Origin of the sequence: Rhodococcus sp. BH4, from assembly GCF_002079265.1 — a bacterium.
In the GTDB taxonomy this organism is placed as follows: domain Bacteria; phylum Actinomycetota; class Actinomycetes; order Mycobacteriales; family Mycobacteriaceae; genus Rhodococcus_F; species Rhodococcus_F qingshengii.
Map to the genome: position 1 here is coordinate 4,193,885 of NZ_CP014941.1, position 57,671 is coordinate 4,251,555.

The 57,671-nt window shown below is 59.8% G+C and carries 44 protein-coding genes (2 of these 44 running past the window's edge); 13 read left to right on the forward strand and 31 right to left on the reverse strand.

Annotation, left to right across the window (positions count from 1 at the left end; genetic code table 11):
• From A0W34_RS19280 to A0W34_RS19290, 3 genes are all read left to right on the forward strand, one after another.
• A protein-coding gene (locus A0W34_RS19280; protein ID WP_047270241.1) for an FAD-dependent oxidoreductase crosses the window boundary here: on the forward strand, positions 1–1,323 show its 3' portion. 354 nt of this gene lie to the left of the window's left edge; only the last 1,323 of its 1,677 coding nucleotides appear in the window; its start codon lies off the left edge, out of view; the stop codon is at positions 1,321–1,323.
• 9 nt (positions 1,324–1,332) lie between these two features.
• On the forward strand, positions 1,333–2,769 hold the full coding sequence (locus A0W34_RS19285; RefSeq protein WP_003941311.1) for an ATP-binding protein: 1,437 nt from the start codon (positions 1,333–1,335) through the stop codon (positions 2,767–2,769).
• 70 nt (positions 2,770–2,839) lie between these two features.
• A complete protein-coding gene (locus A0W34_RS19290; protein ID WP_019749256.1) occupies positions 2,840–3,193 on the forward strand; it encodes a UBP-type zinc finger domain-containing protein in 354 nt (117 codons plus the stop codon).
• A 1-nt stretch (position 3,194) separates the two neighbouring features.
• Here the strand turns inward: A0W34_RS19290 and A0W34_RS19295 are convergent, their stop codons facing one another.
• Together A0W34_RS19295 and A0W34_RS33830 are read right to left on the reverse strand one after the other, a co-directional pair.
• Positions 3,195–3,440 (reverse strand): hypothetical protein, encoded by a 246-nt coding sequence (locus tag A0W34_RS19295; RefSeq protein ID WP_232329883.1) that lies wholly within the window; start codon positions 3,438–3,440, stop codon positions 3,195–3,197.
• 125 nt (positions 3,441–3,565) lie between these two features.
• On the reverse strand, positions 3,566–4,111 hold the full coding sequence (locus A0W34_RS33830) for a DUF3558 domain-containing protein (protein WP_081558109.1): 546 nt from the start codon (positions 4,109–4,111) through the stop codon (positions 3,566–3,568).
• A 128-nt stretch (positions 4,112–4,239) separates the two neighbouring features.
• Between A0W34_RS33830 and A0W34_RS19305 the strand changes: the two genes are divergently transcribed.
• Entirely contained in the window at positions 4,240–5,295 is a 1,056-nt protein-coding gene (locus tag A0W34_RS19305; protein ID WP_003941279.1) for a 2,3-butanediol dehydrogenase, read from the forward strand.
• On the opposite strand, the gene A0W34_RS19310 is transcribed toward A0W34_RS19305, so the two are convergent.
• The 3 genes from A0W34_RS19310 to A0W34_RS19320 form a co-directional block, all read right to left on the reverse strand.
• Positions 5,285–5,608 carry a 4Fe-4S dicluster domain-containing protein gene (locus tag A0W34_RS19310; RefSeq protein WP_007726052.1) on the reverse strand — a complete coding sequence of 108 codons (324 nt, stop codon included), beginning with the start codon at positions 5,606–5,608 and terminating at the stop codon, positions 5,285–5,287. The two genes, A0W34_RS19305 and A0W34_RS19310, sit on opposite strands and share 11 nt — an antisense overlap.
• On the reverse strand, positions 5,605–7,194 hold the full coding sequence (locus tag A0W34_RS19315) for an FAD-dependent oxidoreductase (protein ID WP_081558110.1): 1,590 nt from the start codon (positions 7,192–7,194) through the stop codon (positions 5,605–5,607). Before A0W34_RS19315 ends, A0W34_RS19310 begins: the two co-directional genes overlap by 4 nt.
• Positions 7,195–7,299: 105 nt before the next feature.
• Entirely contained in the window at positions 7,300–7,545 is a 246-nt protein-coding gene (locus A0W34_RS19320; RefSeq protein WP_231915792.1) for a hypothetical protein, read from the reverse strand.
• 223 nt (positions 7,546–7,768) lie between these two features.
• On the opposite strand from A0W34_RS19320, the gene A0W34_RS19325 reads away from it, so the two are divergent.
• Positions 7,769–8,149, forward strand: a complete 381-nt coding sequence (locus A0W34_RS19325) for a helix-turn-helix domain-containing protein (RefSeq protein ID WP_081558111.1) — start codon at positions 7,769–7,771, stop codon at positions 8,147–8,149.
• Here the strand turns inward: A0W34_RS19325 and A0W34_RS19330 are convergent.
• The 5 genes from A0W34_RS19330 to A0W34_RS19345 all read right to left on the reverse strand — a co-directional run bounded on the left by A0W34_RS19330 (position 8,146) and on the right by A0W34_RS19345 (position 13,981).
• Positions 8,146–9,939: an AMP-dependent synthetase/ligase gene (locus A0W34_RS19330; protein WP_081558112.1), complete on the reverse strand. Its 1,794-nt coding sequence runs from the start codon at positions 9,937–9,939 to the stop codon at positions 8,146–8,148. The genes A0W34_RS19325 and A0W34_RS19330 overlap by 4 nt on opposite strands.
• The gene (locus A0W34_RS19335; RefSeq protein WP_003941330.1) at positions 9,936–10,397 is read right to left on the reverse strand and encodes a MarR family winged helix-turn-helix transcriptional regulator; all 462 of its coding nucleotides are present in this window, start codon (positions 10,395–10,397) and stop codon (positions 9,936–9,938) included. Before A0W34_RS19335 ends, A0W34_RS19330 begins: the two co-directional genes overlap by 4 nt.
• 85 nt (positions 10,398–10,482) lie before the next feature.
• Positions 10,483–10,614: a putative transporter small subunit gene (locus A0W34_RS33455; protein ID WP_003941363.1), complete on the reverse strand. Its 132-nt coding sequence runs from the start codon at positions 10,612–10,614 to the stop codon at positions 10,483–10,485.
• Positions 10,615–10,641: 27 nt separating this feature from the next.
• Positions 10,642–12,294 (reverse strand): sodium:solute symporter family transporter, encoded by a 1,653-nt coding sequence (locus A0W34_RS19340; RefSeq protein ID WP_081558113.1) that lies wholly within the window; start codon positions 12,292–12,294, stop codon positions 10,642–10,644.
• A gap of 388 nt (positions 12,295–12,682) precedes the next feature.
• A complete protein-coding gene (locus A0W34_RS19345) occupies positions 12,683–13,981 on the reverse strand; it encodes a plasmid pRiA4b ORF-3 family protein (protein ID WP_332316181.1) in 1,299 nt (432 codons plus the stop codon).
• A 338-nt stretch (positions 13,982–14,319) separates the two neighbouring features.
• Here A0W34_RS19345 and A0W34_RS19350 point away from each other — a divergent pair, with 338 nt between their 5' ends.
• The 4 genes from A0W34_RS19350 (at position 14,320) to A0W34_RS19365 (ending at position 24,545) form a co-directional block, all read left to right on the forward strand.
• Complete coding sequence (locus A0W34_RS19350) at positions 14,320–14,916, forward strand: T3SS (YopN, CesT) and YbjN peptide-binding chaperone 1 (protein WP_007726024.1); 597 nt, start codon at positions 14,320–14,322, stop codon at positions 14,914–14,916.
• 676 nt (positions 14,917–15,592) lie between these two features.
• Complete coding sequence (locus A0W34_RS19355; protein WP_232329884.1) at positions 15,593–21,505, forward strand: DUF4011 domain-containing protein; 5,913 nt, start codon at positions 15,593–15,595, stop codon at positions 21,503–21,505.
• A gap of 141 nt (positions 21,506–21,646) precedes the next feature.
• Entirely contained in the window at positions 21,647–23,527 is a 1,881-nt protein-coding gene (locus tag A0W34_RS19360) for a DUF2075 domain-containing protein (protein WP_332314325.1), read from the forward strand.
• A 184-nt stretch (positions 23,528–23,711) separates the two neighbouring features.
• Complete coding sequence (locus tag A0W34_RS19365) at positions 23,712–24,545, forward strand: HNH endonuclease (protein ID WP_198035660.1); 834 nt, start codon at positions 23,712–23,714, stop codon at positions 24,543–24,545.
• A gap of 3 nt (positions 24,546–24,548) precedes the next feature.
• Here A0W34_RS19365 and A0W34_RS19370 read toward each other — a convergent pair whose 3' ends face one another.
• The 7 genes from A0W34_RS19370 to A0W34_RS19400 form a co-directional block, all read right to left on the reverse strand.
• Complete coding sequence (locus A0W34_RS19370; protein ID WP_039972632.1) at positions 24,549–25,544, reverse strand: HNH endonuclease; 996 nt, start codon at positions 25,542–25,544, stop codon at positions 24,549–24,551.
• Positions 25,545–26,055: 511 nt separating this feature from the next.
• Positions 26,056–26,547, reverse strand: a complete 492-nt coding sequence (locus tag A0W34_RS19375) for a hypothetical protein (protein ID WP_042447940.1) — start codon at positions 26,545–26,547, stop codon at positions 26,056–26,058.
• Positions 26,544–27,398 (reverse strand): ParA family protein, encoded by an 855-nt coding sequence (locus A0W34_RS19380; RefSeq protein ID WP_081558118.1) that lies wholly within the window; start codon positions 27,396–27,398, stop codon positions 26,544–26,546. Before A0W34_RS19380 ends, A0W34_RS19375 begins: the two co-directional genes overlap by 4 nt.
• Positions 27,399–27,431: 33 nt before the next feature.
• Positions 27,432–30,356 carry a Z1 domain-containing protein gene (locus tag A0W34_RS19385; protein ID WP_081558119.1) on the reverse strand — a complete coding sequence of 975 codons (2,925 nt, stop codon included), beginning with the start codon at positions 30,354–30,356 and terminating at the stop codon, positions 27,432–27,434.
• Entirely contained in the window at positions 30,353–31,870 is a 1,518-nt protein-coding gene (locus A0W34_RS19390) for an ATP-binding protein (RefSeq protein WP_081558120.1), read from the reverse strand. Before A0W34_RS19390 ends, A0W34_RS19385 begins: the two co-directional genes overlap by 4 nt.
• A complete protein-coding gene (locus A0W34_RS19395) occupies positions 31,863–33,986 on the reverse strand; it encodes a hypothetical protein (protein ID WP_232329885.1) in 2,124 nt (707 codons plus the stop codon). Before A0W34_RS19395 ends, A0W34_RS19390 begins: the two co-directional genes overlap by 8 nt.
• 109 nt (positions 33,987–34,095) lie before the next feature.
• Positions 34,096–35,196 carry an LLM class flavin-dependent oxidoreductase gene (locus tag A0W34_RS19400; protein ID WP_081558121.1) on the reverse strand — a complete coding sequence of 367 codons (1,101 nt, stop codon included), beginning with the start codon at positions 35,194–35,196 and terminating at the stop codon, positions 34,096–34,098.
• A gap of 296 nt (positions 35,197–35,492) precedes the next feature.
• On the opposite strand from A0W34_RS19400, the gene A0W34_RS19405 reads away from it, so the two are divergent.
• Entirely contained in the window at positions 35,493–36,494 is a 1,002-nt protein-coding gene (locus A0W34_RS19405) for an MBL fold metallo-hydrolase (RefSeq protein ID WP_054831764.1), read from the forward strand.
• A gap of 42 nt (positions 36,495–36,536) precedes the next feature.
• Here the strand turns inward: A0W34_RS19405 and A0W34_RS19410 are convergent, their stop codons facing one another.
• Together A0W34_RS19410 and A0W34_RS19415 are read right to left on the reverse strand one after the other, a co-directional pair.
• Positions 36,537–37,457 (reverse strand): universal stress protein, encoded by a 921-nt coding sequence (locus A0W34_RS19410; RefSeq protein WP_063316923.1) that lies wholly within the window; start codon positions 37,455–37,457, stop codon positions 36,537–36,539.
• Positions 37,454–38,899, reverse strand: a complete 1,446-nt coding sequence (locus tag A0W34_RS19415) for an amino acid permease (RefSeq protein WP_063316924.1) — start codon at positions 38,897–38,899, stop codon at positions 37,454–37,456. The genes A0W34_RS19410 and A0W34_RS19415 overlap by 4 nt, the downstream gene beginning before the upstream one ends.
• 160 nt (positions 38,900–39,059) lie before the next feature.
• On the opposite strand from A0W34_RS19415, the gene A0W34_RS19420 reads away from it, so the two are divergent.
• Together A0W34_RS19420 and A0W34_RS19425 are read left to right on the forward strand one after the other, a co-directional pair.
• Complete coding sequence (locus tag A0W34_RS19420; RefSeq protein WP_063316925.1) at positions 39,060–40,853, forward strand: alanine racemase; 1,794 nt, start codon at positions 39,060–39,062, stop codon at positions 40,851–40,853.
• A gap of 31 nt (positions 40,854–40,884) precedes the next feature.
• Positions 40,885–41,727 (forward strand): hypothetical protein, encoded by an 843-nt coding sequence (locus A0W34_RS19425; RefSeq protein WP_081558122.1) that lies wholly within the window; start codon positions 40,885–40,887, stop codon positions 41,725–41,727.
• On the opposite strand, the gene A0W34_RS19430 is transcribed toward A0W34_RS19425, so the two are convergent.
• The 5 genes from A0W34_RS19430 to A0W34_RS19450 all read right to left on the reverse strand — a co-directional run bounded on the left by A0W34_RS19430 (position 41,728) and on the right by A0W34_RS19450 (position 47,926).
• Positions 41,728–42,702, reverse strand: coding sequence for a TauD/TfdA dioxygenase family protein (locus A0W34_RS19430; protein ID WP_081558123.1), 975 nt, complete (start codon positions 42,700–42,702; stop codon positions 41,728–41,730).
• 63 nt (positions 42,703–42,765) lie between these two features.
• The gene (locus tag A0W34_RS19435; RefSeq protein ID WP_070160162.1) at positions 42,766–44,466 is read right to left on the reverse strand and encodes a dipeptide ABC transporter ATP-binding protein; all 1,701 of its coding nucleotides are present in this window, start codon (positions 44,464–44,466) and stop codon (positions 42,766–42,768) included.
• A 36-nt stretch (positions 44,467–44,502) separates the two neighbouring features.
• Positions 44,503–45,306, reverse strand: coding sequence for an ABC transporter permease (locus A0W34_RS19440; RefSeq protein WP_232329886.1), 804 nt, complete (start codon positions 45,304–45,306; stop codon positions 44,503–44,505).
• Positions 45,307–45,353: 47 nt separating this feature from the next.
• The gene (locus A0W34_RS19445; RefSeq protein WP_070160158.1) at positions 45,354–46,313 is read right to left on the reverse strand and encodes an ABC transporter permease; all 960 of its coding nucleotides are present in this window, start codon (positions 46,311–46,313) and stop codon (positions 45,354–45,356) included.
• Positions 46,314–46,321: 8 nt separating this feature from the next.
• Entirely contained in the window at positions 46,322–47,926 is a 1,605-nt protein-coding gene (locus A0W34_RS19450; RefSeq protein WP_232329887.1) for an ABC transporter substrate-binding protein, read from the reverse strand.
• 381 nt (positions 47,927–48,307) lie between these two features.
• Between A0W34_RS19450 and A0W34_RS19455 the strand changes: the two genes are divergently transcribed.
• Entirely contained in the window at positions 48,308–48,733 is a 426-nt protein-coding gene (locus A0W34_RS19455) for a nuclear transport factor 2 family protein (protein WP_081558836.1), read from the forward strand.
• Here A0W34_RS19455 and A0W34_RS19460 read toward each other — a convergent pair.
• The 7 genes from A0W34_RS19460 to A0W34_RS19495 form a co-directional block, all read right to left on the reverse strand.
• The gene (locus A0W34_RS19460) at positions 48,648–50,180 is read right to left on the reverse strand and encodes a hypothetical protein (protein ID WP_081558126.1); all 1,533 of its coding nucleotides are present in this window, start codon (positions 50,178–50,180) and stop codon (positions 48,648–48,650) included. The genes A0W34_RS19455 and A0W34_RS19460 overlap by 86 nt on opposite strands.
• Before the next feature lie 629 nt (positions 50,181–50,809).
• Positions 50,810–52,477: a DUF4407 domain-containing protein gene (locus tag A0W34_RS19470; protein WP_081558128.1), complete on the reverse strand. Its 1,668-nt coding sequence runs from the start codon at positions 52,475–52,477 to the stop codon at positions 50,810–50,812.
• A 63-nt stretch (positions 52,478–52,540) separates the two neighbouring features.
• A complete protein-coding gene (locus A0W34_RS19475; RefSeq protein ID WP_081558129.1) occupies positions 52,541–53,155 on the reverse strand; it encodes a hypothetical protein in 615 nt (204 codons plus the stop codon).
• On the reverse strand, positions 53,152–54,510 hold the full coding sequence (locus A0W34_RS19480; protein WP_198035662.1) for a TerD family protein: 1,359 nt from the start codon (positions 54,508–54,510) through the stop codon (positions 53,152–53,154). The genes A0W34_RS19475 and A0W34_RS19480 overlap by 4 nt, the downstream gene beginning before the upstream one ends.
• A 4-nt stretch (positions 54,511–54,514) precedes the next feature.
• Positions 54,515–55,684 (reverse strand): TRAFAC clade GTPase domain-containing protein, encoded by a 1,170-nt coding sequence (locus A0W34_RS19485; RefSeq protein WP_081558131.1) that lies wholly within the window; start codon positions 55,682–55,684, stop codon positions 54,515–54,517.
• Complete coding sequence (locus A0W34_RS19490; protein ID WP_156888932.1) at positions 55,681–56,682, reverse strand: hypothetical protein; 1,002 nt, start codon at positions 56,680–56,682, stop codon at positions 55,681–55,683. The genes A0W34_RS19485 and A0W34_RS19490 overlap by 4 nt, the downstream gene beginning before the upstream one ends.
• Positions 56,682–57,671 carry the 3' portion of a GAP1-N2 domain-containing protein gene (locus tag A0W34_RS19495; RefSeq protein WP_081558132.1) on the reverse strand. Its footprint extends 1,989 nt past the window's final position, so 990 of the gene's 2,979 nt are visible here — the last part of the coding sequence; its start codon lies off the right edge, out of view; its stop codon occupies positions 56,682–56,684. The genes A0W34_RS19490 and A0W34_RS19495 overlap by 1 nt, the downstream gene beginning before the upstream one ends.

Sequence of the window (57,671 nt, forward strand, 5' to 3'; positions counted from 1 at the left end):
AAGCCTTGGGATCCGCCGGAAGAGAAGCTGTACCCCGTCATCGATGCGCTGCTCGATGCCTGGGCAAGTTCGAGTCATCACCCCGCCGAGGAAACCAAGGTGATCGGCCATCGTTGGTCCGAGCGATCATCCGACGTCCGAGAGTTCTTGGCACGCAACCAACTTGCCTATCGCTGGTACATGTCGGACGAACCCGAAGGACAACGGCTGCTCTCCGCTGCCGGTACCGACGACCTGCGACTTCCCGTCGTCATCGCATCCAATGGGGATGTACTCGTCGAGCCCACTGACGCCGAACTCGCCGACAAACTCGGGTTGAGTACCACCCTCTCCGAAGACTTTTACGATCTCGTTGTCATCGGCGGCGGCCCTGCGGGTCTGGGGGCTGCTCTGTACGGCGCTTCGGAGGGGCTTCGGACGGTTCTCATCGAACGGCGGGCGACTGGCGGTCAGGCCGGCCAGAGTTCACGAATCGAGAACTACCTCGGCTTCCCCGACGGAGTTTCCGGCGCACAGTTGGCCGATCGCGCAAGACGCCAGGCAACCAAGTTCGGCGCCGAGGTCATCACCGCGCGAGACGTCACCGGTTTGGAAATCAACGGCTCGGCCCGCACCGTGCGTTTCGACGACGGTTCGTCGGTCGACGCCCATTCGGTCATCTTGGCGACCGGTGTTTCCTATCGCCAACTGTCGGCGCCGGGGCTCGATACCTACACCGGCCGAGGGGTTTACTACGGATCGGCCGTCACCGAAGCTGCACGGTGCAGCGAGCAGGATGTGTACATAGTCGGCGGCGCCAATTCGGCAGGGCAAGCTGCGGTCTATCTCTCCCGCGGAGCTAGGTCCGTCACCATTCTCATTCGCGGCAACTCGCTCGAAGCCTCGATGTCCTACTACCTGATTCAGCAGATCGAAAAGAATCCGAAGATCACCGTGCGCACGTGCACGGAGGTAGTCGGCGCTGAGGGTGACGATCACCTCGAACGAATCACACTGCGTAACAGAGCCACCGGAGAAGAAGACACTGTCAATGCTCAGTGGTTGTTCATCTTCATCGGTGCCGCTCCCCTGACCGACTGGCTCGGAGACGTGGTGGTCCGCGACGGAAATGGCTTCGTTCTTGCCGGCCCGGACCTTCCGTCCGAAGGCGTCACCCCGGACGGGTGGCCGCTCGACCGCGCACCACATCATCTCGAAACCAGTGTCCCCGGAGTGTTTGTCGCCGGGGACGTACACGCCGAATCGGCCAAGCGCGTCGCGTCGGCCGTCGGAGAGGGCGCGATGGCCGTGATGTTCGTCCACCGCTATCTCGCTCAACAATAGGGAGATTCGATGTCCATTCCTGAATGCAGCCCAGACTTGCTTCGCACCCTGTTCCTGTTCGAGAAGCTCACCGACGATCAGCTCGAATCACTCTGCCAGGCAGGCCATATCACCGAGATCGATCGAGGTCAGGTCTACCTCGAAGGTGAGCCTGCCACCTGCTTCTACGTCCTCATCGAGGGCGAGGTGGTGCTGTCCAAGCTGTCGGGCGGCGAAGACATCGAGATCAACAGGACCACCCAGCGCGGCGTCTACTCGGGAGGCTGGACGGCGTATCTCGGCGATCGTGTACCGCAGGTCTACGCGGGGTCGATGCGAGTGACGACTCCTTCGACGTTTTTCGTCCTGGACGCCGACAAGTTCGGCAACGCGATGCGCGAGTGGTTTCCAATGGCGGTTCATCTACTCGAAGGTGTTTTCTTCGGCAAGAAGAACACTCAGCAGATCATCGATCAGCGAGAGCGACTCCTTGCACTCGGATCACTGTCGGCCGGGTTGACTCACGAGCTCAATAACCCTGCAGCCGCAGCGGTTCGAGCGACAGCCTCTTTGCGCGAGCGTGTTGCAGGCATGCGTCACAAACTGGGGATGGTTGCATCGGGCACCTACGACCGCGATGCCCTCGTCACTCTCATGCGACTTCAAGAGGAAGTTGCAGAGGTTGTCGCCAAGGCGCCGACGCTCACTCCCCTCGAAGCCTCCGATCGGGAGGATTCGTTGGGTGAATGGTTCGAGGATCATTCGATTCGAGAAGGTTGGGACCTGGCTCCGACCTTCGTGCAGGCTGGACTCGACACCGCTTGGCTCGAGAACGTTGCTGCAGCCGTTGACGAGTCCGTACTCGAAGGCGCAATTCGCTGGCTGAATTACACCATCGAATCCGAACTCCTGATGAACGAGATCGCCGACTCCACAACGAGGATCTCGACGCTCGTCGGTGCGGCGAAACAGTATTCTCAGATGGACCGCGCTCCCTTCCAGACCATCGATGTCCACGAATTGCTCGACAGCACGTTGATCATGTTGGGGCAAAAGATCGGAAGCGGAATCGAAGTCGTCAAGGAGTACGACCTTGCGCTGCCACCGATCGACGCCTACGCCGCCGAACTCAATCAGGTGTGGACCAACCTCATCGACAATGCGGTGTCTGCCATGGACGGATCGGGAACACTCACCGTTCGGACAAGCCGCGACGGTGACCGCGTGTGCATCGAGATCTGCGACACCGGCGCCGGGATTCCCGATGACGTCATCGACAGGATCTTCGAACCCTTCTTCACGACTAAGCCTGTCGGTGAGGGAACCGGTCTCGGCCTTGATATTTCATGGCGAATTGTGGTCGGCAAGCATCGTGGTGAGCTGCGGGTCACGTCGGAGCCCGGTAACACCCGGTTCAGAGTTTTGTTGCCAATCGCGGGCCCACCGCGGGATACGCGCGACGACTAGTCGCCCTTGCACGGCCGGTAGGCAAAGCGCACGATGAAATGACCGACTTCAGTCAGCGAGAGGGTGGACCATGACCGACGGACTTCCAGCGGGGATCGATCCGAGCGTGCCGCCTAGTGGCGCGGGATGCGTTGAATGCGATGCGAGCGGCGGTTGGTGGGTGCACCTGCGTCGATGCGCGCAGTGCGGGCACGTCGGTTGTTGCGACTCGTCACCGTCGCAGCACGCGAGCAAGCATGCGGCCTCGACAAAGCATCCGTTCATGCAGAGCTACGAACCCGGTGAGGATTGGTTCTGGAGCTTCGAAACCAACGAGGCGTACGACGGACCTGAATTGGCGGCGCCCACTTCACATCCCGTAGGTCAGCCGACCCCAGGGCCTAAGGGTCGTGTCCCGGCCGATTGGCAGCAACACATCCACTGACTCAGTTCGGTTGGTCGATCGACCTCAAAGTCGATACGTTCGACGACTCCTGTTCCAATGCGTTGTCGATGCAGGCTTGAAACTGAGCTTGCATCGACTTGACAGCTTCGACGTGGCTTTTGAGTACGTCGAGTAGGGCGTCCGGCCCACCCACAGCCTTCTGCTCGAATTTGGTCTGGAGCGCTTGTCCAGACACGAGCGTGCCGAAGGCGTCGATCGTCCCCAACTCGATCGCTTTGACAATCATCGCTTGCAGTTCCGCACGCAGCACGTCACACGCATCATGCAGACGGGCAGCGATTCCAGCGTCAAGGAAAACACATCGCTAATGTCGCTCATCGAACCTTCTCGGTCGTCGATTCAATGCCAGTTTCAGTTCGGTAAGTGCGGACGAAGCACAACTGCTTGACGAGTCGCCAATTCGCATAGTTCTTCCTTGTGAGTCTCACCAAAGAGAGCATCAATCCGAACGAATATCGCACCCTGCTGAACGGGGATCGCGACCATGCACAGATTCCCGTCCACATCTCTGCGCTCGCGAAATGTTATTGCTCCCGCCCCGACAGCTGGCGCATCCCGAATATCTGTGTCGTTGGGATTTCGACGAACATCGTCGAGCGTGTGGAATGTCGACCACACTCCGAGCTGATACCAATCAGACATCCAGGTGCATATCTCAAATTCCCCCTGACGGACGCCGAGGATTCCGGTCTCTTCACTCGCGACGTCTGCGCCGAGACCTGAGATCACTTCGTCCGGGATCGCCGAACATGGATCGAAGAGTCCGTCAGCTCCATCTGGGCGAACCGCATGCCCCTCAACCGTCAAGGAACAACCCCCAACCAACAGCGCGGTCGCGACCAGGACCACTGCACCCCTCACTCCCACAGCACTCCCCCTCGTTCGCGGCCCGCTCACAGTGTTGGACGCTCACCAGCACCGATCGGTTCCACCCCATTGCATTCCGTTGCAACCCTTCACCCACGCCGATAATCGGCCTAGCGTCGATCTACCAGGGGATTCACAACGAAGTGAGGTGCGGATCAATGAAGGCAGCACGGTTCCACGGGCAGAAAGACATCCGGATCGAAGAGATCCCTGAGCCCGAATTGCGGCCAGGAACAGTCAAGCTGAAGGTCGCATGGTGCGGAATCTGCGGCACCGATCTCCACGAGTACCTTGAGGGACCGATCTTCATCTCCGCACCGGGCCACCCGCATCCACTCTCACACGAGAATGCGCCGGTCACGATGGGCCACGAGTTCTCCGGCACCGTCGAAGAGGTCGGCGAAGGTGTCACGGACGTCGAGGTCGGTGAAAATGTTGTCGTCGAGCCGTACTTCGTCTGCAACGAGTGCGCCCCGTGCAAGGCGGGCAACTACCACCTGTGTACGAAGATGGGGTTCATCGGCTTGGCCGGCGGCGGTGGCGGACTCAGCGAGAAGGTCGTCGTCGACCGTCGCTGGATCCACAAGATCGGCAACATCCCGCTCGACGAGGCAGCTCTCATCGAACCGTTGAGCGTCGCCCATCACGCCGTCGTACGCAGTGGAGCCGAAAGCGGCAACGTCGCCATCGTGGGCGGAGCCGGACCGATCGGACTCCTCGTTGCGGCAGTCCTCAAGGGTCTGGGTGTCACGACGATCGTCACCGAACTCAGCGAGGCCCGCAAAGCCAAGGCCCTCTCCAGTGGAGTCGCCGACTACGTCATCGATCCCACCACCGAAGACGTCAAAGCGCGCGTCCTCGAACTCAGCGGAGGCATCGGCGCAGACATCGGATTCGAGTGCGCAGGCGTCAACGCAGTACTCGACACCATGCTCGACACCGTCAGGCCCGCCGGAGTTGTTGTCAACGTGTCGATTTGGGGCAAGCCCGCGACCATCGACATGCAGAAGCTGGTCCTCAAGGAGATCGACCTACGCGGAACCATCGCGTACGTCCGTGACCATGAAGCGGTCATCAAGATGGTCCAGGACGGTGTCGTCGATCTGGCGCCATTCATCACCGGTCGTATTCAGCTCGAAGAGTTGATCTCCGAAGGATTCACCACTCTGATCGAGCACAACGACACTGCGGTCAAGATTCTCGTCAGGTCGTGACCGGACGGGGCACCTCGGGACCCACCGCGGTCAGCGACCCAGGTGCCCGCCCCTTGCCCCATCCGATCTTCTCTCGGTAGCGGCCGATGTGATCGTCCTCGATCACATCGGCCGTTTCCAATGGTGTGGATTGCGGATGCACATACAGCGCATCCGTCGGGCAATATGCCTCACACATGAAGCAGGTCTGGCAATCCGATTGGCGCGCAATCACCGGGACGCCCGAGGGCGTCCGGTCGAAAACATCTGTAGGACAAACGTCTACGCACTTGTCGCAACCGATGCAGTCAGGCGCGGACACCAGCTCGATCATGACGCCACCAATGCAGACCCGACAGGTTCCGACGTTCGGGTCCACACCGAATCCAAACCTCCGGTGAGAACGTGATGATGCTGCGTTCCATCGAGTTCGGGATAATCGTCACGCTTGCTCATTCCCCGAGTCTCGGTCCGCGCCAACGTCGAGTGGTACATCCAGCGACCGACGGCCGTGATCGCGGCAGCCTGCCGCGCCGCCATCCGACCTGCTGGATCCGCGCCCAGATCCGCACTCACTGCACCCCACAGCGATTCGAGCTCACCGAGCGCTGCGGATACTCGATCACCGCTGCGGAGATAGTTCTTGTCGAAGGGAATCAGCTGCGCCTGAGCAGCTTTCACCACATCGTCGGCAGCAAACCCGGTTCGTACCGGATTACACAATCCGACGGTTCCGGCTCCGCGAAGACCACTGGTAGACCCACGTCCGACCGACAGCGCATAGCGCGCAGCACCGGTTCCCGCCCACGAACCAGAAGACATCGCCCACGCGGCGTTGTGACTTCCCCCGCCGGTAAACCCTCCGCAGATTCGCTCGCGGGTCGCAGCGTCCCCGGCGGCAAACAGTCCTGGAACGGATGACGCGCAATCGTCATCGACGACGTTGATTCCCCCAGTGCCGCGCACCGTGCCTTCAGCGAGCATGCCGACCTCGAATTTGTCGGTGAAGGGATCGATTCCGCGGCGATCGAATTGCAGGAAGAAGTTGGGTTGCCCCAGCCTCATTCGACGCTGTACATCAGCGTCGGCCCGATCGATCTGCGCGAAGACCGGCTCGTTCCGCAACGTGCTGGCGATGACGGACCTCCCCTTCGCCGAACCGGCCCCTTCGAGCACGCTTCCGTCTGCGTGAAAGAACGTCGCGTACGCGTAGTAAGCCGTCTTGGTGATCGTCGATCCGGCCGCTGCGATTCCGTACGCGTTGGAGAACTCCATCCCAGAGAACTCCGCTCCGACTTCGGCTGCCATCAATGCACCGTCACCGGTATCGACGTTGGTACCCAACGCACCGGACAGAAACGCACAACCTCCGCTGGCGACAACTACCGCGCCTGCCGAGACTCGGTAATCCTGTTGCTCGTGGCGTTGGTAGCCCGCAGCTCCGCGAACTCGTCCTTCGCCGTCCACCAACAGCTCCAGCGCCGGCGAATGATCGAGGATCCGCACACCGGCTCGACGAATCCAGGTGCGCATCCGTCGCATGTACTCAGGTCCCTGCAAGCCGGTACGGATCTGCTTGCCCGTGCTGGGGTCGACGGGGAACGGATATCTGCCCTCCACCGCGAGGAGATCCATGTTGGAGTAGGTCTGCTCGAGGACGCGGTCCATCCAATGGTGGTCGGCAAGATATCCGCCGAGCGCCTCACGACCGGCCTTCGCCCGCTCACGGGCAGTCGTATCCGGTTCGACGTACCAAACACCTGTTCCGGAGGGGGCCGTTGCGCCGCTCGTTCCGCAGTAGCCCTTGTCGACCAGGACGACGTCTGCACCGGCCTTGGCCGCGCGCAACGCTGCCCATGCGCCGGCGGGGCCACCACCGATCACCAATACATCGGTGGAGAGTTCGAGGACGTCCGTCACTGGCCAGCTCCTGTCAGAGGTCTACGCAACACTTCTGTTGCCGCAATATTCCTCGAACGAACTACGCAGCGCCACAGTCAGAATCACTGTGAACTCAACCGGTCGCTACGACGCTTCCCGCTCCTCGTCGGTGCACAACGCGGAATACTTGGCGAAGGCTTCCTGCAAGGTCAGCGATTTTCGTCGCTCGGTGATGTCGCGGGGCTTTCCCTGCGCGACACATCGACGCGCATGTTCGATCACAGCTTCACGTATGACGCTGGAAATGTCCGCGCCCGTGAGCTCTTGGAGGGTCTCTAGGGCCCTCAGTTCCTCTACGTCGAATCTCACCGTTACCGATCGTCTAGCCACGCTCAGGATGTTACTTGCGGGTACACCAAATTTGGTGAGTTACATATGCGTCGAGTCGAATATCTTTGGGCGCCAAAACCTTCGAATTCCGATCTACGTGGGTAAATAGTTTTCCACTCACGGCCCTCATGTAATGCAACGCACACGGCGCTAGCCAGCGTGCCGACGGACACTGTCGCTGTCTATGCTTGCGAAACACTGCCTTCGATCGGAGATATACCGCGTGAGCATCGACCACATCGTTTCCGCTGTCGACGGCGATGCTGCCGAGCGAATCAAAACGGCCCTGGCCGAGAGAGCCGCAACCTCGACGGACACGACCACGCTGGTGTTCGACGGCGTCCGGATCGAGATTCCACCGTCGGTCGGCGACGCCGTCGTGCAGCTCCTGACCTACCTCGCTGCCGGGGACAGCGTCGCCCTCGGGCCAGTCGCAGAGCTCCTCACCACCTCGCAGGCAGCAGAGATCCTCGGCGTTTCGGACACGTATGTGCGCAAACTCGCCGACGCCGGGAAACTCCCGATCGAACTACGCGGCACCCACCGCAGGTTCCGCCTCGACGACGTGATGGCTTACCGCGAGCAGTTCCCCAAACGCGCCTAGCTCTTCGCGTACATTCCTTCGATCTCTTTCGAGAACCGATCGACGACGACATTGCGCTTGATCTTGAGCGTCGCTGTCATCTCACCGTCTTCCTCGGTCAGATCGCGATCGAGAATGATGAACTTCTTGATCGACTCTGCATGTGAGACAGCGGCATTGGCGTCGTCGACGGCCTTCTGCAGCTCCGCTCGAAGGTCCTTGTCGTCGCGTAGTTCGGCGACGGTGGCACCAGAAGGCTTGCCGTTCTCCGACTTCCACTTCTCGAACACCTCGGGGTCGACGGTCAGCAGCGCCGTGATGTAGGTCTTCCCGTCACCGACGACGACTGCCTGCGAGACGATGGAATGTGAACGGATACGGTCTTCCATCGGGCCGGGCGAGACGTTCTTGCCACCCGCCGTCACCAGTAGATCCTTCTTGCGTCCCGTGATGGAAAGGTAACCGTCGCTGTCGAGTTCACCGAGATCCCCGGTGCGCATCCAGCCGTTGACAAACGACTCTTCGGTGGCCTTGTCGTTCTTCCAGTAGCCCTTGAAGACAACCCCGCCGTTGAGTTCGATCTCGCCGTCCTCGGCGATGCGAACCCCGTTGCCGCCCATCGGCTGTCCGACGGTTCCGATCTTCTGAGCATCCGGGACGTTGACGCAGTGCGCCGCAGTGGTTTCGGTGAGACCGTAACCCTCGTAGATCGGAACTCCGAGCCCACGGAATAAGTGCCCCAGCTCAGGAGTCAGGGCGCCGCCGCCGGAGATCGCGAACCAGCACTCGCCGCCGAGAGCCTCACGAAGCTTCGAATACACGAGCTTGTCTGCCACTGCGTGCTTCGCCTTCAAGATCAGCGAGGGACCGCCCTTGTCGAGGGCTTGGCTGTACTCCTTAGCGGTGGCTTCGGCGAAGGCGAAGATCGCGCTGGGGATCTTTCCACCGGATTCCGCCTTGCGTGCTGCGCCGTCACGAACTTTTTCGAAGACACGCGGAACACCGAGGATGGTGTTGGGCTTGTACCGCTCGAATTGAGTTGTAATGGTGGCAAAGTCGGACCAGTGCGCCTGCGAAGCACCAGCTTCGAACGTCGCAAGGGACACCGCGCGAGCCAGCACGTGAGCGAGCGGTAGGAAGGTCAGGACTCGGTTTCCCGGAACCGCCACCTTGCCGATCGATGCCGTCAGAATCCCGCGCACCTCGGACAGGAAGTTGCGATGTGTGAGGATGCATCCCTTGGGACGGCCTGTCGTGCCAGAGGTGTAGACGAGCGACGCCAGATCGTCGGCCTTGATGCCCGCGAGCCGTTTCTTCAGCTCGGTGTCGTCAACGTCGGCACCCTGTGCGGTCAGCTTCTCCACAGCGCCGTCGTCGATCTGCATGACGGCCTTGAGAGAGCTTGGCGCGTCCTGGAACAGCTGCTCGTGCGCGCCGGTTTCGACGATCGCGATGACGGCCTCGGAGTCTTCGAGGATCCAGCTGACCTGCCCCTGAGACGACGAGTCGTAGATCGGAACGGTAGCCGCGCCGGCAGCCCAGATGGCGAAGTCGAAGAGCGTCCACTCGTATCGGGTCGCAGAGAGGAGTGCGACGCGATCGCCTGCCTGCACGCCAGCAGCGATGAGACCGTTTGCGACGCCGGTGACCTGCTCGGCGAACTCTTTAGCCGTTACATCTACCCAACCCTCTCCCTTGGGGCGGGAGAACACCGTCAGTTCGGGCGTGCGCTCGGCGTGAGTGAAGACGGAGTGCACCACAGACTCATTGTCGGAGATGGTGAACTGGGCTTTGGCGCTGTACTCACTCACAGGGTGTCATCTCCGTTGGTCTGCGATTCGATGCTGATTCTGAAGCGGTGGAGTGCGCGGGCGAAGTCTGCGACCTCGGACTCGGTCCAATCGTGCAGCCTGCCGGCGACTTGGTCGAGCCGACGCGCGTCAGCGGCGTCGAGGTATTTGCGGCCAGCCTCCGTGAGGTGCAGCGGATTGCCCTGACGAACGGATCCCGGATCGGCATATACCCAGCCTGCCTCGATGCACCCGCGCACTTGGCGCGAGATGGTCGAGCGGTTGACGCCGAAGACTTCGGAGATCTCCGTGGCCTTGCATCCGTCATTGCGGCCGATGAAGGAGAGGAACGAATGCTGGGCGATCGACGGGTGGTCATCGGAATGCCGATCCCCCGTCATCAACTGCCGCGTCAGGTGCACCAGCTCGTCATGAACGGCTGGTGGACCGGTGAGCGCCATTGCTCCGTCGTGTTGCACTGGGCAACTATAACGCTGCCCCCAGTCCCGATTGCAATATGACCGCCGCCACCGACAAGAAGTCCGTCGGTGGCGGCGTGAAAAGTTAGACCAGATCCTCACCGTTGCGGCGAGCAGTTGCCCAATCCTTGAAGAATCCCTTGCTGATGACTCCCAGCACGACCAAGACCAACGCCGGCCAGATCAGAACATAAATGGTCAGTAGAGCTGTACTCATTCGTATTCCTTCCACTTGTCTCGACGGTTACTTTCCGGACGCTCCCACGGCAGGAAGCTCGTCATCGTCGAAGTCTCCCGTCCGCTGCTTGATCAGTTCGAAATCGAACGTCTCACGCTGATTGACGGACATCGCAAAGCACACGACGGTACTGACGGCATAGGCCACCAAAGATCCGCTGAGCGTTGGGTAGTCGTGGAGGAAGCCGATTGCGAACGGCGCGGACAGCACGATCGCCAGGCCACCGACGATCTGCGCAACCTTCAGGCCGAAGAATCCAAATGCCATGAGCCCCAGCACCACTCCGATACCGACAACGGCAACGATGTCGGAGAAGATCCCGAACATCCCATCCATCGGCACCCAACTGAATCGGACGGGCAAGAAGGCTGCAAGCGCCACCAGCACCGACACAGTGAAGGCCTTGTTGGTGACCTTTCCCCAATAGAAGCTCGCGATAACCGGGAACACCAGCGCGCCCCACAGCGCGCCGACGAACACCAACAGATCAAGAATGCTCAGTTGCAGACTTGCCAAGGAGATAGCCGCCGCCGTGGCAACTATCATCGTTACTCGGCCGATGAGCAGCATCCGTCGAGGGTTCGCATTGGCCTTGCCTGCGACGGCTTGGCCGTAAACGTCGGTCATCACGATGGATGAGAGCGCAGCAAGGTCCGAGTCTGCCGTCGATGACAGCGCGCCGATGATCATGACAAAGAAGACGGCCAGCAAAATTCCGGGCAGGTACGACGCGGCCATCTGCGGAATCAGGTTGTTGACGTCACCAGCCATCGGCTCGATTCCGAGGTACAGAGCGAGAACACCCAGCATTCCGACACCGATGACCGTTGCGCCATATCCCACGGTTGCGGTGATGAAGGTGGGCTTGATCAGGTCTTCGCGGACCGCGAACAGACGTTGGGCAATGGTCTGGTTGCCGATTGCGTAGGCAAGAACTGCCGCGATGTACGGCGCGCCCTGCTCGAAGAAGGCAACGCTCGAGAAGAAGTTGCCCTGCTCAGCAGTAAGGTTGCCTGCCCCGGATTCGAAGGCTGCCGGGAACCCCGCCGCAAAGAAGATGAACGGCACCAAAACCGCTACCGCACCGAGCATTCCGATCAGCTGAACGAAGTCGGTCAAGACCGAAGCGCGGAAGCCCGACCACAGCGTGTACAGCAAAACGCCCAGCGCAACGATGAACACACCCTGGATGAAGTTGAACGGCGAAAGCAATGCGATCAGCAGACCACCGGCGAGGAAGTTCGACATCAAACTGATGAGACTGCCGACGATATTGGAGCCCGCGAGCATCAGCTGACTCGAGCGTCCGTGCCGCGCGTACATGACCTCAGCCAGTGTGTGGGCTTTCGGCGCTACTTTGCGAATTCGCTGGCCAAACGGATAAATGAAGAGAATCATCAACGCGCCCCATAAACCGTAGTGAATGGGGCCGGAGATTCCGTAGGTGTAGCCAGAAGTGGCGGATGCATACATCGACGACGCCCAAATCCAGGTGGCCGTCATACTCGCGGCCGAAACACCAAATCCTAATTTGTTTCCAGCGGTCATAAAACCGTCGGCATTTTCCTGTTTCTTACCAATACGAAGAGAAATCAGAAATGTTCCACCATAAAAAGCAACAAGCAGTGAAACAATTACCAAGGTACTGAACTGGACCATGTCGGACCCCGTCACATGCCACACCCTTCGCACATAATCGGCAGAGCAAAGCACAAAACCCCTGTTCAGGAGCTTTGCGCTTCGTTTCTGCACGCCCTAGGAGCGACCGCCATACCAACACCGGTCACATATTCAATTGACTAGCAACACGCACTTCGTCTTTTCGGAAACCCAACCTCCACAAAATAAATCTTCTGCGCAAGCTTTTGGCTCGACCACGCAATTCAACAACTGAGAATCGACCATAGCATGATGGCAATTTCGAACAAAAACTCCGATATTTTCCCACCCGAAAATATTCACGTTTCCGCCGCAGTAAAATCGTGCGCTTCCAGCGCATATAACAACTCCGCATCGATTGAAATCGATGCTCGATTCGATCGCATACCTACATCGACAGGACCATCCTGGCAAACCGTCGGCTCCACTCTGGATCGGCGGAAACATGCTGGTCCAGCGGATTGGAGACAATCGCCCCGATCATTCGCAAGTACACGAGAGTGTCTCGCACCATCCACGTCCAATCGTCGTCCCCGAGTCGTGTTCCGTCTGTTGTCGACCAACCCAATGCCGTGAGGCCTTCGATCATCACTTCACTACGTTCGGACTCCGACAAGCCGGCAGCCAACGTAAGGAACAGAATTCGGCCGGCTTCCTGCGCCAACTCACCCTTTCCCAACGGCATGGCCGACACGATGTGACGCCACAGCTCGCCTTCATATGCAAGCACGGACGCGCCGAGTCGAGTCAGAAGCAATGTGCCTCGGAGTTTCCGGACAAATCTCAGTGTCTTTGCGACTTCAACGAGTACTGCTAATTGCGAGTCACTCCCTGCCGTGACACCGATCCAGTCGCTGCCCCAATCGAGTTCGTCTCGGGCGGCCGCAACATGGTCCGAAGGAAGTGCCCCGGACGCCGTCAAAACAATCCCACCACCTCGCGCGGAGTTCAGCAGCCACAGCAGTTGGCGGGTTGCTCCCTCACGCATCACCTCGAAATAGTTGTCATATCCGCCACGAAGCTCCGCTTCGGCAACTGCGGCAAATAGTTTCGGCGCGGAATGAACAGACAAGCGGCGCAAGAACTTCTCGAACAGCGAGCTTCCCACAGGCGGCGATTTATGCAGTGCCACTGCAATGGTGACTGCTGCATTGGACTCTGCGGGAACAAAACGTTCGGGATCGAACAGTCCGGTACTCGCCTGCACATTCAGGAACTCGCGATACCCGATCGGACCGCCAGAATCCTCCGGCGGGCACGCTCTCTCGCCGTCGAGACAGGATGGCTCAGGAATCGGCTGGTCTTCGACAATCTGCTCGAGAACCAGCGTGTGACTCCACCTTGCGCGGGCGTTGTACTCATAACGGACGTACTCCCCTACCGCGGTAACTGCCTCGTCGATCCGGACTTCGTCCTCACCAAACTCGTCTTCCTGGTATCCGTCGCGCTCGATCACATCTGGCGCGATATACCGATCTGGGCCATTGTCCGTTGAATGATGGACACTCACCCACTGATGAGCGTGTTGATCTCCCCACCCCATCACCGCCTGCACAATCGAATGAAGTTGGTCCAGTTCGATATTCGACGGAACCGAAAACCGTCTCCAAATAGGCGGCGTGATGCAATCGAGTTCGATCCGCATGACAAAGTTCGCCGCCTCCGGCCGTCGACGCTGATTCCGCATCTGCCTCGGCGTAAGGACCTTCATCTGGCTTTGCGCCGCTTGATATGCAGCTACCAAACGCAGATGTGAAGCTCGCCGAACTCTCTGACCCGTCATGCATGGAGGCTAGATCTACCTACCGACAGCCGAGATACTCACTGCCACAAGGCTGTCCGATTTGTCGGGGCCCGCATCACGTCGCTGGTCGGCTGTTAAAGTCCTGATCCGCGGACCTGCCCAGGCATTTTCAATCATCCACTGCGCGGACAATAGTGTGCGCCGATTACCGTAGACCTGACAGCTACCGCACGAAAACAGTGCCCAGCGCCTGCTCGGACTGGCACAGAACATGAGGATCCATGAGCGACCAAGACACGACCGCCGACCAGCCCCTCCACATCAACGGCGCAATTGCCTTGGTGACGGACGAGCGCGACGAATTGGTTCGCCTGTGCGTTCAAACTCTCGCCGAACTACTGGGCAGTGAGCCTGCCACCGATGACGACGGCGACATTGTCGTGCCGGTTCACGGGTTTGTCGTCTACGTAACTGTTGCGGATGACGGCCCTCAGATCAACGTCTGGTCCTCGGTCCTGACGGGCCTCGGCAATCCCTCGCACGCTGCGACTCGACTGATCGAACTCGCGCAGGAATGGCCACGCCTGCGCTTCGCCTTCAGCGGCGACCACCTACTGGTCTCCACGATGCTCGACGCCGATCCCTTCGCTCCGCAGCATCTGCTGAACCTGATCGACGAGGTTCACGACTTCACTCACGAACTCGACGACGATTTTGCTGAATCCTTCGGAGGGTCCCTCGACTGCGACGCGGATGACGACAGCTACGCCGGCGAATGCACCACCGGTGGCTGCGGCGGAGACTGTGACTGTGCGTGCGGCGATGATGCAGACGGCGAGCTCAGCATCAGGGCGGTCACCTCGACGCCCAGCGAGTAAGCAATAACCCACGGCTAGTATTGCGCGCGTGCATCTCTGCGATTGCAGAGATGCACGCGCGCTGACGTTTGTTGCCACTTTCCAGTACCGCCGGAAGCGACAACATCCAGCCTTCGGCGGCGAACGCTATTCCGGTCGATACCGTGAAATGCAAGCGCGGCTATCTCGTTACGGTCCGCCAGCCGGCCGCGTTCGCTGGTACCAGGCGCGAACCTACGATCTGCGCATCCTCGACCGTGACACCCGGCGTTGCAGTTTCGCTCCTCGCAGCATTCATCTGGCTAGCCGAGGTATCGGAGTCAGGTAGCTGTGCCTTGTGGATCGAATATTTCAGGGTCTAGACCCTATTTCTCAAGAGGCGCAGGCAGGGCGAATGCGCAACGCCCAGCCTGTTCTGAAATTCGCAATCCCTCGTTCATCAGTCACAGACAATAAGAGATCTCACATGAAAAGTATGCGAAACGATAGTGGGAATGTGCCGCAAAACGCCTAGACACTGCAGACCAGTCAGTGCCATGCCCTAACGTAATTAATTTGATCGTACGGAGTTGGAATCTTCGTCCGGGTAAATTGTGGAATACGATTCGGAGGAAAAGTGAACGAGCGTGAATCAGCACGGGACCGATGCCGTACGGAAGTTGATGGCATCTCCATCGAACTTCATACACACCCCGCCGTGAACCTGGCTCTGGTCCACAACGGAGTACCGCTGGTACGGGGGCTCTCGATCACTAACAACTCCGATTCGCCCGTCGTCGATACGAAAGCAACCGTACAACTGCACGGTGCCGGCCAGGAACTCTCACCGGCTCGAACTGACATCGTCGACGGTTCTCTCGCTCCCGGTCACGAGGCGTTCTGGGACGACTACGCGGCCGTCGTGCCAACTGTTCCGCACCTTCGAGAACTGAACGAGAGCTACCCTGCCACCATCGCGGTCACCGTCTCACGCCTTTGGGGCGATGACATCGCGTTGAATGTGCCGATTAGAGTTCTAGCCCACAACGAGTGGTTCAATGCCCCCGAGTTCTTCGATTCACTGGCAGCCTTTGTTCAGCCAAACACCCGAGCTGTGAGCAATGTTCTCGACGCCGCGTCCGAGCTTCTTGGCAACCTCACCGGTTCCACCTCACTCGAGGGGTATCAGCGCGGACCACAACGTGCTGCAGAGATCGCGGCAGCAACCTACGAAGCCCTACGCCTCCGTCAGATTCGCTATATCGATCCGCCTGCCTCGTTCGAAGGAACGGGCCAGAAGATCCGAACGACGGCACAGGTACTCGATGAACGTTTCGGAACGTGCATCGATCTAGCAGTCACCTATGCAGCATGTTTGGAAGCGGCCGGACTGCGACCGGTCATCTGGCTTGTCAAGGGACATGCATTCGCTGGATTCATGCAAGAAGAAGCTCACCTCTCACACAGCGTCATTCTCGAGTCGAACGCGATAGCCAATCTCTTCGATTCCGGAAAAGTCGTAGCCGTCGAAGCTGCATACTACGACAGCAGCCCCGAAGGATCCTTCAAAAATGCTGTGGCACATGCTAGACGCCACTTCTCCCAGCCGGACGACCTCCATGGACTTGTCGCGATCGCATCCGCCCGCAAGGACGGTGTGCGGCCGCTTCCAACCTTCGACGAATTCGCATCGCCAATATCCGAGCGCACCGCCGCCGGCAAAATTCAGCCGGACCTCAGCCTGCCCGATAACCTTCTCACTAAACAGAATTCGGTTGACACGGTCTTCGATGCAACTGACGCTTCTCCCCCACGAGTTCAGAAATGGAAGCGATCCCTGCTTGACCTCAGTACACGGAACCGTCTGCTCAATTTGAAAGAGTCGCGGGAAGTTATCGATCTCCATGTCCCCATCGGCGGACTCGCATTACTCGATGATTTGGTGCATGCAGACGTTCCCATTGAGCTCACTCCCCACGACGAACTGAGTTCGATCCACGAACTCCAAGGCGCACGCCAAGCCCAAGACATCGATGATGCAACGGTTCTCGACTATTTACGCGACCGAAAGCGAATCTATGCAGTCGTCAAGCACGACGTATATACAGCCCGACTCAAGCACCTGCAACGCACCGCGCACACCATGTTCGAGGAGACCGGCAACGCCAATCTCTATCTGACATTCGGCGGATTGATGCATGCCACCAGCACCGGACGGCCAGCGCGAGCTCCCCTATTTTTGTTGCCCGTCAAGGTTACTGGCGGCTCTGGGCGCAGCCCCTTCAGGATTGTGGTCGACACGTCCGGCACATCAACACCAAACTACTGCCTCGTCGAGTGGCTACGGCTCAAGCACAGTGTCTCGATTCCTTCTTTGGAGACGCCACCTCTCGATGAGAGCGGCATAGACATCGACGCAGCTCTCAAGGGCATTCGCTCGGCGATGATCGAGCACAACTTGGATTTCCGCATCGATGAAACTGCGTCACTGGCCATTTGCCAGTTCGGAACTTTCGGCATGTGGAAAGACCTCGACGATCACTGGGACCTTCTCGAGCAGAGCCCCATCGTTCGTCATCTGACTCATCATGCTGGTGAGTCGTTCCGAGATTCACGTCGCCCGGACGGTACCGAGATTGAAGCTGTACCGGTCAAAGAACTCGACGTGCCCGTCCCAATCCCTGCCGATGGCTCACAGCTCCGTGCAGTGGCATTGGCAGCGGATGGTCACTCCTTCGTCCTGGAGGGCCCTCCCGGTACCGGCAAGTCACAAACCATCACCAACCTCATTGCGCACACTCTGGCTCAGGGCAAGACCGTGTTGTTCGTAGCCGAGAAGCAAGCCGCCCTCGAGGTGGTGAAAAAGCGGCTGACAAAGGTCGGCCTGGCCGAATTCACGCTGGACCTACATGGAAAGAGTCAGAGCGCTAACGCTATTCGCGCTCAGCTGAAGACCGCGATCGATCATTCTGTTCACTACAATCAGCGCGCCTGGTCAGCAAAGCTCGCTGAGTTGCGGGCCAAGCACGTCCCGCTCGACGACTATCCGTCCAAGATTCACACCGAGAACGGCGTCGAGCACACACTGTGGACTGCCTACGACACAGTCCTCAGCCTTGGCGACGGCCCGACGGCCACAATTCCTGCGCCTTATGTTGCGTCCCCTAAGGTCAGCGTTCGAGCAGTCACCAACGCATTGCAGCAATTCGAACGTGCTGCCCGGTCGGTCACGATAAATCGCGTCAATCCGTGGACCATCGTCGGAGCGATCGATCCGGCAGCATCGGAAGACTCGTTCCGCTCCGCTTCGGCGCAGATGAACTCCGCACTTGCGCTCGTACAGCAGACCCCGCCTGCTTTGCGGATCATCGAGCGGATGCGCACTCCCGCCGAGATCGAGGTCTTGTTGCCGCAGGCCCGCCGGCAGTCGAACTGGATGATCGCCGACCCGACCGTAGTCGAGCGCATGCAGGGCACCCAATGGACAACGTCCCGCACTTCACTACTCAGTGAGCTGACCCTGCTCCAACAGCAATGTGCGCCACTCACTGCAGTTTTCATGCCGAACTTCATCGGATCTGGTTCCGTCGAACCATTAATCGTAGCGGCCGAGGAGGTCAGCAAGGGCATATTCGGCAAAAAGAAGCGAACCGAGCAATTCATCCGCGATGTTGCACCGGCACTATTGCCTGGCGTGGCGATCGATCCGGACACCGCATTGCCGTTGTTGCGATCGATTTCCAGCGCACGCGAATTGACTCGACAAACTGTCGAACACATGCGCACCCTGCTCGGGCCATTTGCTCCCCCGGTCTGGAACCCTTTCAACGCTGACGCAGCACAGCAACTTCAGCCGGCGTTCGACTTCATCGATATGTCAGGTGACTACATCCGCGCACACCCGGGCATGTGGCGGATCCTGGTCGAGTCCGGTCTTGTGTCCCAACAGAACATCGATGCGCTCGCAGCGGTGTCACAAGCGTGGCTCACCTGGAAGAAACTCCTCGGGTTCAGCGACGCCGAGTTCGACCGTTGGTGTGATGAGTCCCATTGGCTGTCCGCGTGGGGTCGCGACTCAGAAGCCTGGAGATTTTCGATCGATGCAGACGCGGGAGCGTCCGTTCGCAAGTGGTCGACAATGTTGACATTCCTCGAGCCACTGCAAACTGCCGAGCTGAATGTCTTTGCCCATGAACTTCTCACGGGCGCTATCAACTCTTCGGACGCTGAAGTCGCTTTCATCCGTGGCCTGGCAGTTGCTTCGCTGAACGAACACAGAAGAACGCAGGGACTCACCAATTTCAACAAGGCCCTCAAGGATGGCGAGACTCTCGACTACGCCCGAGCCTCGGCGGCTCAACGCGAGGAACAGATCGCAGCCCTGCCCGCTGCATTGCTCGACCGACGCCTATTCAAGGCCGGTGCGCTGTCTGGCGAAATCGGGCAGCTTCGACGCCAACTCGATGCCAAGCGCGGTGGAACCACCTTCCGTCAGTTGATGACTCGCTACTCAGACCACATTTTGGCAGCAACGCCGTGCTTCTTCGTCAGCCCCACGTCCTTGGCTCAGTTCGTGCCGCCGGGATCAGCCACATTCGACGTCGTTGTATTCGATGAGGCCTCGCAGGTCACTGTCCCTCAAGCCATCGGCGCGCTGGGCCGCGCCCGCTCGGCCGTGATCGTCGGCGATTCGCAGCAAATGCCGCCGACTGCAATCGGCCAGGTGACCGCAAGCGATGGCGACGATGTCACTGAAGATGACGAGGTCATACCGGAGGATCTCGAGAGCATTCTGACGGAGTCCGTTGAATCTGGGGTTCCACGGCTGTGGCTATCCTGGCATTACCGGAGTCAAGACGAATCTCTGATCGCCTTCTCCAACCGCAAGTACTACGAGGGACGCCTCGCGAGTTTGCCTTCACCTGGCGGCGATGCCACAGCTGGCGTCGAATGGCGAAGAGTGCCGGGACATTTCAATCGCGAGACTAAACAACTGCACCGAACCAACATTGTCGAGGCGGAAGCGATTGTGGCCGAGATTCGCCAGCGCCTGTCGAATGCCAATCTGGCGTCTCAAAGCATCGGCGTCGTCACGTTCAACGCACAGCAACAGACCCTGGTGCTCGATTTGCTCGAGAAGACCGGAGACCCATTGGTCCTCGACCAACTGCGCACCGACAAGGAAGACGGAATCTTCGTCAAGAATCTCGAGAACGTGCAGGGCGACGAGCGAGATGTCATTCTCTTCACAACGGCATTCTCGAAGAAGCAGGACGATTCGAAGATGCCACTCAACTTCGGTCCACTGACTCGTACTGGTGGCGAGAAACGATTGAACGTCGCCATTACCCGTGCCCGCCGAAAGGTTGTCATCTTCACCTCGTTCGAGCCTTCGGACATCGATCTTTCACGCACCAAGTCGGTTGGAATGGCGCATCTTCGCGGATATCTGGAACTCGCTGCACAACCTGATCGCTCCGGCAACGCCTCGTCCCAACCACGCCCCCAGAACACGTCCGATCAGATCCAGGAGTCGATCTGTGAAGCCTTGCGCCAACAGGGATACGAAGTCGAAGCAAATTACGGTCTGTCAGACTTTGTTCTGGACATTGTTCTTCGTGAACCAGAATCCGAATGTTGGCAGGTCGCAATCCTGCTCGACGGGCCGGCGTGGGCTGAGCGTCCGACGGTCGCTGACCGCGATCTGACACCACAGCTTCTCGAGTCGATGATGCATTGGGGAGCTTCAGTTCGCGTGTGGCTTCCCAATTGGATCGACAACCCCGAATCCGTTGTCCAACAAGTCAAGGAAGCGCTGACCAGATCGAAGCTCCGCATGGCCGAACGGCAAGCCCAGATCGACGCCGCAGCACTGGCTCAGGCCGAAGCTATCGCTGCCGCTGCGCTGGCTGAACTCGAAGTGTCGATATCGGTCGACTTCTCAGCCGACAACACCCGCTGGCTGAAATCGGATGAGCCCGACCACCCCGCTGAAGTGTCCGACGAACCCGTCCTGATCGGTCGGATGGCTGCAGCTGATACGCCCCCTGCCAGTCCTGTTGCCCGGGATTGGGATGGACGCGGAACCACGTATCTGGAGGCGCCCACAACAACGCTCGGACCACGCGGTGATCTCGATCGCGTGGATTCACCCTCGGTTCAGCAAACGATCCTGAGTGCAGTGCGGGAAACAGTAAACATCGAAGGCCCGATCTCGATGGACCGTTTGGCCCGTGACGTCGGCCGGCGCTTCGGTCTCGACCGTGTCTCGGCCGGGAAACGGGAGACGATCGTTCGTTGCATTCCGGCCGAGTTGATCAAAAAATCAGGACTCGGCGACTTTGTCTGGCCGAAGGAACTCAACCCGATTGGCTGGCGTGGCTACCGCACCACCCCGGCCGAGATCACGCGAAGTTTGATGGACATTGCGCCCGAGGAGATCGTGAATGCCATGATGGCGGTCTGTGGTAGCAAGTCGGATGTAGACTCCCTGCATCGTCGAACTTTGGCAGTCTTCAATCAGAAGCGACTGACCACTCCAACCCGGGAACGACTCGACGCTTGCATTCACCTCGGGCTTCAATCCGGTCAGCTGATCAAGATCGATGAGCACTACCGCGCAGGATCGTAGCGCGGCACGAGTCGCTCAATCCGTCAGGCCGCGCTTCCGCTAATGTACTGAGCGCGGCCCGACGGACTTCCGCTGTGATTCACAGCCACGGACATGCCCCCACCCGCACGACTCGATTCGTGCTGCCTGGGGGACCTCACTGTGACCTTGCTTCGTACTTCTGCCAACAGGATTGGCGCGATGGCGAATCCTGATTCCTTGGTGGAACAGCTGTTGGAACAAATGCTGTTTCGTACCGGCCGGCGCGCAAGTGAATCGGAGCAGAAGTCGTGGAGCCGCAGCCTTCCCGTTCTAGCCAATGATTTGATCGAAGCCGGTTTGGGCGGCGTCGAGATGTTGGTCGAGTACCACTTACCTCTCACGTCTCAGCGCGCTGATGTCGTACTGGCCGGACTACATCCGACTACCGGCCGACCGTCATATGTCGTGGTGGAACTCAAGCAATGGTCGGCCGCCCAACGATATGAAGGCAGCATTGACCTCGTCGATGTGCCGGGGATGCCCGGTGGCCCCAAACTGCACCCTGTCGCACAAGTCAAGGGCTATTGCGAGTATCTGTCAGATTTCGCGAAGGCTCTTGCAGATCAGCCCGATGCGGTTGCCGGCGTGGCCTACCTCCACAACGCCACGGATCCCGCAGCCGTCGCAGAACTACGGTCGTATCCCGTCTCCCTCAGCGGCCGGTTGTTTACCGGAGCCGACCGCGGAGATATGCAAACCTTCCTCAAATCTCGGCTCTCGACTGAGTCCTCCGGACACACTGCCGGTGATACTTTGATCCGTTCCGCAGTGGCACCCTCTCAACCATTGCTCAAGGTAGCTGCCGCCGAGGTCCGCGATCGACCGCAGTTCCATCTCCTTGGTGAGCAGCAACTAGCTGTCGACCTCGTACTCCACGCAGTGGATCAAGCTCACCAACTCGATCACAAGCGAATCATCATCGTCACCGGAGGGCCTGGCAGTGGAAAAAGTGTCGTGGCACTGTCCTTAGTCGGTGAACTCGCGCGGCGCGGTCGAACGGTATTGCACGCCACAGGTTCCCGATCCTTCACTCAGACACTTCGCAAGGTCGCCGGCGCCCGCGCTCCACGGGTGCAGAAGATGTTCAAGTATTTCAACCAATTCATGACCGCTGACCGCAACGGACTCGACGTACTAGTTCTCGACGAAGCTCACCGTATCCGTGAGACCTCAGTCGACCGCTACACCAAGGCAGAGCTTCGAACGGAGCGTCCTCAGCTCGACGAATTGATGGCAGCAGCACGCGTCCCCGTTTTCCTGCTCGACGAGTACCAGGTCGTGCGACCCGGCGAGATGGGATCACTGGAGCAGATCGAGCGACATGCAAAGTCTCTCGGATTGGAAACGCAACACGTTCACCTCGGTGAGCAATTCCGTTGCGGTGGTAGCGAAGAGTACGTTCTCTGGGTCAAACAGCTTCTCGGACTGGCAGAAGGTGAGCCCGTAGCCTGGGCTGGCGATCCGCAGTTCTCAGTTCGTATCGCCGACACACCGCAGGAGATGGAACATCTGCTGTCACAACAGATCGAACGTGGATATTCGGCTCGCATGACGGCCGGGTACTGCTGGCCATGGAGCAACGCCGAGAAAGATGGCACTCTCGTGCCGGACGTAGAGATCGACAACTGGTCCCGTCCCTGGAACAGCAAGAGTGACAGACGAATCGGAGACGCACCTCCGGCCCCGCTTTGGGCTACGGAAGACGGCGGTTTCGGGCAAGTTGGATGCGTCTACACCGCACAGGGTTTCGAATACGACTGGAACGGTGTCATTCTTGGACCTGACATTGTCTGGCGCAACGGCGCATTCACCACGGTACGCACCGCCAACCGCGACCCGGATCTCAAAAACACCAAGAAGATCGGCGACGTCCGGTTCAACCGCTTGATCCGCAACATCTACAAAGTTCTGCTCACCCGAGGCATGGTTGGAACTGTCATCTACTCGACAGACGAAGAAACTCGAAAAGCTTTGCGTTCGTTGGTGAGCGAACACCTCTGACCTTCCGTTCGAAACACACTTCTAGCAGAAAACGAGCTCGGCCCGACAGGCTTCCGCCACAGGACATGCCTCCACCCGGTGCGATACCGGATAGGTGCATGACTAAATGTCCGCTTGGATAGTTCCGATAGACGGCGATAAGCTTGAGAACTGGGAGATCGCCCAAGCCAATAGCTTCTGGGACATGCCCAAGCGTTTCAATATCCAACAAGGCGACGACGTTTTCTTCTGGCTTTCCGGCGAGAAGCCCGAGGTCGCGCATGCAGGCATGGCCGGCTGGGGAATTGTGTCCTCGGGAGTGGAAGTCGTGGATCCAAGCACGCTTCCTTGGACCGATCCGAACTACGGCTACAAGTACAGGTTCCACTTCCAGCTGGTCAACACACAGAGAACCGTCGACCCCCGCTGGGGCGAGGCGCAGAAGCTGCTCGGGACCGCATTCACGGCGCAAGCTCCCCGCGAATTCCAAACCACACAGCAAGTCGATTACTTGCGATCACTATTCGCCTCCCAAACTGACCGCACCATCGGGCCGTATGCGACGACTATCACCGTCGACTCGTCTGTTGTTCCCTCACGAATCGACGACCCGTACGTCCAAGGCGAGGACATGCGCAAGCGAGCCGAGCGCTTGATCGTGATTCGCCAAGGCCAGGGTGCGTTTCGGAAATCTCTCATGGACAACTACCACGGTGCCTGCGCTATGACCGCAACCTCAGTGCCATCAGTGCTCGAAGCCGCTCATATCGACCGCTACTTTGGTGAGAACACGCATCACGTAACCAACGGGCTTCTGCTGCGTGCCGATCTCCACACGTTGTTCGATCTCCGACGCATCACGGTGGACGAGAATTTCCTTATCCGAGTCGATCCCAAGCTGACGGGCACGGAGTACGAGTCTCTCGATGGCATGCCACTTCGGTTGCCCGCCAACCTAGCTCACCACCCAGATCGGGGTGCTCTCCACCGGCACCGCGAAAGCTGCTCCTGGATGCCCAATTCATCGGCCACAACCTAAACTTCAGGATGCGACGTAAATCTGCGTACGATGCCAGTCCAGGTAGGCGATGTCTGGCCGGTCGGCAGCATCGGGCAGTATCAAACGGTCTGTGAGGGGTGGCTTTCCGAGCGCCGCGCGCAGCGGGCCTTCGGTCAGCATCTCGTTCTCGACACCAGGTGCGTAGTGAAGGTTGAGTTCCTTGTCGACGGTGATCAGTCCTGTGTCAAAGGCGACGTCGTGGGTCGGGCAGGCGGTGAAACCATTCCGGTGGTCGAGGCGTTCCCTACCGGTGCTGTCACGCCAAGGTTTTATGTGACTCGCGGTGAGAAGTCGTGGACGGCGGCGTCCGCCGATATTCGCGCTGAGTCCGCAAAACACGCATCGGTGCTGGTGATTACGAAGCACGCCTTCTGCGAAACGGTGCTGCCCCACACGCACGGTGGAAGTTAGCAACCGCTGCGTGGTTTCTATCGGAATATCGTCACGCACTTTAGACCACTTTTCGAGAGTCAGTTCCAATGACTTTTCGATCTCGCTCTCCACCAGCTCTTCTTGACCCGCGAGCCACAGTATTTCGCCGTGCTCGAGGCCCAGGAAGTCCGGCAAAGTAACTTCGTCGATTCCGTGTTGCCTGGCCGACCGCAGGATTCGCAGGTAGACGTCTTGAAGAAGCTCGCTGTCTGAGAGCATCCGCGCCGCAACTTCAACTTCGTGCCGACCCCCGTTGCTGCGACTCCCGTCGAGGTTTGCCATCTTCGCGATGAAGCTGGTCGGTGGACGCTTGAATAATCGCGCTAGGTGTTGCACAGGCATGCCTGCACGATGAGCGGACCCGCTACCGAACCTGCTGTGGTCGACCAACAAGGAAGCGCATAGCGACAGCACCACTTCGGATGGCACAAAGTTCACTTGGTTCGTTTTTGGCGGAGGAATTTGGCGTGCCAATACCGACGTCCACTGCTCTGACAAAGCCGCTGGTGTCGGGTCGAGAAACTCAGAAATCGCCAACGGCGCCAAGATCCACTTCCCTCATCGAGGTTGACTGCAACATTCACACAGTAGCCGGCGCCCGAAATGACACACCCGCACCTTGCCGTAACGATCTCTCCCAAATCCGTGGCATCATGCGCCTCCGGACGCCACCACGCATCCAAAGCCGAGGCAGCCGGCATAACCCCCTATTCGGCAATACTCGAAGAATCACTCGCGGGCGCGTGTCGATTGCATGAGCGGTCCAGCTCGTCCACGCCGGATTCGACGTGTGAACAGAGTTAGTTCACAGCCCACGGACCGATGCTGAGCACGCGATGTGACGCCCGTTCGCCTGACGTGTCAACATCGACCACCAACCAGCGATGATGATCCGGCAGTCGGTGACTCTCTGCTTGCCGAAGCGTGCTTGTCATAGCTATGCCTCTGGCAGGTAGCAGTGAAAACAGTTGATGCTCAATTGCAAACTAGGCCCGCGAACCCGTGCGCCTTTCTGGTGGCGCCCACTACCATAAAGGCGCACAGGGGCCGCAGGCCCCTACCGGAACGCACTGCCCTTCGAGGTCAGTGCCTTCACCCGCTCGACGGTCCAGACCGCCAGCACATCGACCTTCCGTTTACGGCCGGTCTCCTTGTGCGTGTCGATCTCCTGCTCCGCGATGATGTCCTTGATCCCGTCTGCATCGAGGGCTGAAAGACGCTCCAGCAGCGCTGCTTCCCCATCGACCTTGAAGACGTCGAACGGGTCGAAAGCCCCCGGCTCCCGCTTCACCTTCGGTACAGCAGCACGACGACGCGGCGCCGGCGCAGAAGCAGGTACCACAACGGCGGATCCATCCGACGGAACTGCGAAAGCGCTTTCGATTGCCTTCGCGAAGCGCGGGGTACGGGCAGCTTCCTCTGCAACTACCTGAACCAGTTTGGCCAGCAACACCGAGGCCGAGGCATTGGTTGCTCCCAACTTGAGGAGCGCTGCACCGGTTTCCTGCACCTGCACGCGACGACGCGCCTCATCGATACCCGCACTCATAGCTTCGCCTGCGCTTCCGTGAGAATGTTCTGCGTAATTGCACGCATCTGATCGAACTGACCTGCATTGCCGTACTTCACCTTCAAAGTGCTGTACGGGTGAAACTCCGCCGACGCGGCAATCTGATTCGACTCCGCGAGATATTCCGGCAATACGTGAGGGACGTTGGGATCGCGTCGAAGGTTTCGCACAGTCGTGCGGTGCACCGCCGAGTTGGACTTGTACTTGGTGATCACGAGCCCAAGTTCGAACAGTTCACGACCAAGCTCCTTGCCGAACTTCGCGATGTGCGTCTGGATCTGCGGAATGCCGTACGTGGAGAGCACATCCGGGATCGTGGGAATCACGTAGCCGTCAGCCATTGCCAACCCGTTGAGTGTGATCGGCCCGAGATTCGGCGGGCAATCGATCAGGACGTAGTCGTAGTACGGCATCACCGGTGCGACGGCATCCCTCAATAATTCAACCAGCTTGGTGGAGTTCCGATCAGCCACCCGAAGGGCACTGATCTCCTCCTGCAACTCGATCAAATCGAGAGATGAAGAAAGCAGATCCACACCCGTCACTCGCTTGACCGGAGAAACTCCGCGCTGAATCGAGGCTTCAAGATCGAAGTTCGACGTGCCATCGACGGCGTCGCGGAAAATGGTTGCGCTGGTCAGACCTTGCTTGTTGAGTTCGAGCCAGTGACCCTCACTGATCATCATCGTCGTCAGATTGATCTGCGCATCGAGGTCGATCAGCAGCACGCGCTGACCGAATTCGAGCGACATGAACTCGGCCAACCCCGCGGTGATCGTCGTCTTACCGACGCCGCCCTTGAGGTTGATCGTCGCAATCGTCTTAGCCATCAGAACCCATTCCTGTCTCCCACCACAACACACCTAGTTCGCATCGACGATCGCCCCTGTACCTGACTGCCTCACCCGAAAACCGATTCGCCCCAACGGCTCCGCCGCGTGCGGAAGCGCATACGAGAACAACGTCGCAAAATCGCGCGAGTCCACCGGACCAGCCTGTGCCCGTTTCAACTGACGAGGAGACGGATCGTTCGCAAATACGAGAATCAATGCACCGCGAGTCTTCCGATGAAGAGCACCCGCAAGCGGTCCCCCGTTCTTCTTCGGACTGCCTGCAATGTGCTCGATCGCATCGCGCTCACGAACGGCCGTACCGGTGAAACCTGTTCGGTACTCGCGTTCCTGACGCTTACGATTGACGATCGGAAGTTTCTCGGGCCAACCCTTGATCTCGATCGGCTCCCGGGTCTTGGGATACGGCAACAGAACTGCGAAGTCTTCGAGCAATCCGGATTCGATTGCGGTCGAGAGCGCTTCGCGGTGGGGACCGAAATCCCACCCGTTCGCCCACTCGAATCGGTCCACGGCGGCCAGCACCACATGTGCCGGGACGATGCCGTATCGCGCAGAGAACGATCGCGAAACATCATCCTTGTCAACGAAATTAAAGGACCCTGTTTCGCCCAACGACTTCAATAATGGTGCAACCGCGTCGAAGTGCCGGGCGTTGATCGAACCGTCGCCTCGCGGGGGCTGCATCGTGAAACTAAAACTTTCACCGCCCATACCGCGATAAACCAGATCGGCGTTGAACATCTTGTTTCGAGCCGTTGGCCTCAGCCACGGTAACTGCTGAAACACCATCGGCGGCACATCGCGTGGAGTGACCCACGGTTCGCCCTTCTCGTTCACGCCGCTGAACCTGGTGAGCTCGTTCCGGAACTCCTGCTCGTCCCGAACGATCGCCTCGAATGCCTTGTACATGTCGTAGTCCGCGCCGGCAGGTCCGCCAACCGTGCGGCCGATGAACAGGCGCACCAGGTCTCGGTACCCGGGGCGAAATCCGAACCAGCGTCCCATCTGCATCAACGTGTCAGCTTGGCCCGTTCGACGCGTGTAATAAGTGATGGTCAGGCCCTCGACTGTGAAGCCGCGACTCAGCTTCGTTCCGCCGACAAGGATCTTCCACACTCCCCGTTCTTGGAAATCGAGGGAATCCTGTTTGTAGTCCTTCTCGGCTGCCCCGTTGACCACGATGACGGGGCTGGTTCCCTCCGAGATCCTGTCGTAGGCGGCGCCGATGAACTCCTCCAAGTCGCCAAACGAGCTGGGATTAGCCAACTCGCTACCACGCGCAGCACTCACCACTGCAAAGTCCTCGGCCCAGAGCTTTTCCAGCCTCGAGAGACTCTTTGCCTGGCTGTACCCCGCCGACTTCCACAAGGCCTTGAAATCGTTGGCCACGGCGTCATGCTCAGCTTGCTTGACCGATTCGTGCACCAGCATCGTGTGGTGCCGATACGGTTTGGCGCCCTTCGATTCTCGGAAAAGCTTGATCGCCCCGGTCAGGACAAACGAGTCGAGAGCCCGCAATTGCTCGGCAGAACGATCCGCGTCGCATTCGGCCCGGAGATCCCGTACGTACGCTTTCTCGTTCGAATTGGCCGGAGTCTTGTCGTCGTCCTCGACGTCATCGAGATCGTGGAAGTCCGCACCACCCATGTACGGGCCGGGCCGCTCGAGACTGACGATGAAGTCCGAAGGAAAGACGTTGACGCTGTCTTCCGGATCGACAAACACATTGGCAAAAGGTGTTGCGGTGTAACCGATGTACTGGGCACGCTCGAGTAGACCGAGGATCTCGGCAATCTGACCGTTGATCGCCGTCCGCTCGACCTGCTCGGTTTTCATCTTCTTCGGATCGATCGTGTTCACCGATGCCTGATCGGCTTCGTCGTCGATGATCAGGGCAGGAATCTGATCGAGTTCGGTCGGCACTTTCTTCAGATCGGCCACCAGCTTCTTGAGGCTGGAGACATTCTTCTTCACGACCGCGATGCGAATATTGCTGGGGTACAGATTCTTCGGATCATTCAGCGGAAGGGAGTGATCCACGGTTTCGAAGTGCAGTGCGCTCAGGCCCGCGAGCAGGCTCTTGTAGTCAAAGGTCGAGGTGGTGAGTCGACGGATAGCCGGGATTTCATTGGTCTTGTTCGGATCGATTTCGTGTTCGAGAAAGTTCCCGTCCCGCCAGTCCTCGTCGTTGGCGTAGTCGTCGTCCACACCGGCACTGATGTTTTGACGACCGACCAATTCCATGTCGAGGCGTCGCTGAGTCTGGCTCCGGAGAATCTCGATCGTGCCGGTCAACACGATGACCAAGCGGTACCCAGCGTCGATCGCCTTGGCCACGACGCCACTGAAATTCGCCGTCTTCCCGCTCTGGACGTAGCCGACCACCAAACCTTTGGACTGATACGGCTCGGGCCGCGTCGGATCCGCAAGCCGGTGCACAACTTCAGTCGTTGCAATGTCCAGCTTTCCGATTGTCGCCTCGTCCCAGTTCTTGTCGGCTAGAACTCGCTTGTAAGCGCGCCAATAGAAGTCGTGCTCGCGCCGGCGCTCGGAGGTGTACCAGGGGTCCCACGGCTGCTGAGCAGCAATGACAACCGGCCCACCTTCGCGAGGGAAGTGCGCATCCATCTCGGCGTGGGCGTCGACCGGCAATCCCAACAAGTCGTAGATCCGAGCTCGCCGTTCCGGGCTCTGCGGAACAGTCGAGCCCACCCACGTCTCGACACTTTCCGCATCCCACTGCCGGAGACGCGAGGTGAGCGCCGTTCGTACACCGACAGCACTGTCGTCGAGGAACACATCGATGATGTCCGCGATGGTCAGGCCGTCCGGATAGCTCGCTCGCAGGCGCGCGTTGACCGGGTACAGCACGTTCTCGGGCGGAAACCCGTCACCGAGTTCACGTGCAACCGCACGGAATACTTCATCACTCACTGCACTACCTGCTCCCGGTGCGCTGCCACTGCGGAAATCAACACTTCCTGCCACGCCTGCATCTTTTCCCTCTGACGCGCGCCGATTCTCGTTCCTTCGAACATCTCACTCACCAACAGGAAGACGAGAGTCTTGAGCACCGGAGCATCAGCCGGGTCGAGACTGCGACGTCCGAGCAGATCACGCCGAAAACGCGCATTGATCCACAAAGTTCGAGTTTTGAGGTCGACTTCGAAGAACTGATCGCGCGCCAAGGCTCGCCAACCCACCGCAACAGGATCATCACCGACGCTGAATTCGAAGGCGTCGCTGAAGGAATCGAGCACGTCTTCCGGAAAGCCGGACGCCGGCTCGATGACGCTGATCGGCCGAGGTGCAGAACTTCGGGCTGCCCGCACGACGCGCTCGGCATCGGTCAGATACGAACGGAATCCACCGTTGCCATCCGTGAAGACGGCCCCGTCGACGGCAGCCGACGCAGTGGCGTCGAGCGTCACCCCCGATTTCTCGGGATTGATGGTGATGTGCTGCAGCAGAGATTCGTTCAGGTCGACAGCAATTCGTGCCAATCCGTAGTCCGGTCGGCCCCGCACTATCGCGTTCCAGCCGCCGATCTGCAGGAGTCGATCGTGCCGATAGAAGTAGAGCCCCTGCTGGTCGCGGCCGGGGGCGCCGTGGATGCGAAATTCCGGTGCATTGCTCCGGGCGGGCCACAGGTGAGCTTCGGCGGTTACTGTGGCACCGGCGATCGACACGGTAAGTGTCCGAGGGTAGTTGGGGTCGCCTGTGCGCGGATACCGGAACGGGTCGATGGCACTGACTGTGCGCAGCGCGCCGGCGCGTCCCGCTTCGACGTCGAAGACATCCACAGTCAGAGCGATCCGGCCGGATTCGATGAGACGGTGAAATACGACGCCGAGGTGACTGCGCACGTCGTTGATGGTCTGTTCGAGCCAGCTGGTCTGCTCGTCCGCGTGCGCGGACATGAGAAATGTTGTGATGCCGCGCCATTCGACAACAGTTCCGGTGTTGAAGGGAAAGCGGGGCGTGACTGCGTCGAAGAATTCTTCGGCTTGCCGGTCCTCGATCACCGAAACTGACTGACGCCCCTGCACTGAGGCGGAGTCGATCTCGCGGCCCTGCGTCGGGTGCCCGGACTTTCGAGACCACACTCGGAGCAACCGAGCCTGACTCAACGACGCCGCCTTCATCCCTACACCGAAATGACCGAGGTCCTCGGCGGCATAGTCGCGTCGGCGGCCGTAGGTCATCGCGGAATCAATGGTGTCACTGTCCATGCCGGAGCCGTTGTCGATCACCATCATCGACACGATCCGTGTGCCGTCCTGAACGAACCTGATCAGCACGTGGGAGGCCGCGGCGTCGAGGCTGTTGTCGATCAGATCGGCGAGCGCTGTCGCGATGGTGTGGTGCAAGCCGATGGCGCCGGCGAGGGACTCGTCCGCAGCAAGGATCTTGGTGCCCACTATGCGGGTGTCCGCGACGTCAGTCATGGGATGCATCCTTACCGTCTACCTCGTCGATTTCGGATGCTTCGCCGCGCCGCCATGCCGCCTCCAGGAAGTCCAGAACCACGTCTTCACCACGATCTTCGTACGCGCGCAGTATCTTTCGTGGACGGTCTTCGCCGTCCAGACACACTGCTTCGGCGAGAATCCGCACCACATGTCTCTCGGCAGTTCGCAATGGCTCGCGATTGCCAACCTCTGCGAGTGCCTGACGTAGTGGGTCGATGTCAGAGTGGACAATCGCCGGTCGGACCACGCGGAAGGTTCCGTCTTGCCACAGCTCGAGCAACACGTCTTCGCCCTCGACAGCGGAGAGTTCACGCAGGAATCGGCGGATAGTGCCGAACGTCGGCTGCGCTCCGGTCCACCGAACTGCTTGAACGCCGAGGTGACTCTCCAACTCGATGTTCGCGCCGCGCGCACAGCCGGCAGCGACCGCGACACCGGCGGGTACAGCAAACCCGGAGCCCCGCAGATGATCAGAGGTCACGGTCAGTCGATACCGCCACGTACTACCTGACCGGTACAGGCGGCGAGTCAACTCTGGCGTCTTCGCAGTGTTGCGTGTCCGCTTGCGCCGGACTATCCCGTCACCACCAATGTTGAACTCACTGGCTTCTTCAGCCTCTCCCGAAGAAACCGATTCCTCCCCAACGGAATCCGCGCTTCCCCAGGCGTGCAGCCGCCACACTGCGCCGTCGAGCGCCACGCGATCGTCGGCCTCGAGCGCGCGCTCGATCGACCGGTCACTGCGATCGGACTTCAGCAACTCCACAAGCTCCACGACGGACTTCGGCGATCCGACGGCTTCGAGCGCGCCGACTGCCAGATCGGAGATCCGACGCGCACGCGTCAGCGCAGAATCCGCCACTACGACAACGCCGCACCACGCAAGCCACTTCTCCAGTTCGCCGCGTGACATCGACACAACTTCGGCGACGTCGTCGAGTGCAACTACACCGTTGGGGGACTCAAAGTCTTCCAGCAAGGTCTGAGTGCGTTTCTTGGCCGCCGCGACGCCCGGAGCGGCTGCCCAACCGTCAGTCACCTCGAAGTAGTCGTCGAGACGGTCCAGAACCAACCACAGCGGAACTCCGTAACCAGGCACCTCCGCCGCGATGCTCGGATGCACGTCGAGGAGGCGATCAAGCGAAGCTACCGGCTGAATCTCGACGCGCAGGCTGGCAAGCAGATTCCCCACGGCTGTCCCGAATCCGCACGCCGCGTTGAGTTTGGCTTTCACGTCGGCCTCGATCTGCCCGACTCGCCCCGAGCCCACTCCGAGCTTGGCTCCGATCGCTCCCCTGCGCTGCGGCACTCGCGCTACGATCCGCTCACGCAATACCAACGACTCCCGCTCATCCAGCTGCGAGAAGAGATTGTCGATTTCGTCAATCGCGTCGGTACGGTCGGTGTCGGGCAAGTCATTCGGCGTCAGAGCCGAGATCCGGGCGGCGACTTCCTGAATCGAGGCCGGAGATTCGTCGTCGATCTCGACGGTGACGAGTGGTCTGCTGTCCTGACCTCGGACCCGTCGCCACATAGCAAGCTGAGCGAGATCGTCGAGCAGCGCTGTGATCGCGGGTGGGGCACCTGCTTCCTCAGCGGCCTCGACGCGGGCGAGCGGAGTCGTCATGACCGCACAGACCAACAGGTTGAGCACTATGTCGTGCACCGTCTGTTCGCTCGTTCCGCGCACGCCGAAGATCTCAGCGGTCGTGTGCATCAGCAGTCCGCCGATTGCTTTGTCGGTGGTGAGCCGAGACAGTGCAGTCACTGCGCGAGTATCCAGACTCAACGCCTCCAGCGGGAGATCTTCACCAAGTAGCGGAAAGCTCGCTCTTAATACCGCTGCCGCGTGGTGAGCGATGTAGAGGGACGCCAGCTCAGAGAGAACCTTCTCGAGATCGACCTCGAGAACAGTGAACGACGGCGCTTCGCTGAACCACCAATCAGGCGACGGTGCCAGCGGCTCGAGCAGCGCAGCGCGATCGGATACGTAGTCGTCCAGCCAAGGAAACAGATCGACCCACAGCGTCTGACTCAGCTCGTTCGCGGGAAGCGAGTTCACACCCAACGTCAACGCACTACTCCCACTCACGGATACCTTCATTGCGGTCAAAACCGACCGCGATGTCGGTAACAAGTTACTGCAGCTTGTAAGCGGTCGCAGCGCCGGACCTGCTTACCCGACAGTCAGGCTTCTCCGCTCAGTCGACGGCGGTGAAACCCTTCGCCCGATCTTTGTCGGCCGAGGTCCACAGCGTCGTCGACAGTTCGGCCTTCACCAGCGGGATGACCTCTTCCGCAAAGCGGCGCAAAGTGTCCTTCTGCTGCTCGAAGTCGAGCACGTGATTGACCGACACCGATTGGAAATCGTGGCCGTAACTCTCGTGATAATCGAGGATCTTCTCGGCGACTCGCTCCGACGACCCGACCAGCGCCGGCCCACGGTCGACGGCCTCCTCGATGGTCCGGAAGCTCGTCGACTTTCCGACCGCTTTGGGATCGTGCTTGCGTTTGTCGGCCTGCGCAACGGCGCCTTCGTAGATCGGACGGAACTCTTCGATGGCCTGCTCGGTCGTGTCGGCGAGGAACAATCCGCCCGAACCCGATCCGACGTACGCCTTGGACGGGTCGTGCCCGTACGCCAGGTACTGCTCGCGGTAGTGGTCGATCAGCACTTTGTAGTTCTCACGAGGCTGGAAGGCGTTGGCGGTGACGATGGGGTCGCCCCACTTCGCCGCGAGTTCGACGGCCTCGAACGAGGTAGCCGATCCGTGCCAGATACGGAACGGGCCGTCGAAAGGACGCGGTAGCGTCGTCGCGTCCTCGAGCGAAGGCCGGTGCGTTCCCACCCACTTGACGTTTTCCTCGCTGATCAGCAGTTTGAGGAGTTCGTAGTTCTCGGTGAGGTACTCGTACTGCTTGGCGATGTCCAGACCGAGGAGCGGGTATTGAAGAACCTCGTTGCCCTTGCCGATCACGATCTCGAGGCGTCCCCGGCTGAGTTGATCGATGGTTCCGAAATCTTCGGCGACTCGGATCGGATCGAGTAGCGACAGGACAGTGACACCCGTCGAGAGCAGGATTCTGTCCGTGGCCTGCGCAATCGCGCCCAAAACGACGGTTGGCGCCGACGAAAGAACCGGCCCGGCATGGCGCTCACCCACCGAGAACGAATCGATACCCAGTTCTTCGGCGAGAACCGCCAGTTCGACGACACGGTTGAGCCGGTCGGACGGGGCAACTTCCTCGCCGGTCACTGGATGGGGTGGGTTGAAAATGATGTCCAGAACCTGAAAACGCATGACCCGTCTTTCTCGATAACCGCACAGCGCGCCTGTCCCTCGGAGGCTAGTGCGCGGCTCGTCGACGGATCCGCCATCCGAGGACGCCCCTGACACGACGAGATCACGAAAAATCCTATTCAACAACTACTTTCGAATCAATGGCACTATTCGGTCGATAAAACTCTCCCCGATCCGAAGTCGCCCGAAAACATGCCGAACTCCCGCCAGGCAGGACCTGTGTCACCAACCAAACGAGCGCACGGTAAACATGAAGTACTAAGAGTGCGTTCCCTTATCGTTAAGAGGTACTTGTTATGAACGGTGCGGCGGCCATCGGTGATGGCATATTCCAGATTCCTGTCCCGATCACGGACAACCCGCTCGGGCACACGCTCGTCTACGCCATGGAATCCCCCGGCGGACTGATCTTGGTCGACGCTGGTTGGGGTGACGACAACGGCTGGCAGGGCCTCAACGCGGGGCTCGCCGAGATCGGACATTCGGTGACCGACATCGAAGGCGTTGTGGTTACGCACTTCCATCCGGACCACACCGGACTGTGCGGACGGGTCCGCGAGGCATCCGGCGCCTGGATTGCCATGCACGAGGACGACCACTACCTGTTCGATCAGATGGCCACTGCGCGTAACGAGGAGTGGATGGCGTACCAGCTCGACAACATGGAACGTGCCGGAGCGCCCGCAGCTGACCGTGATGCCTTCCGACTGGCTGCCGCGGGTGAGTCTCCCGTGGGCCCCGAGTCCGCTCCCGACCGCCTTCTCGTCGACGACGAGATCATCGCACTCACCGGCCGCGGCCTCCGCGTTGTCTACACCCCCGGCCACACGCCTGGTCACGTCTGCTTCTACCTCGACGACGCCGACATCATGTTCACCGGCGACCACGTCCTGCAGAAGACAACACCGCACGTCGGCAACTTCGTGTACCCCCTCGACGAGCGTGACGCCCTCGCCGATTTCCTCGACTCGCTCGCACGGGTGCAGAACATGAACATCACCCGCGGTCTCGGCGCTCACGGCATTCCGATCGACGACGTCGGAGGTCGCGCCGGTGAGCTGATCGAGCATCACCAGGAGCGACTCGATCACCTGCTCCAGGAGTTCGCCGACGACAAGCTCACCGTGTGGGACGTCGCGGCAAAGATGAAGTGGTACAAGCCGTGGGCCGAGATCTCCCCGATGGGAAAGACGATGGCGTTGTCCGAGGGCGCAGCTCACCTTCGCCATCTGGTTGCCCGAGAGCAGGTCTCTCAGGTTCCCGGCTCCGAGCCCGCGCTCTTCGCTCGCTCCGTCTGAAAGATCAGGGCCGACAAGCACTCGGCTCGTCGGCCCTGATCTCTATTCCGCTTCGGCCTGATCGACTATTCGGGTCGACGCCGATCGCGGCACCACCACCACCGGAACCGGTGAGTACCGCACGATCTTCGCCGCCCGACTGCCGAGGAAGACCCGGGCCAGTGGACCTGCCTTGCTCGAGCCGACAGTCAGAACGTCACCTCGATCCCACTCGACGCCCTCGAGCGCCTCGGCCCAGTTACGACCATGGCTGATAACCGATTCCATGACGTCGGGAATTTCGGGCAGTGCACGCACGCGCTCGAAGGCAGCATTGGTCTCGCGCTCGACCACCTCGGCCCACTCGGAGATGACCGGTGAATCCCCCTCGGTCCCGAGCGTGGTCGTGTACTGCGCGTTCGCACGAACTGCAAACGCCGCCAATCTGAGTCCGGCATCGACACGCGCAGCCACGGTCGCGGCGGCGAGCACCAGATCGTCTTGATCGGGTGTGCCCGAGTATGCGGCGGTGACGCGGCGAACCACCTCACCGGGCTTGGTTCGAAATCCCCTCGGCGCCAGGGCGACCGGAACGTCGGAGCTGTGCAGCAAGCGTGAGGTGACGCTGCCGAGAGCCACGTGACCGAACACCCCGGCGGTCGACGAATCCAGGACGATCATCTTGGCTTCGTGCTCGTGAACGAGATCAAGTAGGCCACTCGACGTCGACTGAGCCTCATGCACGACATAGGTCACGTCGACTTCCGAGGGCATGTCAGCCCGCGCTTTCGCCAGCGCCGCTTCGGCTTCGGCTCGCAACTGCTGGTGGTATTCGGCGTCGACCCGCGCCATTCCGGGCGGTGGCGGCGAGGGAATCACCGCGCAGATCACCAACGGTTCACCGGACGAGCGCGCCAACAGCGTTGCCAGATGGACGGTTCCGGAGCTGTCACCGTCGGGTGCGTATCCCGCGAGCAGCGTCATAACTCGGACTCCGATCCCAATTCGGCGCGGTTCTTCGCACCGAGGCGCGAGTGCTTCATACCGTAGGCGAAGTACCAGATGATCGCGACGGTCACCCAGACGAGGAATACGTAGATCGTGACGGTTCGGAGGTCCTTGATGATCCACAGGCAGCCCAGGATCGAGAGGATCGGCGTCACCGGATAGCCGGGAACTTTGAAGCTGCGCGGCAGGTCCGGGTCACTGCGCCGCAGGATGATGACCCCGACCGAGACCACGAGGAAGGCCACCAGGGTTCCGATGCTGGTCATTTCGGCGAGGAAGTTGATCGGAATGAAACCGGCCAGAATGCTGATGACGACGCAGACGATAATGGTGTTGGGCACCGGCGTCAGAGTCCGCGGGTTCACCTTGTGGAAGATCGACGGAATCATGCCGTCGCGTGACATCGCGAACAGAATGCGGGTCTGACCGTAGATGACCACGAGCGTGACGCTGCAGATCGAGATCACCGCACCGGCGGCCAGAAGTGTTCCCGGCCAGGTAGATCCGGTCACCTGTTCGAGGATGGCGGACAGCCCGGCTTCCTGACCTTCGAACGATGCGGAATCCTGTGCACCGATCGCCACGGCGACAACGGCGATGTAGATCGCGGTGACAGACACGAGCGCAATGAGGATCGCGAGAGGGAGATTGCGACGAGGGTTCTTCACTTCTTCGCCGGCGGTGGACACAGCGTCGAGGCCGATGTACGAGAAGAAGATGATTCCGGCGGCGGACATGACGCCACTGAATCCGAACGGTGCGAAGTCGGCGAAGTGATTGCTGTTCCATCCGGCGATGCCGACCACGATGAAGAGCAGCAGAATTGCGAGTTTGATCGAGACCATGATGGCGTTGGCCTTGGCCGATTCACTGGCGCCGCGAATGAGCAGAACACCGCACAGGCACACCAGGATCACTGCGGGCAGATTGATGATGCCGCCCTGCTCCGGCGCTTGTGACAGCGCGTCGGGGATCTGGAACCCGAAGAGGTTGCCAAGTAGCTGGTTCAAGTATTGCGACCATCCGACGGACACCGCCGCGGCCGAGACTCCGTACTCGAGAAGCAGACACGCGCCGACGGCCATGGCCGGAAGCTCTCCGAGCGTCGCGTAAGCGTAGGAATACGACGAGCCCGACGCCGGGACAGCTCCGGCCAACTCCGCGTAACAAATCGCCGTGAGTCCCGCGACGACACCGGCAACAACGAAGGAGATGATCACTGCCGGACCCGCAACCGGGACTGCCTGCGAGAGGACGAAGAAGATGCCGGTGCCGATCGTGGCGCCGATGCCGAACATGGACAACTGCGCCAAACCGATACTTCGGGTCAGCTCGCCGCCGTTGGTATCTGCGCCGGTCTCCTGGTCTATCTGCAAAGCCGGCTTGCGCCGAAGTACGTGTTTGACGAGAGTAGCCATCGACGCTCCTCTAGAGTGCCTGGTAGGAAACTGTTGTATCCTCATACTGCACGTAAGTGTCCTGCGACACAACAGTTGGAGCAAAGTTGCCCAGCTCACGCCAACCGTCCGGTCTGGAATGCCCGGATCGTGAACCGCCTCCGGAGAAAACAGGGAGATCATGACCGGACCGACCATCACCGTCGACCTGCGTCGTATCGAACAGAATGCGCGCGTCCTCGTCGAAGCGTCCAATGCCAAGGGTATTGAGGTGGCGGGCGTCAGCAAGTCTACATGTGGCTCCCCCAAGGTGGCGCGAGCAATGGTCCGCGGCGGCGTCGCACAGATCGCCGACTCCCGCCTGGACAACCTGGCCCGCATTCGCCGCGACGGCATCACCGTTCCCCTGATGCTGATCCGCGCACCGTCGCTCAACGAGATCGACGACACGATCCGCTACGCGGACATCAGCCTCAATTCCGAGTTGACGACGATTGTTGCTCTGGGCAGAGCAGCACGGACGCGAGGAGTCGTCCACGACATCGTGCTGATGATCGACCTCGGAGATCTCCGCGAAGGAATCCTGCCGGCGGAGGCGTTGGACGTAGTCGCTGAAATCCTTCCCATCGAGGGCATCAGACTGATCGGAATCGGCGCGAACCTCGCGTGCGTCGGTGGCATCCAGCCGACCGTCGACAACCTGTCGAATCTGGTCTACCTTGCCGACGAAATCACGAAGCGGTTCTCGATCGAACTGCCGATCGTTTCCGGCGGCAATACGTTTTCGCTGCCACTACTCGAGACGGGCACGATGCCCGAGGGGATCAACCATCTGCGTTTGGGCGCCAGCATTGTTCTGGCCGAATCACCTACTCCCCCCGGACTGTACGAACTGCTGAACAGTGATGCTTTCACCCTCACCGCGGACATCATCGAGGCCAAGGTCAAGCCGTCGCGGCCGTATGGAGTCTCAGGCGAAGACGCATTCGGCCGACGCCCCGTCTTCGACAACGAGGACAAGCCGAGCCGACGCCTGATCTTGTCCATCGGCCGCGAGGACATCTCGCCGGAAGGCTTGACCCCGATCGATCCGCGATTGAAGGTGATCAGTGCCAGCAGCGATCACCTCCTCGTCGACGCCGGAGAAACAGGTGACGAATACCGACTGGGTGGCACCGTCGACTTCACGATCGATTACGGCGCGCTCTTGATGGCGATGACATCGCCCTACGTCGAAAAGCGCTACGTCCTGGGCACCGAACCGATCGATGCCAATGCGACCGTCGAATTGATCGATCTCGAAACTACCGGGCTGGCAAGCCATCTCCTCGATCACGGTCTACGCGAGGACATGTCCGGAATCGGTTTCAACTGCATTCAAGCCGAGAACGCCGCCGCGGATCTCACAACGCTGCCGCTGTGGCTCACTACCGAGGCCTGGCAGAACACCAGAATTCCGATTGCCACCGAACCCGGAACCGATTTGGGTGCAATCATTTTCGCCTCCCACGGCGATATCGAACAACTGCTGTCGTCGGCGGCGGATCTGCACGGCCCCAGTTTGGAGAACACCGTCCTGGTGGGCGTCAAGAACGCCACGGTCGATCACAAGCGCGCACTCGACGAGTACGGGGTATTGCTGGTGACGATCGACGAGATCGATCGCCATGGCATGGCGGCCTTGATGCCTCGCGTCCTCGCCGCGGCGGGCCAGGGTGTGAACGGCGTCCACGTCCATTTCGACATGGACATCATCGACGGACGTGTTCTCGGAGTCGACGACACGACACATCTGGGCGGCCTCACATTCCGAGAAGCGCACCTCGCCGCCGAATTCATCAGCGAGACCGGCCTGACGAGATCGATTTCGATCGGCAGCGTCGCGGCAGCGGATTCCGATCCCCTCGGACGGCAAGCGACCTTCGTCGACGGACTGGTTGCATCGCTGCTCGGGCGCAAGGTGGTCAAAGCCTGACGCTGTCGGCAGCCCTTGCGAGAATCGTCCGATGATCACGCGGAGCTCCGGTCAGCACGTATTCATCGCACTCGGCACGCCATGGATCGATGCCGTGGTCGCGTTTCTCGAACCCCGAGCCCGTGTCGATCCCTGGATCATGCACGGAAAGATGGCCATCGGTGACCTGCTGGTCACGGTTCTCGACACCACTCCTCGCACGCTGCTCTGCATCGAGACCGTGGCTGCGCCCTTCGACGGCACGTCGCCGATGGAAGTCGATGAACGCCCGTACGAACTCCACGGTTTGCCCACCGTTCCAGAACTCGAACAACGATGGTCCATCACGTTTCCCACGGATCCAGGGCCGGTCGACGACGCACTGGCCGACCGGATTCTCACGGCCGGCCAGTCACACTATGCGCACTACTTCGGCGACATCGACACGCTGGATCCGACGTCCACAGCTGCCCACGCCCGAACGTTGATGAACGAGCGGGGCAACTGCACAGGTTGCAGCTCACCGCTACCGTTGCGAAAGTTCAACAGCAGCGATCGCCTTCACTTTCATTCCGCATCACGGATCTTCAGGCAGGCTGAACCTGGTGACGACTACCCAGCCGTCCTGTGCCGCAAGTGCACCGGAAGGATGGCCACGTCCGGGCACACCAACTTCATCGACTACATGCTGGCGAAGAATCCGTCGTGCCCACTCTGCGGTGCACACAGAACCGCTCAGTGTGCACCGGGGATGCCGGTCCATCCATTCGATCACCTACCGTGGCTCGCCGGATCAGGCTGCGTCGTGGGACCGGACACCCCGGAATGGACGTGCCGAGCATGCAATCACTCATGGGGACAGATGTTCCCGCCGGATCACCCGCAGCACGACTGATCAGTTCGCGACAAAGCCGGGAAGCCGATCGATGTCTGCAATGATCGAGAACTCGGATGCATCGCCCTTGATGATGCGGCTCTGCTCACCGTGGACGTCGACGGGAACGTCACCGGCCAACGTCACGCGATGCACGCTGCGCGCCTGTGTCCCGTAATCGGAAATCCCGTAGTGCTGGGTTGCCTGGTTGTCCCAGATCGCCAGATCACCGGGAGCCCATGACCACCGAACGGTGTTTTCCAACTTGATGATTCGTGCCTGCAGAAGCTGGTAGAGAGCAACCGACTCCGACGGCTTCAGTCCGACGAACTCCTTGACGAAGTGACCGAGAAGCAGAGTCTTCTCCCCTGTCGCAGGATGGACCCGAACCACCGGATGCTCCGTCTCGTAGATTTCGCGGGTAAATTCGGAGTAGTTCGTCACGCGCTGAGCGTCGCCTTGCTTCACCTTGTCGATAATCTCGGCGTAGTCGTATGCATTGGTGTGGACAGCGCGCAGATTCTCGACCAATACCTTGAGTGAATGCGGCAGTTGGTTGTACGCAGCCGTGGTAGACGCCCACGTGGTGGCTCCGCCGTACTCGGGAATTGTGTTCGCGCGCAGGATCGATGCCTTCGGGATGCGATCGATGAAAGTGACGTCGGTGTGCCAGCTGCTGGCAGCGCCGTCGAGCACCAACAGCTTGTTGTCCTTGGACTTGAGAGTGGGATGCGTGGTGGTCTGGCTGCCGAGGGTTCCGGCGAATTCGTACTGCGACGTGTCGTCGAGATGCTGCTGCCCACGGAAGAACACAACCTTGTGCGCTGCCAGCGCATAGTTGATCGCGTAGGCGGTCTCTTCGGACAGATCCCCAGAGAGGTGTACGCCGTCGATGCGGGCGCCGATCAGCTCACCGACCTTGTGGACAGTGATTCCGCCGGCAGCGTAGATCTGCTCCGGGGTCTGAGTGACGCGTTCGAGTTCGGTGATGGACATGTCAAGCTCCTATGAGTCTGCAAAAGGTTGAGTGGTGGTAATGCTGTTCGATGTCGAGACGGGTCAAACGGCAACAGTCAGGTCGGGAACCAGTGATTCCCGTTCCCGCCCGGCGCGCTGACGACGCGGATCTGGAACAGGCACCGCGGCAACCAACTGTTGTGTGTAGTCCTGCCGTGGCGAGCTGAATACCTCTGCAGCGGGGCCCTCTTCGACCAACTCCCCGCTGCGAAGTACCGCTACCCGGTCGGCTACCTGATTGACGACTGCAAGATCGTGGCTGATGAACAGACATGCGAAGTTGTATTCCTCCCTGAGATCGGCAAAGAGTGAAAGAACATCGGCTTGGACGGAAACATCCAGAGCGCTGGTCGGCTCATCGGCCACCAGCAGTCTCGGTCCGAGGGCAAGTGCTCGGGCCAGCGCAACACGCTGGCGTTGACCACCGGAAAGTTCTCCTGGTGCCCGGTGAGCAAAAGACTTCGGTAGGCGAACTGATTCGAGTAACTCCCCCACCCGGTTTCGCAGCAGTGCTCCGGTGGCAAAGCGATGGACTTCGAGTGGCTCGCCGACGCTTTGTCCGACCGTCCGACGCGGATCGAGAGATGCCGCAGGGTCCTGATGAATCAAGGCCATTCCCTTGCGGAGGCCCCGAAGATTCGCGGCGGAGATCTTTCCGAGATCGGTTCCGTCGAAAGCAACGATGCCACTACTGGCCCTGATAACACCGAGCGCGGCCCGGCCGAGAGTTGTCTTCCCTGATCCCGATTCACCGACCAGTCCGACAACCTCGCCGGCCTGAACCGTCAGGCTCACCTGATCGACCGCACGAAACTCTCTGTTGCCCAGCCTCGCCGGGTACACAATGGAGGCCGCGTCGAACCGCAGGATCGGCGGGACTAGCGCGTCGCCTTCGCTATCGATCAGAGCAACCACAGGCTTCGGCTGGTCGGCCTCCGGCAGACGTGGCACGGCCGCAAGCAAAGCCTTTGTGTACGACTCACGCGGCGTTGCAAAGAGATCGAAGACGGACTGCTGCTCGACGACCCTGCCCGATCGCATCACCAGCACGCGATCTGCGATGTCCGCAACGACACCCATGTTGTGTGTGATGAGCAGTATTGCAGTGCCCGAACGATCACGCAGATTACGCAGGAGTTGCAGAATCTCGGCCTGCACGGTGACGTCGAGCGCAGTAGTCGGTTCGTCGGCGATGAGTAAATCAGGAGAACCCGACAACGCCAGCGCGATGACAACCCGCTGCTTCTGTCCACCCGAGAGTTGATGCGGATACCAGTCGACCCGACGCTCCGGTTCCGGAATCTCCACCATCCGTAGAAGATCGATTGCGCGAACTCTGGCGTCGGCACGCGAGACCTTACCGTGTGCCCGCAGCGCCTGCGCGATCTGCCAACCCACCTTCTGCACTGGATTCAGTGCAGTCTGAGGCTCCTGGAAAACCATCGCGGCCCGAGTCCCCCGCAATTGATTGAGCGTCGCCTCGTCGGCACCGAGCACCTGCTTGCCACCGAGTTGGATCAACCCGCGGGCCTGCGCGCCGTCCGGTAACAACCCGAGAACAGCGCGTGCGGTCAACGACTTACCGGATCCGGACTCGCCGACCAACGCCAATATCTCACCGAAACCCAATTCGAGGTTGACGTGGTCGACCACAGTTGTCGACGAGCCAACGGAACCGTCGGCATCGAACTCGATCACCAGATCCCGGATGGCGAGAACTGCCTGTGCGGGTGTTGCATTCATGACTACGTCCTTGAAGTGGTGGTGGCGGTGGCGATTTCAGATTCGGTGGGCCTTGCCCAGTCCCTGGGCGATCAGCAGGAAGCTCAGGACCAGCGCCGAGACGATCACCAACGGTCCGATCGCGTAGGCCGGATTGGCATCGAGGTTCGGAATGGCGCCCGCGATGATCGAACCGAGAGACGGATCCGGCGGGCGCACGCCGATTCCGAGAAAGCTCATCGCACTTTCGGCGAACACCGCAACCGACATGGAGAGCGCAATCTGCACACCCAGCGGTTCTACGGCGTTGGGCAGCACATGCTTACGCAGTACCCACCACCGCCCCGCACCGATTACCTCGGCCGACTCCATGAACGGGAGTTCGCGCACCTTCAACACCGTCGTTCGCACCAGGCGCCCGAACAAGGGTATTTCAGCAGCCACGATCACCGCGATCACCGGCGCTACTCCTGGCCCCGTGATCGCGACCAACGTGATCGCCAGAATCAGCAGCGGGAAGGCAAGAATCACATCGAAGATCCGCTGTGCGATGACATCTGCCACCGAATTGATACTCGACACCAGGCCTGCGAGTGAACCGATGATCGCACCCACTGGCACCGCGACGAGCACGATTACGAGGTTGATCCGGATTCCGTGGAGCGAACGAGCGAAGACGTCGCGGTTGACCTGATCTGTTCCGAACCAGTGCTGTGCACTGGCCCCCAGCAGATTTGCACCCTCGATCTGCTCGTTGGGCCCGTAGTGGGTCAACAGTGGAGCAGCAATTCCCGCTACTGCGATGACCAACAGGATCAACACACCCGCCAGCCCCTGACCGTGCGTCAGAGCAGCGCCCACAGGACGAGATCGCCAAACCCTTTCGTCAACAGACTGATCGGCCACCGTCATTGCTGCCCTCCGATTCGGATGCGTGGGTCGAGGTAGGCATGCACGATGTCGGTCAGAAGTTGGATCAGAACGAAGATCGTGACCGACAGCAGGAGCAGCACCTGCACCACCGGGTAATCCCGCCGACCGATTCCCTGCTCGATCAATTGGCCGATGCCAGGCCAGGCAAAGATCGCCTCAACCAGTACGGCTCCGCCGAGAAGGTGCCCGGTCTGAATTCCGAGCACGGTGAGCATGGTTGGCAGTGCATTGCGTAATGCACTGCGTGTAACCAAGTTCCACCGTGGCACACCGGCTGCGCGAGCGGTGATCACGTACTGCTGCGCCATCTCGGTGCGCAGCGCTTCGGACAGGAACCTGGTGAGAGCGGCCGCGACAGGAAGTGCGAGGCACAGTGACGGCAGCAACAGGTACTGGAACGTGATGTCGGGACGAGCGAGATACCCACCTGGTGGAACACCACCGGATGGCAGAACCGGAATCAGCACCGCGAAGACGAGAACCAGAAGGACACCGGTCACGAAGTTGGGCAGAGCAATCGAGAGAGTGTTCAGAAGGTTCACCACCGAGGTCAGCCATTTCTTCGGCCACACCACCACCGCAACACTGAGCACCAGACTCAACACGACGGCCAGCAGCAACGCACTTCCCGCCAGAACTGCGGTGTTCCCCAACCCCGCCAGCACCAGATCGGAAATCTGGCCGCCGAGAACGAACGAACGCCCGAGATCCAATATCAGTACGTCGCCGATCCAGGTCAGGTACTGCGCGGGAATCGACTTGTCGAGACCGAGCGAATGACGAATGGCTGCAATCGCTTCCGGAGTTGCATCGGGGCCGGCGAGAGCCAACGCGGGGTCGCCAGGCACCAGACGCATCACCGAGAAGATCAATATCGACGCGAGGAAGAGAACCACCACCGCCGACGGTAGTCGCCCCGCAATGTAACGAATCATCGAATCCCCTACGCCAGGAATGTGTTGGCGAATTGTGGCTGGCGACCCTTTGTCCAGGCCAGACCACGAACGGTCTCGGCCGCCGATACCTGCGGCACGACAACACCGATCTCGATCAAGAACAACTCGTTCAACAGTTGCGTGCCCAATTCGGCATACAGTTTCTTTGCCTCATCGCTCGAACCGTCGGGAACCTGCCACGCACCCTCCGCTGCGGCGGAATACGCCGGCGAACTGAACTTCGAGGCATTGTGTGCAGCGTTGAACGGGTAGGCGCTGACCGTCAGGGTTGACGGAACATATTGCGCAAAAGTGTGATTGGTCAGCCAAAGTCCTTTGAACTCAGCGCCGATCAACTGCTTGACGAAGATGGATGCCTCGACAGGGTCCAACTCGACGCGGATCCCTGCCTCGGCGAGATTGGCCTGCACGATCTGCGCGGCGGCTTCGAAATCCGGGCTCGCTCCTGTGTAGGTCAACGGAATGGTCGGCAGTGCGCCCAGATCGCCGACCAGGGCGCGCGCCTTGCCGACATCGCGGGTGTAGGTCGCGTTCTTGGCAGCGTCGTAGGCGGGCGACGACTTCGGCCACGGCAGATTGGCCGCATACCCGGTATCGCGATACACCTCACTCATGATGCGATCACGATCGATCGCGTAGGCCAACGCCTTTCGTGCCCGCACATCGGTCAGACCGTCGGCGGTGACGTTTGCGCCCAGGTATATCTGTAATTCCGCACCCTCGATCGAGGTTGTCGCGAACCCGCTGGTCTTGGCCAAGTTCTGTGAGTCACGGAAGGGCAACGACGCCGGAGCAACAAGAGAGACCTGTCCGGACTTCAGCGATGTCAGGCGCGCTTGGGCGTCCGGAACGATCCGCGCTTCCACGTGATCGAGGTACGGCCGCTCGGCGACCCAGTAGTCCGGGTTCCGATCGAAGGAGATGGAACTGTTCGGGGTGCGTGAGGTGAATACGAAAGGGCCCGTTCCAACGAAGGATTCACCGGTCACCGCCTTGTCGAACGTTTCGGGGTCGAAAATCGGCGCTAGATCGAGAAGATCGAAGATGTTCCCGGTTCGGTGTGCAAGGGTGAGAACCAGCGTATTGGGATTCGAAGAGTCGAAGCCGGTGATGGCGGCCGCAGTACTCCTGAGCTGGGCCGAGAATTTCGGGTCCGCATAGGTGCGTAGCGAGAACTCCGCATCAGCGGAGGTGAAGCGCCGGCCGGAGTGGAAGGTGACGTCATCGCGCAGATCGAGCGTGAGCGTCAACCCGTCGTCGGACAGCTTCCAGGCCTTGGCCAGAACTGGCTGTGGCACTACCGAATCGAGTGGATAGCGGGTCAGGGTCTCGTACACGAGCCCGGATATCGTGACACCGGCAACGGTGGTGCTGGTCAAAAGTGCCGCAGGGCTGACGTCGTCCGGTATCGCCAGTGCGAGCGTCCCACCTCGAACCGGCTCGACTGATTCAACTGCGTCCGAGCGTTGTTCGCCGACTGCAGAGGAGCACGCGGCCAGTGAGCCGCTACCGAAGACGGCGAATGCGGCGATCGCACTGCCACGGAAGAAGGCACGGCGGTCGAGACCGGCCGTCGAAAGAGACGAGTTCACGGAGGTGTTGTCCTTCGTAATAGGTGCGCAGCTATGCACTCTCAGGGCACACGCTTGCGAGAATGGGAAAGAGTGTCGTTCCGACATGCTCACTCCCGGGAATTCAGAAAGGCGAGCTGCTACGACAGTCGTTGTGGCGCTGAAGAAGTCAGAGCCGACATCGAGGAGCGACGGACACGGTGTGAAACCTCCCGGTCGGAATTAAGGCTTTTGCCTTCAGGGGATACTCAACCATTTCCCCTGATATCGGGGAAATAGTTGGACTCACGGTGATCTGAATTTCTCTTAACTGCTGCCACTGACTGGAACGCCTCGGTGTTCGGTCGGTCCACGGGCAATATCCTGCGATCCACCACAGCACCCACACGTACGGAGAACAGCATGCAACCCGAGGGCCCTGCCGAACAGATTCGTTCAACGCTCGCTCGCATCGCACATCTTGCCGATACCGGCTCGGTCGAGGATTACGTGGAGCAGTTCACCCGCGGGGCCGAATGGAACATGCCGGCCAATTCCGATCGCGGTATCCCCGCACAGGTACGACGTGGCCGTGAAGAAATTGCTGCTGGAGTAGTCGAGCGCAGGGCGGCCGGAATTCAAGGGCCTGGCACGTTCACGCGTCACGTCACCACGGCGATCGCCGTGGACGTGACCTCGGAAACTACAGCCCGCGCGGATGCGGTGTGGACGTTCTACGTCGACACGACCACAACTCCCAAGCTCAGTGGCGTCGGGAGCTACGCCGACGAGTTCGAACTCGAAGATGGGCGGTGGCGACTGTCGCGACGAGTGATCTCGCGCGGCTGAAGAACACACCGGCCCGCCGCCGAAGAAGCAACAAACCAGCGTTGCCGTAGCGGGCTTCCTTCTCGGCGGTACGCATTGCGTGATCGACGACGGAGGTCAGTCCTTCCCAATCGATCTGGCGCAGTGGAACTTCCACCGAATCGAACTGTGGAAGTTCTGGTAGTCGCGGTAGCTCTGGGAGGGCCACTGCACCAAAATTTCCGTCGAGCCAGTTGAACTCGGGGCCTTGCACAACCTGTTCCGCGAGGAACGTCGAATCGAGCCCCGTCATCGCCGTCGCAATGTCGCCCAATTCCGGAACTTCGACAAATCTAACTGCCGGCGGATCGAAGGCGTACACGATATCGGTCGACTGCTCAGTCGTACCGTGACCATTCGAAGCTACGAGACGAAACTGACCGGATTGCTTCAACGTCAGCCGGTGCCGCGACGCACCAATTCCGAGCGCATGCACTTCACCCCAAGGCGATTCGAGACTCAGCCGTCGATGCCCCCTAACGCGCCAAGTGACTTCGATGGACTGATAGCGCAACCCGTGTTCGGGAAGCACCTCGAACATCTCGATCACCGGAGGGGCAGAATGTGAGACAGTTTGGGAATACAGATACGAGTACCATTCGAAAGCCGACGGTCGAGCGTGAGGGTCTGTCCCGAGTCCTCGGTCGAACATACCGATTCCCTCATTGTCGATCCGGGCGCCCAGCGAGAACAAAGGCGCCGGACTCTCTTCGGCCTCACCGAGAATGCGGCGGAACAACGCGGCAAGTTTGAATCGATCAGTGCCAACGTCGTGCACAGTCTGCCCGCGGGCACATTCAGTCGGGCACATGCCCACTGAATGCACCCTCTGTTGCTCTCCAGAGAATCCCCCGACACGCATGAACTCTGTTCCGACCAGCATCACGTCGATGGGTGAATCACTTGTAACCACCTGTAAGGGACCGAGGTCGCCGAACACTACCCCGCGAGAATGCACGAAATGAATCGCTCGCGCTATCTGTGCGCAATAGGCCACTCGCAGAATAATGTCGTGTGATTCGACCACAACTGAGGCACCCACAGCGCGTGCATGATCAGGATTGTTCAGCCAGTCCAGTGTCCGGGGAACTGTGACCTCTCCCGAATGCGGAGTGCGTACGCGCTCTTCGAAACGTGGTTTGACGACCGCGGTGAGGTATCCGACGGAGTGACCTTCTGATTCGACCAACGCCAGCGGCCACAGAAATAGCGCATCGAGCGTCGCTCGCTCGGCTTGCGGCAACTTCTGTCGAAAATCGATCAGAGATTGAACATTGGCGACGGCACCACCGTGTGCATTGTCGAATTCGCGGAAAAGACAGCGAAATCCTCGTCCAACCCCTTTCGGGGCCTTAACCTCACTGGACGGATTCCCGTCCGGCGCAACAAAACTACGGAGAACGCTCAGTTCAGCGATATCGACCTTCATACCCTGACTCTCCACAGATCTCTCCAATCACGACACTGCATAACCGACACCCCGCATCTGAGCACTCAGCGAAGCGCTTTCTACCAACGAGCCACACGAAGAATCGTGATGGGAGGGAACACCGCGTATCAGCCCTCGAACCAACTGATGAACCAATGTTTGACAGGTACTCATGAACATGAGTGGGGATGTTGACTCGTCCGCCACAGTTCGACGGGTCATGGCATCAAACCGTTCATGCACCGTGAGCAACGCATCCGTCGAGCCGTCCCCGACAACCCAAACCAGCAAAGGTGTCAACGTGTCGATCCCACTATCGCCTGCGCGAGCAAGAATCGAGTCAGCCGGACCGACAACGACTGACAGCACGGTTCTGAAGTCCTTATCTCGGCGCCTTGGCCCTGGATGGCCGTAAACACAGTCCACGAGACTGTCGAAGGATGCACCTCCACCGGAGCGAGAAACGCTGAGCACAAGCAGGTCCGACAAAATTGGCCGACGGGCGCACTCGTCACTGAACCAGTCAGTCAGTTGTGCAATGTATTCGAAAGTCTGTGACATGCCATCATCCGCAAGGGACCGAACGTCGATGTGGGATCGGATCATCGTCTCGATCTCGAAATCTTCGATCATTGTTGCATCGACTCCGGTGGCTGCAGATGCGCTGCTGGGCCATTAGCCCACGTCGTGTCGGACATCCAGTGCGGCAACGGACCGGCGGACACACCGCCTGGCGCGGGACTTTGCGGGTAGCTTCCGCCCACTCGACTGGCAGTGCCGATGGATGAAGAAGCATGCGGCTTGTCGAGCACTACTGGTCCTGTCGCAGCCAACGGCCACATCGTGGCAGTCTGCTCGGCGGCAGGCTGGGACGTTTCAATCCGAGAATTCGACTGGTCACTTTCGGCGCCGGAGTGGCCATCAGGCCGGACTGGTGGTCCACCCACCAGCTCTCTCTCCCATTCCCTCAGTCGCTCGGCAGATACCCGCTTCGCGTGACGGCTCCACTGCTCGAGAGCGTCGTCGACAACTTCCGTTTGATGCGCGACTACGGTCTCGTTGACTTTCAGAACAGTCTCTTGCTGCTTGTTTATGCGATCTTGTTCAGCCTCGAATTCGGCGTCCCTGCGGAACTCTGCCACTCGCTTGCGGGTATCGATGTCCTCGGTCGCATCACGCTTTTCCTCCTCTTCGAAGGCTTCTACCAATTCGTCGTAGGGCGTGCGGGTTCCCGCATTCGACATCACCTTGAATAAAACCGGAAGAAGTTCGACAAGCATGAAGAGGATAGACACTGCCAAGTGCGCCATGCTCGCCGTTCCGTCGCTACCAGACAGGTCGTTGAGTGCCTTGAGTCGGGCGATAATTCCCTTGTTCGCCTGTTCAAGTGCGTAGGAACCGTTCTGTGCGCTGTCGACCTGAGAACGTAACGTCTCGACACTCTGCTCCGCAGTCGGCAAATCCTTCTCCGCGTCGGCTACGGCCTTCGTACTTTCCTCCAACAGAGTCGTTTTCAGCCGCTCGATGATGCTGGCTTTCTCGCCCTCCTTGACCTTCATTTGTTCGAGAGTGTCTTGCCACAATCGCTCGGCGTCTTCGGCGAGTCGTTTCTTCTCGAGACACAACGCCGCACATCCTGGCACGCCGGTACCCGCTGAACCTTCTTCTTCCGCGAGCGCTCGTGTGCGCGCACTGTCGGCATCTGCCTTCTGCTTTGAGGCGGTCGCCCCGAGCTGGTCTATCTCCGCCTGCACCAATCCGACCTCCGGGTTTGCCGCCGGATCGGCGGTAGGCCCCGCATTGATTAGTGCGCGCATTCGAGCCAGTTGCGCCTCCGCGTCCGCGAGGTCGGAACTCAACGTCGAATCCTTGAGATCCGTCCGCAATTCTTCCTGCGAGGCGAGTATATTGCGGTTGAGCTGCGTCTCGATCTCACTCTCGAATACCTTGAGCATCAACGGAGTTGAGATGACGAAACCGATGACGATCGCCAACACGACCCGAGGAATTGCGAGCATCAAACTACGGCCGATTCGCTTCTCGTGCGATAACCCGATCACCAAGAGTCGGTCGAGATTGAGAATCGCAAGTCCCCACACCACACCACCCGCGATGGCCGCCCATCCAGCTGCGATACCGGTGATAGACAACGCGTACGCAGCCGAGATCGCCGCAAAACCCGCGGTCGTCAACAACACCGACCCCATCGCTGTCTGCTTGGCAACCGATCCTGGAAGCTTCGCCAAGACATCGACACGTGAGCCCGCTAGGCGCGCAAGATAATACTTCTTAGTCATACCGATCCATTTCAATGCCTGCGAGTAAATCCTCGGGTCAATGCCTGCGAGTAAATCCTCGGGCTACTTGTTGCGATGACCGAATCTGGCCAGAGCGAGAGGGAAAAGAACGTAGATCATGCTGAGAGAGAACAACATCGGCACCGCGGTAGGCATCTGCCACAATCGCAAATACCCTACAGTCGAGTAGCAGGAACTGGCCGCGGTCGGGCCAGTCCAGGACTGGATGAACTGGCAAGGTGCGTACGACGGCCACGTCGGCGTGGCGCCGTAGACTGCGTGTGGCGTCTGATCATCTCTCCATTTGTCGGTCATCTCTGCCACGACCGATGGAGCAGACATCGCTCCGAGATCGCCACGGAAGAACACTTGCACCACAGGAATGGACAGTGCTCCGGCCAGAACCACAAGGACTGCATAGGTGAGCACCCGACGAGTCGTGCCGCCGCCTGTTCTCGAACCGAGCCTCTGCAGCCCGGATTTGATCCAGCGGTGCAGGTTTCGCACGTAGATGGGTGTGAACAAAGCAAATATGTATCCAAGAGGACGCCAAACGAGGGATCCGAGTGCGATCACCGACAACACTGGCATCATCGTGACCACCAAGACAGACGCCGAATTGGGGTTGGCCAGGTATCCACCTATCGCGGTCAGACGGCGGACAGCTGTCTCGATCACCCGTGGCCGTCCACGACGACGCCGTATGATGTTGCCAATTCGGCAAGTCCTCCGTCGAAGCCCTGCCATACCGAACGCACACGCCAGCGGCCGGCTCGGGTGTAGAACTCGCCGACGATCATCGCTTGCTCAGTGGTACCGTGCGCACAGAACGAGTCTGCAATCGGGACCTCGTTGTCCGTCAGAATCATTCGCAAAGGGTTCAAGGAACTGAACGACCCTTCACCGGTGATGACGATTCCCAGCGCCACTCGGTGATACCGCGAGGCCAACACGCCGAGATCGAGATCCACACGCTGCATGTCAGGGCGCAGCACCGACAGTTTCACGGCCCCGTTCCCACCTACCGGAGCGTTGTAGAAGATAAAATCCTCGTCATTGCTGACCTTGCGGTTCTCGTCCAGGAGGAACACGACGACGTCGACCTCGAGCGAGTTCACCGCCGGCTGCGTCCACGACACCGAACAACCCCATCGAAGGGCGTCCGGCGAAAGGTCCATGACCTCACCCATCACCAGACTGCGGAGTTTCGATTGGCTGGCAACAGAATCCGTAGCCTCACTGCCGCTTACGCCGCCGGAGGAAGTGACCGCCGTACTCGCCACTACCGGCTCAGGAATGGCCGGGGCGACCATTTGGTCGCGCCACATGGCTGCACTTTCGCGGCCGTACACATTTGCCACAGCTCCGACTGCGATGTTGAACAATTCGGACTCGCCACACAGTGACTTTGGCGAATGCGCGCGTATGACATTCGCCGCACTGGACATGGAATCGTGCATCTCCGGTGTGGATGCCACCGTCATCGCCAATGGCCACAATCGATAAACACTTTCGTCTGCGAACTTCTTATCGATCTTCTCCTGAAGAGCGAGCGCTGCAAGCGCAGTTTCATGGTCGACGATCAGAGCCTCGGCCAGCAGGGACCACTGGGTGACGGTCACGGACATCCCGCGTTCAGTCTGGTGGCCGTCGACCGACAACTCCCCGAGACTGCAATTGTCCTCCTCGCCGATCACCACCCCGGTGCTCGCTTCTGCCCATCCAGTGAGCTCTGTGAGCGCGACCGTAACGAGGTGCACTTCCTCGCCCACTGATCCACGGCCCTCCGCGTGCTGCCATCGGAACTGTTCGGCCGAACTCGGAGCGAGAAACATCGACACCGCTCCACGCCACAGCCCGGCTACGGTGTCGTCACGTACACCGAGAACGACAACGGAACCACCGTCCATTGCCGCGCCGACGGCGTCGAGCAGCAGACTTAGTAGGCCTGTTCGCCAAGTACCCGCTTCGAGGAGGAAATCGAGAATCTGGGAGCTCGTAGGTGCACTCGCCCCAGGAACCGATTGAGTCATGAGGTCACTGCCAGTGCCACACGCCGCGGGTTGCGAGCACCCAGCGAACCGGATCGAGACATCTGAAAGGCGTAATTCCGCTGGCATGCAAACGGTCACCGACCGGAGACTCCCCCAATGCAGAGACCGCGAAATATCGATTGGCCAATGGACGACCTGTGTGAGGTTGGTCCACCGACATCACCATTGGCGTTGCGTCGAGCTTCTTGAGCAGACTGCGAACCTCCTGGTTGAGAAGCTGGCCGTCACCGTCGTGGTAGGGGGCCGGACGGAGACTGAAATCACGTGAGAACGCGGCACCCGGATTCGACATGATTCGACTCCACTCGCTGCCTTCTACGTACTGAAGGGCTTGCAGTGCATCAAATTTCGACAAGATAATAGCCAAATTGGGAGTGCCCAGCCCAACAATCCCGAGGACAGTGCGAAGTACCGTCCTGGGATCTCCGCCGACACGCTCTTGTGAAGGCAAGAGATCGTGGAGTTGGTTGGTGACCGCCTCCACCTTGAGTGGATCGAACATGAAAAGTACGCCGTCGGCATGTGTGAAGAACTGGAGCCATGGGGCCCGCGCATTCTCAGGGTTCTCGAGATCCTCTCCCGCAACGTCACGGATTACCAGGATCTGGGACACGTTGTTCCAATGCCCGAGGCTGAAGATCAACGGGTCACGCTGGTAGGGATTTCCGGTGTGGGCGGCTGGGGTGGCTTCCAGGATTCCACGAGCCTCATACAGCGGCGCTTCGTAATGATCTCGATACGTGGCTTCCGTTGTGCTGTCGAATGGTTCGACTACGGCGTTGAAAGATTCTCCCAGCAACTGCAATTGCTTGATCAGTACTGCAATGTAGACCGTCTTGCCCGTCGCTCGCGCACCGGCCATCGCGATACACGTGACTTGTGCATTTCGCCACCCGTCGACGAGGACATAGTGACATGTTGGACATACTTCGCGGGCGGGTCCACCGAGTTCGAGTTCGGCATATTGCGGCGGGGGCGCCCAGCCCGCGTGGGCGTCGGCCGGTCGACGCAGTTTGACGATCTTGCGTGAAAGAACTTGACCACCATGAAATGCCCCGGCAATCGGGTCCGCCTCGGTAGCTGTACCAGACACCAGCGTCCAGGCAAAGTGATCAGGCGTCAGGCTGACGAAGCAGCGTGGGCATTTACTCACGAGAAACCACCCGGATTCGAACCAGTCATGACTGGTGACAGTAATTGTGTTACAACCCGGGATAATTCACTCGGGTCCGAGGCGAGTGTCGATACGACCCGCGGAGAGATTACAACCATAGAAGCGCCAGTAGGAACAACCTCCGGAACTGCTTCCGTAAGGAGCACCAGGACACGGGTGATCAGCGGATCAGCCTCGGCGATACCGAGATCCGCAGGCACACCGTCGGTAATCGTGTAGACCATGCGCCTCACCGTTGCTGCCTGCGCAGAAAGTACGGATCGGAATCCAACTCCCAGGGGTACGGAATCCAAAACCTCCTGTACGACCGAACGAAGCTCACGCAGGTCACATTCGGGAACTGTATTCAACCGCACGCCCAGAATCGAAACCATCGGCGCGGTGTCACCCAGCACGGTGGACACACCTGCCAGAAGATCGACGATCGCCGCCGCACTGAAATCATCGAATCTCGGTAGCATCGACATAGAACTGTCAATATCAATGCTCACCGCGTATCCATCGGCATCACGAAGTCGATCGGTGCGCAGTACGCCACGGGCACTCGATCGCGCGACTGCCGCCAACTCACCCAAGGCCACATCGATTTCCGTTCGCCTCGAGGCGATTTCAAGCGAGGATACTCCCACCGAGATAATTGCCAGATCGGCACGATGCAGACCCGAAACATCCATTGGACGAAGTTCCGCACGATCGGGATCCGGGTCGTTCTGACTGTCGACGCTTATCGCCACACGCAGAATCGTTCCCTGAGGAAACGCGATGAGTCCATTTCCTGGTCGAGCGGACACGGTTGTCACGTCGGCAATACGGGGAAGAATCATCAGCCCCGCCCGCGGATGCACGGCACCCGCCGATCCGCCGGATTGCGCCGTCGCCGAAAGCTCTATACTAACTGCTCCTGCGTCGGCAGTGACAGCCAACGGCCGGCGTGGGAGATCTACTCTCCCAGCCCCATCAAGCACATATGCAGGCATCAGGTTTTGTCCTTTCCGAGACGACCCAGTGGGCCTTGCGAATGTTCCCATTCAGATGTGGGCATAACCAAGTGCTCGAACCATTGCCAGACAAAAGGTCGGTACTTTGCGATTGCGGCTTGCGAATCCACATTCGGCCTGCGGCGCACTTCTTGACGAAACATATCTGCGATCGGGGACAACACTTCATCGCCGAACCCCCGTAGATCCGAGAGCGATTCCCGCGCCAAGGATTCCAACAACCCGGCCCCGTTCTCGCTACCCAACCCCAGACTGGTCAATAGGTCGGGACGACGGCGTGCCTGCCCTGGGGCGCCGTCCGTCAGAAACATCACGGTCACCAGGAGCCACTCACGATCGATAATTCCTGACCTGATCAGCTCGGCGATGTTCGATCTCGCGTAGTCGCTCGGCCCCAGAATCGAGTGTCTCAAGCCGCTGATCTGTGCGTCACCCACAAATGGAACATGTGGCGCAGCACATCGATCGCGCGCCCAGCGTGAAGCGAAAAGCAACACCACCAACCGATCCAGAACGTCTCTCGACAATTCAGCGATCTCCGCGGCGTTCATCCGGCAGAAGCTGATCAGCGCCGGGCGCATGAGGTCCACCACCCGCTCCAACTCCGCGAATCCCGAGGATGCCCATCGATCAACCAGTCGTACGTGCGCCCAGGACAGCGCCGTCGCGTCGCCGTGGACATCACGCAGACCAATCGTCAACGCCAATCGTCCGACCTCCGCTTCTCGCACCAAATTCGCACAGACGAAACCGATTTCAGGCGGTTGCCGCGATGAGATAATCGTCGACTGTAGGTATCGTGGAGGAACAACATCGGGGAATCGTTGAGCAAGAGTCAACAAATCTTCGTGCAGCAGGTACTCCGGCAAGAACAAACTCGTCGCATCACCTACAAAGTACGACTGGGCCGCTTCAGCGTCATTCTTCGTTCGGCTCTCCCACAGCACCCGCCACAGCGCTAGAGGCAC

What these genes read in the sequence shown, in the direction of transcription:
- A0W34_RS19285 (WP_003941311.1), top strand. Translation starts at nt 1,333, where the DNA reads ATGTCCATTCCTGAATGCAGCCCAGACTTGCTTCGCACCCTGTTCCTG.
- A0W34_RS19290 (WP_019749256.1), top strand. Translation starts at nt 2,840, where the DNA reads ATGACCGACGGACTTCCAGCGGGGATCGATCCGAGCGTGCCGCCTAGT.
- A0W34_RS19295 (WP_232329883.1), bottom strand. Translation starts at nt 3,440, where the DNA reads ATGATTGTCAAAGCGATCGAGTTGGGGACGATCGACGCCTTCGGCACG.
- A0W34_RS19305 (WP_003941279.1), top strand. Translation starts at nt 4,240, where the DNA reads ATGAAGGCAGCACGGTTCCACGGGCAGAAAGACATCCGGATCGAAGAG.
- A0W34_RS19310 (WP_007726052.1), bottom strand. Translation starts at nt 5,608, where the DNA reads ATGATCGAGCTGGTGTCCGCGCCTGACTGCATCGGTTGCGACAAGTGC.
- A0W34_RS33455 (WP_003941363.1), bottom strand. Translation starts at nt 10,614, where the DNA reads ATGAGTACAGCTCTACTGACCATTTATGTTCTGATCTGGCCGGCGTTG.
- A0W34_RS19340 (WP_081558113.1), bottom strand. Translation starts at nt 12,294, where the DNA reads ATGGTCCAGTTCAGTACCTTGGTAATTGTTTCACTGCTTGTTGCTTTT.
- A0W34_RS19345 (WP_332316181.1), bottom strand. Translation starts at nt 13,981, where the DNA reads ATGCGGAATCAGCGTCGACGGCCGGAGGCGGCGAACTTTGTCATGCGG.
- A0W34_RS19350 (WP_007726024.1), top strand. Translation starts at nt 14,320, where the DNA reads ATGAGCGACCAAGACACGACCGCCGACCAGCCCCTCCACATCAACGGC.
- A0W34_RS19365 (WP_198035660.1), top strand. Translation starts at nt 23,712, where the DNA reads ATGCCCAAGCGTTTCAATATCCAACAAGGCGACGACGTTTTCTTCTGG.
- A0W34_RS19375 (WP_042447940.1), bottom strand. Translation starts at nt 26,547, where the DNA reads ATGAGTGCGGGTATCGATGAGGCGCGTCGTCGCGTGCAGGTGCAGGAA.
- A0W34_RS19380 (WP_081558118.1), bottom strand. Translation starts at nt 27,398, where the DNA reads ATGGCTAAGACGATTGCGACGATCAACCTCAAGGGCGGCGTCGGTAAG.
- A0W34_RS19390 (WP_081558120.1), bottom strand. Translation starts at nt 31,870, where the DNA reads ATGACTGACGTCGCGGACACCCGCATAGTGGGCACCAAGATCCTTGCT.
- A0W34_RS19400 (WP_081558121.1), bottom strand. Translation starts at nt 35,196, where the DNA reads ATGCGTTTTCAGGTTCTGGACATCATTTTCAACCCACCCCATCCAGTG.
- A0W34_RS19405 (WP_054831764.1), top strand. Translation starts at nt 35,493, where the DNA reads ATGAACGGTGCGGCGGCCATCGGTGATGGCATATTCCAGATTCCTGTC.
- A0W34_RS19410 (WP_063316923.1), bottom strand. Translation starts at nt 37,457, where the DNA reads ATGACGCTGCTCGCGGGATACGCACCCGACGGTGACAGCTCCGGAACC.
- A0W34_RS19415 (WP_063316924.1), bottom strand. Translation starts at nt 38,899, where the DNA reads ATGGCTACTCTCGTCAAACACGTACTTCGGCGCAAGCCGGCTTTGCAG.
- A0W34_RS19420 (WP_063316925.1), top strand. Translation starts at nt 39,060, where the DNA reads ATGACCGGACCGACCATCACCGTCGACCTGCGTCGTATCGAACAGAAT.
- A0W34_RS19425 (WP_081558122.1), top strand. Translation starts at nt 40,885, where the DNA reads ATGATCACGCGGAGCTCCGGTCAGCACGTATTCATCGCACTCGGCACG.
- A0W34_RS19430 (WP_081558123.1), bottom strand. Translation starts at nt 42,702, where the DNA reads ATGTCCATCACCGAACTCGAACGCGTCACTCAGACCCCGGAGCAGATC.
- A0W34_RS19435 (WP_070160162.1), bottom strand. Translation starts at nt 44,466, where the DNA reads ATGAATGCAACACCCGCACAGGCAGTTCTCGCCATCCGGGATCTGGTG.
- A0W34_RS19445 (WP_070160158.1), bottom strand. Translation starts at nt 46,313, where the DNA reads ATGATTCGTTACATTGCGGGGCGACTACCGTCGGCGGTGGTGGTTCTC.
- A0W34_RS19455 (WP_081558836.1), top strand. Translation starts at nt 48,308, where the DNA reads ATGCAACCCGAGGGCCCTGCCGAACAGATTCGTTCAACGCTCGCTCGC.
- A0W34_RS19460 (WP_081558126.1), bottom strand. Translation starts at nt 50,180, where the DNA reads ATGAAGGTCGATATCGCTGAACTGAGCGTTCTCCGTAGTTTTGTTGCG.
- A0W34_RS19470 (WP_081558128.1), bottom strand. Translation starts at nt 52,477, where the DNA reads ATGACTAAGAAGTATTATCTTGCGCGCCTAGCGGGCTCACGTGTCGAT.
- A0W34_RS19480 (WP_198035662.1), bottom strand. Translation starts at nt 54,510, where the DNA reads ATGACTCAATCGGTTCCTGGGGCGAGTGCACCTACGAGCTCCCAGATT.
- A0W34_RS19490 (WP_156888932.1), bottom strand. Translation starts at nt 56,682, where the DNA reads ATGCCTGCATATGTGCTTGATGGGGCTGGGAGAGTAGATCTCCCACGC.